This is a genomic window from Rhodococcus sp. 66b, assembly GCF_002076325.1.
Classification (GTDB): Bacteria; Actinomycetota; Actinomycetes; order Mycobacteriales; family Mycobacteriaceae; genus Rhodococcus_F; species Rhodococcus_F erythropolis.
In genome coordinates, this window is record NZ_MUZB01000001.1 from 403701 (window position 1) to 461371 (window position 57671).

The following is a 57671-nucleotide window of genomic DNA, read 5'->3' on the forward strand; positions in this document are numbered from 1 at the left end:
GGCCTGTTCGTTCTCGATCCGTATCTGCAGAACGTTCCGGCCGGTGCCACCGGTGAGCTGTATCTGGCTGGACCACAACTGGCGCGTGGTTACCATGGACGTGGGGGATTGACCTCCGAAAGATTTGTGGCGAATCCGTACAGCGACGGCGGCTCGCGGATGTACCGGACCGGTGACATCGTGCGGTGGAATGCCGACGGCGTTCTCGAGTACCTCGGCCGTGTCGACGAGCAGGTGAAGGTTCGTGGATTCCGCATCGAGCTCGGTGAAATCGAAGCGCAGTTGGCATTGTGCCCCGGAGTCTCGGCAAGTGCCGTGATCGTCCGAACCGACGGTCCGAGTAACCGCGCACAGGTGGTCGCCTATCTGGTCGGAGATGCTGATGACGCTGCGGTTCGAGGGCAGTTGTTGTCCGTGCTACCGGAGTTCATGGTGCCGAGCGCGTTCGTGCGGCTCGAGTCGCTGCCGCTGAGCCCGAGTGGCAAGCTCGACCGAAAAGCCCTACCGGCACCGGATTTCGCGGCACAGGTGGGCGAAACGACGGGAGTAGTTTCCTCGGGCGTTGCCGACCTCCTCGCCAGGCATTTCGCGACAGTTCTCGGCCTGCCACGCGTCGGGGCACGCGACGACTTCTTCACTCTCGGCGGCGACAGTATCCTGGCGATCCGACTGGTCAACCTGGCTCGTCGTGATTCGGTAGTGCTGACCCCGCGTCAGATCTTCGAACTGCGCACTCCCGCTGCGATCGCCGCAGCGGTGGGTGATGTCGCCACGTCGGTTGCCACCGTCACGGCCGACATCGGCGTGGGTGAGCTGGTTCCGCTGCCGGTGGTTCACCGCTTGTCCGAATGGACGGGTGGTACCGATCGCTTCAACCAGGCAGTTCTGATCCACTCCCCGGCAACATCTCTCGATTCGATCACCGGCGCAATGCAGGCCGTGCTCGATCACCACGACGGACTTCGCCAGACCTTGATCCGACATGACCGCGGAATGTGGTCGGCGCGGATCGAGGAACCCGGCAGTATCCGGGCAGCGAACCTTGTCGAACGCGTTGATGCTCGGGGACTGGATGACGCCGAGTTGCGGACGCTCATCACCGTACGTTCCGAGCGGGCGACCAGTCGATTGGATCCGTCTGCAGGACGGATGGTCTCGGTGGTCTGGTTCGATTGTGGCGCTGAGAATCTGGGCCGACTCGCGATAGTCGCGCACCATCTGGTCGTGGACGGGGTTTCGTGGGGAACCCTGCTCGAGGATCTCGCGATGGCCTGGGTGGCCGTCGAGGCCGGAGAGCCCGCAGCATTGGACGCCGTCGGAACTTCGCTGCGTACCTTCTCCCGCACGGTGGCCGAACACGCAAGCAGTGCTCATCGATTTGCCGAACTCGATCACTGGCTGACCGTGACCGCTCCGGGCGCGGAGTTGATCCCCGGTACCGCGAGCTATGCCGTTGTATCCGGAGGCTCGAGGCGCACGGTCACGGTGGACGGAGCAATCTCCGAGGCGGCACTCGGAACGGTTCCGGCCATGCTGGGTGCTGAGGGAACGGATGTTCTGTTGGCTGCGTTGGCGATGTCGGTCGATCGCTGGCGTCGTTCCACCGGTCGCAGTGAGCGCGAACTGCTGGTCGATCTCGAAAGGCACGGCCGCGAGGAGTTGGTACCCGGGACCGATCTGTCGCGAACAGTCGGCTGGTTCACCACGATTGCCCCGATGCGACTGCTCGGCGGAACCGACCCGGTGGACACGCTGCGCGAAGTGAAGGAGAGCCTGCGGGCGGCTCCGGACGGCGGTATCGGCTACGGGATGTTGCGGTACGTGAATGCACGTACGGCATCGAGATTGGCGGGGCGCTCCGAATCTCAGATCCTGTTCAATTATCTCGGACGTACGACGACAGCTGGATCGACAGCATGGTCCCTGGCAGCGGAATCCGAAGCCATGTCCACCGATCCCGACGCAGACATGGGAGGTCCGTATCGGCTGATCGTGAATGTCGTCAGCGTGGATTCGGAACTCCGTGCCGACTTCGCCTGGGCAAGTGAAGATTTGTCCGAGGAGGATGCGCAGTCACTCTCCGACGGCTGGGTTTCGGCGCTCGGCGATCTGGCGGCTGCGGCCGCGGAGCATGACGGGCCTCCCATCCTGACCCCGTCCGATGTGCCGTTGCTCGACCTGAGTCAGGCCGAGATCGACGCGATATCCGATGCGAGCCCGGCGGGTGTCAGTAGCATCCTCCCACTCTCACCGTTGCAGGAAGGCCTGTACTTCCAAGCCGGCTACGCAGGCAGCAGCGACAGCCGCAGTGGTGGGGACATCTACACGGCACAGTTCTCGATGGACTTCGGGCACACCCTCGATGTCGACAGGTTGGCTGCGGCCGCCCGGACACTTCAACGACGAAATCCCACGTTGCGAGCGGGATTCGTGAGCGAAGGACTGAACGAGCCTGCGCAGTTCTTCAGTGCGGGACTCGATGTTCCCGTCGCCGTCCACGATCTCCGTGAACTCGACGACTCGGCTGCTCGTGAGCGCGCCGAGGCCGTCGCCGCCCAAGACAGAGTGACTCCATTCGACCTGACCGCGCCGCCGCTGTGGCGTATGAGCGTGCTGCATCTGCCCGGCGGACATGATCGACTGGTGATCAACCGGCAGTTCCTGTTGTGGGACGGCTGGTCCAACGGCCTTGTCGTCAGCCAGCTTCTGGCGCTGTACGACACCGGCGGGGACGACAGCGCATTCGGCGAACCCGAGGGGTCGTTCGAGGCCTACCTCGCCTGGTTGGCCGACCGCGACGGTGCAGCCGCCGACGCGGGGTGGCGCGGAGCGCTCGCAGGACTCGAGGAGCCGACGCTTGTTGCCGAGCCTGCGCCCGGCGTCGAACCTCAGCTTCCGGATCGCCGCGATGCGGTTCTGTCGGAATCGCTTTCGCGTGCATTGCGTGAGCGCGCTGCCGCGTCCGGCGTCACGTTCAATACGGTACTGAACGCAGCGCTGGCTCTGGTGCTGGCGTCGGCCACCGGTCGACAGGACGTCGTCTTCGGCTCCACGGTTGCCGGAAGGCCACCGGAGGTGCCGGGAATCGACACCGTGGTGGGCATGTTCCTCAACACCGTTCCCGTTCGGCTGCAACTGGATCCGAACGAGAGCGTCGAGGAACTTCTTCGCCGAACGCAGGCGGATCGTCTTTCGCTGATGCCATTTGACTACCTCGGATTGGCCTCGATCCAACGTGTTTCCGAGCATCGTCAACTGTTCGACGTGCTGATGGTCCTGCAGAACTTCGTGGACGAGAAGCAGGTCGACGCACTCAATGCCGCACACGACGTGAGCGGCAGCGACAGTATCGATCACACGCACTATCCGCTGACCGTGGTTGTCACCCCGGGTACCACCGTCAACGTCAAGTTCGAGTTCCATCCGCATCTGGTGACCGCGCGCCGAGCCGAGGACCTGCTCGGTCACTTCGTCGACCTGCTCCAGAGTTGGTCGCAGGATATGACAGGTTCGGTCGTTGCGACGCCGATTCCCGCGGTAGCGCAGCAGACGCAGATCCGAGAGTTGCCGGAGCGCACCATTGCCGACCTGTTCGAAGAGGTGGCGTCGGCGCAACCGAACGACACGGCACTCGTGTTCGGGAAGCGTCGGATGACCTACGCCGATCTCGACGGCGAGATCAATCGGATGGCGCGGTTGCTGATCAACTACGGCGCCGGGCCGGAAAAGATCGTGGCTCTTGGTCTGCCGCGCTCGGTGGACATGGTCGTCGCGCTCTTCGCCGTATTGCGCACGGGCGCTGCCTACCTACCCCTCGAACTCGACCATCCGGCCGAACGGTTGGCCGTGATGATCGACGACGCGGATCCGGTCGTGTTGCTGACGACTGTCGCCGCCGCACCGAAATTCGAAGGCGCGGACGTCCGCACCGCGGACATTCGGACCATCGTGCTCGACGAGCCGGACACTGCGGCAAGGCGACTGACGATCTCGGCGCGGGCACTCTCCGCGGCGGAACTCGGAGCATTCGCCCCGGGAGCACCGCATCGGCTCGACCACCCCGCGTACGTCATCTACACCTCCGGTTCGACCGGCAAGCCCAAGGGCGTGGTCACCGGTTACCGCGGCTTGACGAACATGCAGTTCAACCACCGCGAGGCGATCTTCGAACCGGTGATCGCCGCGACGGGCCGGCGCCTGCGGATCGCGCACACCGTGTCCTTCGCCTTCGACATGTCGTGGGAGGAACTTCTGTGGCTCGTGGAAGGCCACGAGGTCCACATCTGTGACGAGGATCTGCGTCGTGATGCCGAGGCGCTCGTTGCGTACTGCGACGCACAGGAAATCGACGTCGTCAACGTGACACCGACCTACGCGACGCACCTGATCGACAGCGGGCTGCTCGACGACGCTGTGGGACAACACCGTCCGCCGCTGGTCCTGCTCGGCGGTGAAGCCGTTCCGGATTCGGTGTGGAACAGGCTGCGCGAGACCGAGGGAACCGTGGGCTACAACCTCTACGGTCCGACGGAATACACGATCAACACTCTCGGCGGCGGAACGACCGACAGTGACACCCCGACGGTCGGCAAGCCGATCTGGAACACCGCCGCGCACATTCTCGACGGCTGGCTGCGACCGGTCCCCGATGGAGTTGCCGGCGAACTGTACATTGCCGGAGCCGGTTTGGCTCGCGGCTACCTCGGACGCTTTGCGCTCACGTCCGAGCGCTTCGTCGCAGATCCGGCCGGGACCGGAGAACGTATGTACCGCACCGGGGATCTGGTGCGGCGACGCGCTGACGGCAACCTGGACTTCCTGGGCCGCACCGACGACCAGGTGAAGATCAGAGGTCACCGCATCGAGCCGAGCGAAATCGTCTCCGTTCTCGAATCCGACGAGCACGTGCGGCAAGCAGCGGTCGTGGTCGACGTCGGGGCGGGCGGAGTCAAGAGGCTCGTCGGCTACGTGACACCCGTGCAACTCGGCGCCGTGCACGACTATCGCGCGCAGGCGCGAGTTCTCCTACCCGACTACATGGTTCCGGCCGTGGTGATCGAGGTGGAGTCTCTACCGATGACCGTCAACGGCAAGCTCGACGTCAAGGCACTGCCCACGGCCGATTCGGTGCTGGGGGAGCGGAGTGGGGAGTCGATTGCACCGCGGAACCACACGGAAGAGGTTCTCTGTGAGCTCTTCTCCGACGTACTCGATGTGGACGACATCGGTGTCGACGACAACTTCTTCGACCTCGGTGGGCACTCGCTTCTGGCCACCAAACTGATCAGTCGAGCTCGGATCGCCATTCCGAACAGTCTGACCATGCGTGATCTCTTCGAAGCACCGACCGTCGCGGAACTCGCGGAACGCATTGTGGTCGAGCAGGGATCAACGCGACCGATGCTGGTAGCGAAGCCGCGGCCGGACCACCTTCCACTTTCTGCCGCTCAACAGCGTTTGTGGCTGATCGGACAGATGGAAGAGAACTCCGCGGCCTACAACTTCCCGATCGTGCTCCGCTTGGACAGTGCATTGGACGCGGACATCTTCGCCGCGGCGCTGGGCGACGTCGTTGAACGACACGAATCCTTGCGTACGGTATTCCGGTTGGTGGACGGAACACCGGAACAGATAATTCTCGAATCGGCGAAGGTTCCGGTCGAGACAGTTCATTCACGGGAATCCGGTGTCGCCGGCGAAGTTGCAGTGGCAGTGGGCCGTCCGTTCGACCTTTCGAACGAGATTCCGATTCGCGCCCGTCTGATCCGAGTAGACGGTGCCGTAATCGTCGTGATCGTCCTGCATCACATCACAACGGACGAATGGTCCGATCGGCCGTTCCTGCGCGATCTGATGTCTGCCTACTCCTCTCGGATTCAGGGCGAGGAGCCAGCTTTCGAACCGCTACCGGTTCAGTACGCGGACTACACCCTGTGGCAACGGGAATTGCTCGGCAGCGCCGACGATCCGTCGAGTGTCCTGAGCACGCAGTTGGACTTCTGGGCGAAGAGTTTGGACGGAGCCCCCGAAGAACTGCTGCTTCCCACCGACCGGAGCCGACCGGCCAGACCGAGTTTCTCCGGTGGCGCAGTGGTAACACGGTTGGGTGTGGACACAACTGCCGCACTGCGAGATCTGGCGCGCGAGAGCCAGAGTTCGATGTTCATGGTCCTGCACGCGGCGTCGGCGGCGTTGCTGACTGCGCTCGGAGCGGGTGAGGACCTTCCCCTCGGCGCTCCCGTAGCCGGACGTAGCGAACAGGGGCTCGACGACTTGGTCGGCTTCTTCGTCAATACGATTGTGCTGCGCACGGATACGTCGGGTAACCCGACGTTCCGGGAGTTGGTGGATCGCGTTCGCGAGGGAGACCTCGAGGCCTTCGCCAACGCCGATGTTCCCTTCGAAACTGTGGTGGAACTTCTCAATCCGTCGCGCACCTTGGCACGCAACCCGCTGTTCCAGGTCATGGTCGGCTATCACAGCCGCGAGGAGATGGGCGGGGATCCGTTCGAACTCGAGGAGTACACAGCCAAGTTCGATCTGGTGTTCAACTTCACCGAGTACCTCGGCGACGAAGGCTGCATCGACGTCCGACTCGAATACGGCAGCGACCTCTTCGATCGCGAAACAGCACAGCGAATTTCGAACCGATTGGAATCGGTGATCGCGGCAGTCGTGGAATCTGCCGACATTGAGATCGGCGACATCGACATCTTCTTGCCAGGCGAACTCGAGCAAGTTGTCACCTCGTTCAACGACACCGCCGTCGACGTGCCGGAGGAAACGTTCTACGACGCCTTCGTGCGTGGGGTCGCTGCTACACCCGAGGCGATCGCGGTGCGCGACGAGGCGGGGCAGGCCACGTACCGCGAGCTCTCCGAGCAATGTGATCGGATAGCCGGCGTGCTGTATCGGCGCGGGGTCTCGGTCGAAGACGTGGTGGGACTTGCCGTCCCGCGTTCGGTGGAGATGGTCGCGTCGGTCCTCGCCGTGCTCAAGCTGGGAGCAGCGTATCTACCCCTGGATCTGAGCCACCCGAGCGAGCGCATCGCCTACATGCTCACCGATTCTCGCACCTCGGTACTACTGTCCACCTCGGAGGAAGGCTCGCGGATCGAGGATGTGGTCGGCGTCGAGCGAATCCTCTTGGACGAGCCGCTGATCCGAGCGGAACTGGACGAGGCAGTGATCGTCGAAACTCCCAGGCCACCAGTTGGCGTCAACCACGCGGCCTATGTCATCTACACTTCGGGATCGACCGGCAAGCCGAAGGGCGCCGTCCTTTCCCATGACGGTATTCCGAGTCTTGTTGCGACAGCTGAGGTTCGGATGCGACTGGTACCGGGTTCGGTGGTGATGCAGTTCGCTTCGGTCGGCTTCGACGTTGCGGTATTCGAATTGGCGATGGCTCTGTGCACGAGCAGCACCCTGGTGATCGTGCCGCAGAGCGCACGAGTGGCCGGCCCGGCGTTGACCGATTTCATGACGAGCAATCGCGTGACTCATGCAATCATCCCTCCCTCGTTGCTGGCCGCCCTGCCGGCGGGATGTGAAGTACCGCAGGGTTGCACGGTGTTGGTCGGAACCGAGACGGTTCCGCCCGAGCTGATCGGGCGATGGGCGGAGCGGCTGAATTTGCTTGCCGCGTACGGACTCACCGAAGCCACGGTGAACAACACACTGTGGCAGGCGGAACCCGGTTGGAACGGTGCTGTGCCCATCGGAGTCCCAGACCCCAACGAACAGGCGTACGTGCTCGACGATCAACTGCGTCCGGTTCCGCCGGGAGTATCCGGCGAGCTGTACATCGCGGGACGCGGCCTGGCGAGAGGCTACCTGGGCCGATTCGATCTGACGGCACAGAGATTCATCGCCGATCCCTTCACCGCGGGCGATCGCATGTATCGCACCGGCGATCGAGCGCGGTGGCGCTCGGACGGAAACATCGACTTCCTCGGCCGCGTGGACGATCAGGTCAAGATTCGCGGTTTCCGAATCGAATTGGGTGAAATCATCGGAGCTCTCAGTGCCCATCCTTCGGTGAAGCAGGCAACGGTCGTCGCGGATCGGCAGGGCGAAATCACGCGCCTGGTCGGTTACGTGTCACCCGAACCCGGTGCTGTGGTGGACACGACGGCAGTGCGAAATCTCGCTGCAATGTCGTTGCCCGATTACATGGTCCCGACCATGGTTGTCGCTCTCGATGGTCCGCTCCCGTTGACGCCCAACGGAAAGCTCGACCGCAAGGCGTTGCCCGCTCCGGACTGGTCGGAGTTGGCGGGTGATGTTGCTCCTCGCACTGCCGTGGAGTCCACGGTTGCAGCTGCCTTCGCGGAGATATTGCAACTCCCGAGCGTCGGAGTCCACGACAGTTTCTTCGAACTAGGTGGACATTCGATGGCTTCGATGAAACTGGTCGGTCGCATTCGTGAAGCGTTCGGCGTGGACGTCAGTATTCGAGACGTGTTCGACGCACCGAGCGTTGCGGAGTTGGCGGCAGTCGTTGCGCGTTCGGAGGGTGGACGCCCGGTCCTGGCGCCGGCGGCGAGGCGTCCGGAGACCATGGGTCTGTCTGCGCCGCAACGTCGTCAGTGGGAGTTGTTCCGCACAGCCGGCGAGCACCCGCAAGCAAGCCACGCGCTGGCGCTGACCCTGAATTCGAAGATCGATCCGGAGATTCTCGGGCACGCTTTGGACGACGTGACGTCGCGCCACGAACCCCTGCGGACCACCTTCGTCGAGGTCGACGGCATCGTCGTGGCAAGAGAATCGGTGCGGCCGACTGTCGATGTGGTCGATGTCGGCGCCGGCGATGTGGGTCGAGTGGTGTTCGAACTCGCTCAACTTCCGATGGATCTGCGTGAGCAATCGCCGTTGCGGGTTCATCTGGTTCTCGGTGAAGACGGCTCTCGGACACTGCTTCTCGTCATGCACTACATCGCCGTCGACGAGTGGTCCGTAGTGCCGCTGCTGGGAGATCTGGTCTCTGCTTATGCAGCCAGGTCGCAGGGAGATCAACCGATCTGGGACGAGCTTGCGTTGACGTACGCCGACTACACCGTGTGGTCGGACGAGCTGTTGGGAGACCCCCTGGACGTCGACAGCCGTGCCTCGAAGCAGCTTGCGTACTGGCAGGATGCGCTCGACGGAATACCGACCAGTGTGAATCTTCCGTTGCCGGAAGATGACTCGGAACTTCGGGGTGACGTGGTCTCTGTCGACATCGACGCGGATCTGCACGCCAGAATCGACGCGCTGGCTGCGCGCACCGGGACGAGTATGTTCATGGTCCTTCAGGCTGCGCTGGCTGCCGTTCTCACGAAGGCTGGGGCGGGTACCGATCTTCCGATCGGTTCATTGGTTGCGGGCAGGTCGGATCCCCGTCTCGAACCGATGATCGGATCCTTCTTCAATGTTGTTCTCCTGCGCACGGATACGTCCGGTAGTCCGACGTTTGCAGAATTGCTCGGTCGGGTGAGGGAAGGCAACCTGGAAGCGCTGAGCAATCAGGACGTCTCGTATGTGTATGTCGAGCAGGCTCTGGGTAATCCGGCGTCCATGAGACCTCAGGTGATGGTGATCCATCACCAACAGGCGGATTTGGACGGGCTCGGCGACTTCGGTTCTCTCGTACCGATTCCGGTGGGAGTGCCCGATGCGGATTTGACGTTGAGTTTTTACGAGCCGGTGGGCGAAGGGCCTGTTTTTGCAACTCTCGGGTTCCGTGCCGACCGCGTCGATGCGGGTGCGGTCCGTGAATGGGCAGGTCAGCTGGTCGACGTGATCGAGGCTGCGGCCATCGCCGAAGGGGATGACGTGAGTGAAGGGGCGAAACTATGACATACGTCGCATCGCTCCGCGGGGTCGACCGCTATACGGGGGCTCGCAGTATTGATACCCTCACCTCATTAAGGGTAGCCTTTGCTACTTACTTCGGGACATCGATTGGCGACCTTATCAGGTCGTCCCGTCGGGGATGGACTACCTGTAATGAGTGAATCACCGAGAGACTCCAGCGCCGAACCCGCCATTGCCGACATCGTCGGCGTCGGGTTCGGTCCGGCCAACCTCGCGTTGGCCATCGCTGTCGAAGAACACAATGCAAATTGTGCAGCCGTTGATCGGGTGAATGCGCGGTTCTTCGAAAAGCAGTCTCAGTTCGCGTGGCATCCCGGGATGCTGCTCGACGGTGCCACGATGCAGATCGCGTTTCCGAAGGACCTGGTGACGTTCCGTAACCCACAGAGCGGATACAGCTTCTTCTCGTATCTGTTCGAGCAGGGGCGGCTGGTCGACTTCGTCAACCACCAGACCTTCTTTCCCACGCGCCACGAGTTCAACGACTACCTGTGCTGGGCAGCTCGACGAGTCGACGCGGATGTGCAGTTCGGTACAACTGTCGACGGGGTCGAGGGCATCAAGAACTCCGACGGCGTTGTCGATCGCTTTGCGGTCCGCACAGCCGACGGTGAAACGGTGATCGCCCGCAACATCGTCGTCGGCGCCGGATTGAAAGAGCGGATCCCGGAATGGGCAACGCCGTCGTCCCGGTGCTTCCACAACCACCAGTTCCTCTTCCACCTCGAAGCAATGCCTGAGCCCGTGCACAACCGGTTCGTTGTTCTCGGCGCCGGTCAGAGTGCCGCGGAGATCGTCGACTACCTGCACGCGAACTACCCGAACGCCGAAGTCCACAGTGTTTTTGCCCGCTACGGCTACAGCCCGGCAGACGACAGCCCGTACGCAAATCGCATCTTCGATCCCGAAGCCGTCGATCAACTGCACGGCGCCGACGCCGCGGAACGACGTCGACTTCTCGATCTGCACCGCAGTACCAATTACTCGGTCGTCGACATCGAACTGATCAACAAGCTCTATGCCACCGAATATCAGGAGATGGTTCGCGGGCCGCGGCGACTGTTCATGCGTCGGGCCTCGGAGATCACGAGTGCCGTGGAGACCGAATCCGGCATCGAGCTGGCCGTCCGCAGCAACCTCGACGGCTTGACCGACACGCTGTCGTGCGACGCACTCATTCTGGCCACGGGTTTCACCCCGGCACCGCTGGACAATTTGTTGGGTGAACTCGTGCCGGATTCGTCCGTTCCGCGTAACGTCAGTCGGGATTATCGACTGGCTGTAACGGAGGACGTGACAGGCGGTATCTATCTGCAGGGTGGGACAGAACAGACTCACGGATTGACGTCGTCGCTGCTGTCGAACGTGGCAGTGCGGGCGGGGGAGATTCTGGCGTCGGTGCTGAGCCACCAGAACCGAACTGGTGCGCTTGCTAGTCTGGGCGCACAAGACACGTACGTAACGAGTGAGGCGAGATGAGCACTAACCCTTTCGATGACGAAGACGGCCGCTTCTACGTGCTGGTGAACGACGAGGACCAGCACTCGCTGTGGCCCACGTTTTCCGAGGTCCCCGCCGGCTGGCGCGTGGTGTTCGGTGAAGACAGCCGCAAGGCGTGCCTCGAATACGTCGAGGCGAACTGGACCGACATGCGTCCGAAGAGCCTGCGCGAGGCAATGGAAGCCGATCAGGCTGCCGGCGGAAAGCACGCAGTCGAGAGCTGATTCTCTCACTGCTCGGAAACCCCCGAGTGAACCGAAAGAGCTGGGCACCGTCAGGTGCCCAGCTCTTTCTGCTTGAAACTCTCTTACTTCTCGGTGACGGGAACCCGGCGCTTGCGCTTGCGGACCATCGGTCGGCGTAGCGAGTCCACGCGCATCAGGATTCGTGGACGACGCAGTGTTCGTGCTCCCCATTCGCCGAGCGTCACGCCAGCAGCCAGGGCGCAGCCGATACCGAATGCCGACAGCAAAGCAGTCAGACCGATCAGTACCTGGTCGTTGAGCAGCGCGTACAGGCCTCGGTACAGCGACAGACCGGGGAGCAGGGGAGTGATGCCTGCGACCGCGACGACCAGCGGAGGCGTCAGGGCGCGGCGAGCCATCAGACCACCGGCAAGACCGACGACGGTCGCCGCGATCGCTGCGGCGATCACGGGGCCGACGTCGAGTGTTTGCACGAAGATCGACACACCGCTGCCGGCCGCGCCGCCCAGGAATGCCGCGGTGAGTGCACGCCGCTCGGCGTAGCAGGCAAGAGCGTAGAAGACCGACGCACACGCGCCGGAGAGCATGAGGATCGGCAACTGCGTGATGGTCGATACTTCCACGTTGATCGGTGGAAGCGTCGAACCCAGCATCCCGGTCATTCGCAGTGAGATCGCGACACCCGCGATGATGCCGCCCGTCATCATCACCACTTCGAAGAATCGCGCTACAGCCGTGATCGGAGCGCCCATGATCGCGTCCTGGACCGAGCCCACCAGCGACAGCCCCGACAGCAAGACGACCACTCCGGCCGCGATCACTAGCGACGGCCGGATACTGATCCCCAGCTGATCCTGAAAGGTATAGAGCGTCGCGGCGGGCGCAGCCGCGATGAGACCACCGACAACCTGCTGGAAGAAGAACGGCAACCCGAACCGGTTCAGTACGCGGTTGACCCGATCGATAACCATCGTCGTCAGAAACGCGACTGTGGCAACAAGGAACCCGCCGCCGAGCAGGACGGAGACCGAAGCCGCCATCGCTGCCCAGGCCATGGTTGCGGTCCATCGGTTGTACGGGTGCGGCGCCGTCGTGATGGCTGTGAGTGCGTCGTGCGCTTGGTCCGGTGTGATCGCCTCACGGCGGATACGACGCGTCAGACGGTCGACAGCCGCCAGTCGCGTGAAGTCCATCGAGCGGTAGTGGACGATGCGCATCGTGCTCGCCGGCGGTCGCGTCGGGCCACGATAGGCAGAGAGCACAATCGAGTTGTAAGTGACGTCGACGTCACACTGAGCAAGACCGTAGGTGGCGGCGATGAACTGCACCTGCTCCGCCGTGTCCATGGCCGCGGTCCCGGAGGCGAGGAGGACTTCGCCGACCCGAACCGCCAGGTCCAGAACTTCTGCGACGACGGCGTCGTCGGTGAGGTCGATCGGTTGTAGCGGCGCGGGAGCCGACGTGACCGTGTCGACGGTGGCTTGGCGGTTTCCCGTCAGGCGTGTGAGTGCTTCGGTGAATTTCGCCATCAGGGGGCGGAGTGGGAGTTGCGCATGGGGCCCACGCTATCTAACGTGACCCGGGCGCGGCCACCGTGACGGCTTGGATATGATGGCTCCGCAAAGTCAGTCGCGGCAACGCGTCGGTCTTCGCCTCCTTAGCTCAGTGGTAGAGCACTCGCCTTGTAAGCGAAAGGTCGTCGGTTCAATCCCGACAGGAGGCTCCGAAAGTAGAGGCACTCACCTAGATTCTGGTGGGTGCCTCTGTGTTTGCCGACGCACTGTGTTTGCCGAAGCGCTGTGGTTGCCGAGATGCAGTGTTTGCCGGGTTCAGTTGGTCTCAGGCTTGTTCGTGGCCTGGCGCGGATCGATCGCGCCGTCGATGTACTGCTGGGCGATCACTCGCAGTTTGACGTTGCTGCGCTGTGAGTCCTGGATGAGGATGCGGAAGGCGCGGTCGGCATCGACGCGGTGGGTGCCCATGATGATGCCCTTGGCTTGTTCGATGACGCCTCTCGATTCGAGTGCACGCTCGAGGTCCATCGCGTGCTTTCTGGCGATGTCGAGGCGTTGCGAGCTGTGCAGTGCGTAGGACGAGGTGACGGCGAACAGTTGGAGCAATGCCACGTCGGCGCCGGTGAAACCTCGGAGGTCGTGGCTGTAGAGGTTGAGGGTTCCCAGCGGGCGATCTCTACCGGGCAATGGCATCGACAGAAAGCTGACGGCGCCGACTGCTTTTGCCGCGCTTGCGAATTGAGGCCACCGGCTGTGGGCTTCGCTGGCATGCGCACGTACAACCGTGCCCGTGCGTGACGACGTCACACTCGGTCCGTAGTCCAGTCGGAATTGGATCGAGTCGACGGTGCGAACGAGTTGATGGGTGGCGGCTACGGTTCGGAATGTCGAATCCGAACCGCCGATGGTAATTCCGGCCATGTCGGCGTCGGCGATGAGATCGACGGCGTGTTTGCAGACCTGTTCGAGAAATTGCTCGGCCTGGGCATGTGGATCGAGGTGCGCGTACAGCGATTGCAGGGCGTCCGAGGCGGCGTCCAGGCTGTCCTGCGACGCAGAATTTCGGCCCCCGGTAGGGCCGCGGTGTTCTCTGGCAATGCGCGGCGCCGTCATTGTCTCAACCACCCTTCCCCATCACGTCGCAGGCATGTCCGATTCGTCTTATTGTTGCACCGGACTAACTGTTGTGCACTCTGTTTGGGTGGACAAGTGTCTGGTGGGGCAGACGGTTATGCGGGTGGGATACGTATGCCTAATCGTGATGTTTGGTTCAGTCATTTGCGGGTAGTGCGCCGAGTATGGAATTGCGTTGTCCTGCAACAGTTAACGCGGAAACTGCGACCGCGGTACAAGTTTTCTCCGCAATGGCGCGCAGGTCGCGAACTTGGCCTATTGTCAGCGCCAGCGCACAATCTTGTACGCGTAACCCGCAGACAGTGAAGGGGATACGACGATGAACGGACTGATCGCGGCTCTGAACAGTGGAATGACCGTTGGCTTGGCCAACACGATTCTGACTTTCGGCGGAATCATCATCAATCTCAACATCGTGATCAACAACTGACCGCGTAATCGGCGAGTAACCGTTTGTTATGCCGATTCGATCGGAAGGTCCGGCCCTGGGCGCTCGCCCTTGCTCTTGAGCCAGCGATTGGGAAGCTTGCCGGCCAGTTCTCCGAGTGGACCGACTGCAGCACTGAGGATTCCGACTGTTTCCTGCAGTACCTCGATGCTGGCGCTCATTCTCTCGAGGTTGGGGGCGAGCGAAGTCAAGGTATCGGACAGTGCAACGATCTGGTCAAGCGGGCCGCCTTCGGCGATGAGCCGTTCGAAGGCGCCGTTCTCCGCCAAGAGTGTTTCGAGGATGCCGTTCTCGGCCAGTGCGCGATCGATGACACCGTCCTTGGCAGTCAGGCGTTCGACAGCACCGTCCTGTGCGGTCAGGCGTTCCAGCGGACCGTCCTCCGCCATCATTCGGTCGAGGAGACCGTCCGGGGCGAGCAACCGTTCCAAGGCGCCGTTCTCGGCGAGCACCCGATCCAGCGGTCCGCCGGGGGCAAGAAGTCTTTCGAGTGGCCCGCCGGGAGCGAGTAGTCGTTCGAGAGTGCCGTCGGGTGCGGTCAGTTTGTCGACCGGGCCGCCGGGTGAGAGAAGTCGATCGAGCGGCCCACCGGGGGCCAAGGCCTGCCCGATGGGCCGATCGTCTGCAGTAAGCGATGACAACTGCTGGATCATCTGCATGGGTCCGCGGGGGCTGGCCAGGCCTGCAGCACCCGCCGTCACGGCACCGGTATTACCGACGGCGATACGAACTGTCGTGACCGTCAGTTCGGCGATACCCAAACTGATCTCTGCGGCTGCAATGCCCGCGCGTAGGGGAAGCGTGAGCATCTCCAGCAGTTTCATGCGTTAACTGTAACCGGTAACACACAAACACTCACCAGGATCGCCGGTCAGTGAAGGACCTTCAGACCGACCACACAACCGACGATGCCGAGGATCAGCAGAATCTTGACGACCGACGTGGACTCCGCACCGGTGATCATCGCGTATCCGACGGTCAGGGCGGCGCCGATGCCGACCCAGACCGCGTACGCAGTTCCGATGGGAAGGGTGCGCATTGCATACGCGAGGCCGGCCATACTGACGATCAGGCCGAGGATGAAGACAACGGTGGGTGACATCTTGCTGAATCCGTCGGACTTACCCAGCGCGGTAGCCCAGACAGCTTCGAAAAGTCCGGAAATGACGAGCACGATCCATGCCATGGTGAACAACTCCCAAGGCACCGTCTTTTCGCTGGCCGGGTACGGTGCGCTCGTCCGGATGTCGTCGTTGACCACCCAACCATAGCAACAGAATTCTGCGTTCCGACCCGATCAGCTGGCGATTTAGGTCACCACAGCCGTTCGAACTCTCTTCAGATGGATGGTCGTCATGGCCACCACGATCGTCGCCGTCGCAGCGAGAACAGTCAGAGGAATCGGCGTGGTCACGGCGGCCTGTCCGTGTTCCTCGAACGGAGCGGTCGACCACCCGAATTCCTGCGAGACAGGGTCCAGGAAGGTCGCTGAAACCGAGAACAAGGTAAGAGTGAAGGGAAGTACGGACCCGCTCGCGACTGCTCCGACGGCAACAGGCATGCATGACGCGACGGCCAGTCCCAGCGCAAGCGGGAGGACGAAGACGTAGGCAACCGTGGTCAGGGCGGCATCCAGCAATCCCGAGAGTGCGGTCACGGCAAGGAGTCCCAGCCCGAGTTGGGGCATCGGTCTTTTCCAGCCGACGGCGACGCCCAGCGCCAGCGCAGCACCCACCGCGGGCACCGCCCAAGTCCAGTCGGATGAAAAGGAAATCGAGCTGATCGAAACCGCGCCGATTGCGAGTCCGGCGAGTATGAAGCGGGCGTCGTGTTGCGGCAAACGCCAAACCAGTGCGACGGTAACGGCAACCGCGATCACCACCGCCGTCACCCAGGACCCAGGCGATGTCGACGTCGAGCCCAACCACGCATACAGGGCCGTGAATGCCAGGGGCAGAACAACTCCCAAAGTCACCAGGCGTGTGTCGACGTCGTCCGTCTCTTGACCTGATCGTGCGACCAAGGCGACTCCGGCTACCAGAAGAGTTGCAGCGAGCAGTATCCAGACGGGAACCGTGGACGGCACGGGGTAGGTATCGCCCGGAAGTGTGAGCGACCACCTGGCGACGCGATCGCGCCACAAGTCTGCGCCGCCGAAGTACAGGGTCGTCGCGGTCACCCCGAGTGCGAGAGCAATTTGTGCTGCGCGGTGACTCTTCGTCGGATATGCCGCCGCCGCGAGGAAAGTGCCGGCTCCCATTGCGTTCAGGGTCACCGATATCGAGGCGGAGACAGGGACGAATGCTGGTAACGCGATGACTAGGGCGCCAACGGCAGCGAAGACACTCGCGAGTCCGCCACGTCCCCAGCGATGTAGTAGCGCAACACCGACCGCTGCAACCACAGCGGCAGTTGCTCCCGCCCACTGCGGCGTGATCACCACCGAGGTGAGGCCGTCGTTGGAGAACGAGAAGTCGTCAACTCGAGACTCGGCCACTGCGTACGCGGCCACCACGCCGCCGACCAGCGCGGACGCCACCGAACCGTAGAGCTGAGCGATTTGAACTGGGCTACGTTGCTGCATAATTCGTCGAATTTTTGCACAACTCGCCGATACGACTGATCGTCACATCGCCGTGCGGATCCATCCACACTGGTTCCCCGTCTCGAAGTCGAGGAATAAGCAGATGGCGCCCTCGGCTCGGCCACTGAACGAAGTCGTACCCGGCCAATTTGGTCTGAACGATATCGGCGACCCACACCGCAGCGTCCGCGAATGCAGTATCCATCGACAGTGCGTTGAAGTGGCTGAATCCGCCGATGTCACGTGCGCCTTGCCAGCCGATCGTGACGTTGTAGTCGCTGTTGATCGAAAATTCCCAGATCAGACGATCGACAACAACTTCAGCTCCGAATCGCAGGCAACGCAGATCTTGGGCAACAGCTGCGAGGGCTTGTGCCCAAGACTCCGGTGGCGCGAAGCCGGGATCCTCGCCGGGATCGGAGTTGTTGGTGAACAGAGGAATACGCCAGGTCAAGCATTCCATGTTCCACAGTCATTCCATGTTCCACAGTGGAGGTAGTGACATGCCGCATCCTTCCGGTTCGTGGGCCTGTACCCCAGCTTTTCACCTGCACTCAGCCGTTCACAGGAAGCTCCCAGGGAACATACAGCGAGAATCCAGTGGCAGGGGAGAAGATGGTTCTCGTGACCGACAAGACCCCCGAAGCCCGCATCCTCGTCGTCGACGACGAACCCACCATCGTGGAGTTGCTCTCCGTGAGCCTCCGATTCCAGGGTTTCGAGGTGGCGACTGCTTCGAGCGGAGCCCAAGGCCTGGACGTCGCGCGGACATTCCGTCCCGACGCGATTGTTCTCGACGTCATGATGCCCGGGATGGACGGCTTCGGTCTGCTTCGACGCCTCCGTGCCGACGGTGTGGACGCACCGGTCCTGTTTCTGACGGCGAAGGATTCGCTCGACGACAAGATCAGCGGCCTGACCCTCGGCGCGGACGACTACGTGACCAAGCCGTTCAGCCTCGAAGAGGTCGTGACGAGGTTGCGGGTCATCCTGCGCCGCGCCGGCCGCGGTGTCGCACCGGAGCAGTCGCCGCGGGTGAAGTTCGCCGACATCGAACTCGACGACGACACCCGCGAGGTCTGGAAGAAGGGCGAGTTGGTTGCACTCTCGCCCACCGAGTTCACACTGCTCCGATACTTCATGGTCAACAACGGGACGGTTCTCAGTAAGCCTCGAATTCTCGACCACGTCTGGAACTACGACTTCGGCGGGGAGGTCGGAGTTGTCGAGTCCTACGTGTCCTACCTGCGGCGCAAGGTGGATACGGGGGAGACACCGCTGATTCACACATTGCGTGGGGTCGGCTACGTGATGCGTGAACCGCGGCAATGATCGCCGCCGCGGAAAACGATCAGCTTCCGAAGCGGGGTCGTTTCCGTCTCCATTCACTGCCGCTGCGCTTCACCCTGGTTGCGGCCTTGCTGGTGTTGGCGGCGCTGGGTCTGTTGGCGTCTGGCGTCGCGGTCACTTCTGCTCTCGAGAATTCACTGACCCAGCGAACCGACAAAACGCTGTACGAGGCGGTCGACGGCTGGGCAAAGCCGCACACCAGAGATTTGCAGCCACCCAGCGATGTCGGTCCGCAAACTCGTCCGCCCAGTCCCTTCTTCGTTCGGACGGTGACCCCGGACGGGAAGGTGATCACTCTCAACGACAAGTCGACGACAACCGAACCCGACCTGTCGAAAGATTCCACCGACGGCCCGATCACCGTCGGATCGAGCGACGGTTCGGACGTGAACTGGCGCGTGCTCACGACGGTTCGCGACGGCACGACCACGACTATCGGTGTGCGACTGACGGATATCGAACAGACCGTCGACGACCTGGTCGGCCTGCAACTCGGCATCGGCCTGGTTGTCCTGCTGATCTTGGGCGGCGGAGCGTATTTCGTGGTTCGTCGGAGCCTTCGTCCGCTGGTCGAGGTTGAGGAAACTGCCGCTGCCATTGCCGCCGGCGACCTTCATCGACGAGTCCCGGAGCGTGACGACCGCACCGAGGTCGGCCGACTGTCGGTGGCGCTCAACGGAATGCTCGCGCAGATTCAACACGCATTTGCCGCGACCGAAGCTTCGGAGGAATCAGCACGGCGATCCGAGGAGAAGATGCGTAGGTTTGTCGGCGACGCGAGCCACGAGTTGCGCACACCCTTGACGACTATTCGTGGGTTCGCCGAGCTGTATCGCCAAGGCGCCATGACTGATACGGAAACGCTGATGAACCGGATCGAGGGTGAGGCGTCGAGGATGGGACTTCTGGTCGAGGATCTGCTCATGCTGGCAAGACTCGACGAACAGCGTCCACTCGAGAACAAGCCGGTGGATCTGCTTGCAGTTGCGGCGGATTCGGTACAGGCGGCACGAGCGATCGCACCGGATCGAACTGTCGAACTTCAGATGACCGGCGGCCCAGGCCTGCCCGAAGTGCAGGGTGACGAGGCCAGGCTGCGTCAGGTAGTTGCCAATCTGGTGGGCAACGCGATCAAACACACTCCGCCGGATGCGCAGGTCACCGTTCGTGTCGGTACGACCGAGAACTCCGCGGTGGTCGAGGTTTCGGATACCGGTCAGGGTTTGAGTGACGAGGATGCCGCGCGGATCTTCGAGCGTTTCTACCGCGCCGACACCTCTCGCACCCGTGAGACCGGGGGCGCCGGTCTCGGCCTGTCCATCGTTTCGGCTTTGGTTGCAGCGCACGACGGAACCGTCAGCGTCGAGACCTCCCTCGGGCAGGGGACGACGTTCCGCGTCGAATTGCCGCGTGACCCGAAGGACGACTGACGCCGGATTACCGCAACCGGCCCCTCAGAAGTAGGTGTGCACCGTGCCGACGACGCGGTAATCCGAATCGACCTCGGGAATCAGTGACCACTTGTCGAACGTGGTGCAGGGATGCGAGATTCCGCAACCGAGCAGATCGCCGACCTTCACGTCGAAGTCAGCCGGAACGTCGACGTACGCGTGCTGGTCGTTGAGTGCGGTGATCGTCAGCTCTCGCGCTGGTCGGTTGGATCCGTCGCGTCGGCGCCACAGGACTATGGGAAAGCCTGCGTCGGAACCGACATCGCGGCGGCCGAAGCCCAGGATCACCCGTCCGGGTTCAGGTATTGAGAGCACTACGCCCCAGACCTCTGCGGCTCCCTGCAGAGTTCGTGGTCCGTCTGCCCATGGCGAAGTCTCGGCATAGAGACCGTGATCGTGAGTGATGTAGCAACCGCTGCGCAGCACGACGCGTACTCCGTTGTCGAGTGCCCACCGGCCGGCCAGCTCGCGTACAACCAGATCGTGAAACGCACTGCCGCCGAAAGTGACCAGTGGCCGGGGAGCCTTCGCGGAGTTGTTCTCGAACAGGTTCTCGGCAACACAGATTTCCGTGAAAACCCGCGCGGATTTGAGATACGAATCGACGGAGATACGGCGGGCTGCTACCGAGGCTCCGGGCATCATGCCCTCGAACCCCTCGACTCCGGTGAGAATCAACGAAGGTGCCTGCGATGCTGCGCGTGCGACGTCGAGTGCTTGCTCGACAGTGCGAGCGCCCGCGCGTCCGCTGTCGTAGCCGAGTTCGACGAGAACCCGGATACGGCTGGCCGGTGAGACTTTCGCGATCAACTGTTCCATCAGGCGGACGCTCTCGACCGAGTCCACGAGGGTGGTGACGAAGAAATCGGGGTCGGTGGCCTGGGCGTCGCAGATCCACCGAATGCCGGCGGGATCGAGCACCTGACTGGCGATGATGATGGTGTCCACACCGAACTCACGCAGAATGCGTGCCTGCGCAACGGTTGCCGCCGTCATCGCCCAAGCCCCGGCGTCGAGTTGCCGACGAACGAGTTCGGGGCTCATCGTGGTCTTCGCGTGTGGCGCCAGATCCACATCGTGATCGGAGCAGAACTGCGCCATGAGGTCGACATTGTGCGCGATCGCTGCACGATCGAGTGTCATCACGGGTAGCAGGAGGTTGCCGTCGAGCGCAGAGATCCCCAGTGGCTCCAGGTCGGAGCCGTCGCGGCCTTCGAGGTCGGTGCCGAATGCCTTGTGCTGCCAACCGATCGGGGGGTTCGCGAAATCCGTCATGGCATCGATTGTGCCGTTGATTGCGGACGATGTGTTCATGTGTGGTGACTTTCTGTCAGAACTATGCAGGTCAGAACGAGATCCGGCTATGAGCGGCGTACCGGGCGACCGGGCAACGCGTCCTGGACCACGGCACCGCCTTCGACGACGGGTACGCCGCCGACCAGCACGCGGCTGATTCCGGTGGAGGGACGGGTGCCGTCGATGTAGGTGGCGTTGTCGGTGATTCGCTCGGGGTCGAAAACGAGGATGTCCGCGTCGCTACCGGGGCTGATCCGACCTTTCGTCGCCATCGAGGGAACCGACTCCTCCAGAATCTGCGCGGGGATCAACGAGCAGCGCGCGATGATCTCCGACAGCGACAGCAGTTGACGCTCGCGGTACAGCGTACGAATCGCACGTGCATAGGTGCCGGCGCCGCGGGGATGGCCGAGTGCCTTCTCCGGCAATGGCCACTGCAACGCATCGGCAGCGGTACGGCCTGGCCAGGTCAGCGGCATCGCGTCGCTCGCGATGGCGGCGCGGTCGAAGGTCATCGCGCGTTCGAGGAACTCGCGCTGCACGGTGTCGTTCTCGTCGAGGAACTCCACCAACACCAGTCCGCCGGGGTCGGTTGCCCGAAGATGTTCCAGCTGCTTGCGGTCCGCGATACGTTCACCGGTGGGCACGAAAGTCAGCGATCGTGGTGTCAGATTCATCAGATGCAGCTTGCCTGGATCGAGAAACGCAGCTCCGACGGCCGTCGAGCCTGACCCGTACGGATACGCCTCTGTCGTGACGCGAGATCCGGCTGCCTGGACCTGAGCCACCATGGACAGTGCATGGTCGACGTGCATTCCCGAGGTGCTGTTGACGTGGCAGTAGTGCATGTGCGCGCCGGTTTCGGCTGCTGCACGGGCGATTTCGACGGCGCCGTCCACCGGGCTCGACGGATCGGCCGAGATGAGTGGGCGCGCATGGGTGTAAGTGGGAACTCCGGCTCGGGCCGCGAGATCCGCCACCTGCAGGTACTCGGCCGGATCGGATTTCGGGGCGTATCCGACCACCACGCCGATGCCGAGAGCGCCTGCAGCGAGATCGTTTTCGAGGAGTTCGAGAATGTGGGCGCGCTGGGAGGCAGTGGGTTCGCCCTGCCAGCTCGGGGAACCGACATGGTGCAAGAGAGTCCTGATGTCGCCATCGGGATCGGCGCCCGAGAGTTCGATCATGCGTGCGTGCGCCCACGACGTCGCGTAGCCGTAGTTGATCGGGCGCCCCTCGGCACCGGCACGCGCATATGCCTTCGCAACAGGAATGACGCCTGCCTCCAGTTCGAGGGCCGTCGTCACTCCGTCCAACGCTTGAAGTCGCTGCTCGGCGATTTCCTGTCCGTGGCTGTGCAGGTCGATGAATCCGGGGCAGATCACCTGACCGGTCACGTCGATCGTCTGCCGAGCCTCGATCGCGTCGTGACCCCACGCCGAGACCTTGCCGTCGGTGATCGCGATGCCCCGAACCTCGTCGGTCCCCGATGCGGGATCGACGACGCGGCCGCCGGTGAACACGATGTCGTGGACCTGCATCAGCGCTGCACTCCTGTCGTTGGTCGAACCGCCTGGCCCGGCGAATGTCCCGATGGTTTCACGGCTCGGGTATCGGATTCTGGTGTGAACGTCCCAAATGGAGGCCGACTCACCGTTCGACCGGACAAGAAACGAATGCAGTCGAGTGTGAAGGTGAAAGCGAAGTTATCAATTCAGCCGATTGAGATCGATGGAGGACAGGAATGCACGTCTATATTTCGGTGGACATGGAGGGTATCGCGGGTATCGCGACGCTCGATCAGACGATCCGCGGCGGTGGCGGCTACCACCGTGCGCAGATGCTCATGACTGCCGAGACCAATGCTGCGATCGCCGGTGCGTTCGACGCCGGTGCGACGAGCGTCCTGGTCAACGACAGCCACGGAACGATGGACAACCTGCTTCACGCCGATCTGGATCCACGGGCGCGCCTGATCTTCGGATCACCCAAGATGCAGTGCATGGCCGAAGGAATGACGTCGGATCACGACGTCGCCCTGTTTGTCGGCTATCACGCACCAGCTGGTGGACCCGGCGTCCTGGCGCACACGTTCTCGAGTTTGTTCGCCGACGTCCGCCTCGACGGCAAGTCCGTCTCCGAGACCGACGTCAACACCCTCTACGCTGCCACCCAGGGCGTTCCCGTCGGTCTCGTGACGGGTGACGACATCATCTGTGGCTTGGTGGACGCGGCCTCGCCGACAACCGAGACCGTCGAGGTCAAGAAGGCACACGGATGGTCGGCAACCAATTCGCTGCCGCCGTCGCTGGCGTGCGAGCAGATCCGAGCAGGCGCCGAGCGCGCAGTGCGCAAGGCCGACACGCTGAAGCCGGTCGAGCTGCGTGACGAGTGGACCCTCGAGATCGTTCACCCCACCACTACGGGAGCTGAACTCGCCGAGGCTGTTCCCGGCTCACGACGGATTTCGGATCGTACGATTTCGCACACACTCGGCAGCGTCGACGACATTCTCGGCCGGATCACTGTCAATGCTCGGCTTGCAGCCGCAGGCGTCTCGACGATCGTGGCAGTCGCCAATCGCACGTGATGAAGTAGCGACTCTATCGCGAAATGCCGCCGACGCCGTGTGCGTCGGCGGCATTTGTCATCTCCTGGGGCAGAACATGTTCCGACCGACCAAACGTTGCTTCAGGTATTGGTGAAACGGACCAATGCGGTAGACGTGTTCACTGTCACACTTCATCAGTCTTTTCAATGTTCTAGTCCATGCGGCACAAGACAATTCGGGAGGCTTGATGAAGGCGGAACGCGTCACAGTGGAAGAACCATTGCGGGGGACCGGCGGTTCGGTTCGAAACATGGTGGATAACAAGTCGATTCGTCGCACAACCACCGTTACGGTGGGGCTGCTCAGTACTATCTGGTTGATCGACATGGTGGATCGCGTCATGATCGGGCTTGCGCTTCCGATGATCGGCGACGAATTCTCGCTCAGCAGTACGCAGTTGGGTGGTGTGGTTTCGGTCTTCGCGATCTTCTACATGCTCGGGCAGGTCCCCGGCGGAATGTTGGCCGACCGCTTCGGACCCAGGCCACTGTTGATCGTTGCTTTGATCCTGTGGTCGGTGTTCACCGCGTTGACAGGGTTCGCGTGGGGTCTCATCTCGCTGATGGTCATGCGTGCGATGTTCGGTATCAGCCAGGGGCTCTTTCCGGCGGCATCGTTCAAGGCTTTGGCTGAGCGGACGCGTCCGAAAACCAGAGCGACCGCGATGGGTTTCATGCTCGGCGCCAACAACCTCGGCCCCGGCGTCGCACCGCTGATCATCGCGCCGGTCCTCATGGCCGTGGGGTGGCGGGACGCGTTCTGGCTGGTGGCCATCGTCGGCGCTGTGATCGGCACGGTGGTGTGGTTGGTGCTGCCGGCACCGTTGGACACGGAAATCTCGGAAGATCCGGAGGCTGCGCTGCAACCTCTGGCGAGCGAGCACTCTCGCGCCGCGGTGTTCAAGTCCGCGTCGGTGTGGAAGTTCGCAATTCTGTTCTGCCTGGCCAACATGTCCGCGTACGGTCTGATGACCTGGGTGCCGAGTTATCTGCTCAACGACAAGGGACTCTCGCTGATCGACACGGGAATCTTTGCCGCGATCCCTTTCATCGTCACGGCGCTGGCCACGATCGTGGGCGGGCGGTTGGTGGACAAGTACTTCCACGACCGGGCTCGGATTCTTCTGGTTCCGTGTATGGCCACGTCGGCAGTCCTGTTGTTCCTGATGACCACCGCTGACACCGTCGCGATGTTCACGTTCTACGAGACGTTGGCTCTAGGCATCAGCGGTCTGTGTTCGATGTCGATCTTCGCGATGCCGTTGCGGGCACTTCCTTCCGAATTCCTCGGTTCCGGAATGGGTTTGATCAACGGTTGTGGTCAGTTCGCCGGTTTCATCACCCCGCTCGTGATGGGATGGATGGTGGACCAGTTCTCGTACATGGCTGCATTCGGAGTCCTGGTCGGAGCGACGAGCGCTGCCGCATTGGTGGCCATGATCGTTCCGCAGACCCCGGCGAAATTCTGAGAAGGAGACTGAAGATGTCGGCAACGGACGGCACACGAAAGATCGAAGACGACGTCGTCACCGATTTTTCCGAGAAGATGAGTTACGGGGCCTACCTCGGACTCGATACCCTCCTGGATTCGCAGCATCCGGTGAGTGAGCCGGAACACCACGACGAACTCTTGTTCATCATTCAGCACCAGACCAGCGAGTTGTGGCTCAAGCTGTTTCTCCACGAGATACGGGCGGCCAGAGCAGCGATCGCTGCCGACGACATTCGGGTCGCATTCAAGCGGATCGCACGCGTCAAACACATCCAGGCCACTCTGACCGAACAGTGGTCCGTGTTGGCGACACTGACGCCGGCGGAGTATGCGGAGTTCAGGGGCGTTCTCGGCAACTCGTCGGGGTTCCAGTCGTACCAGTACCGCGCCGTGGAATTCGTGCTCGGGAACAAGAACGCCGGCATGCTGAAGGTGTTCGAATCGGATCCGTCCGCCCATCGATTGTTGGAGACCCTGCTCGGAGAGCCGACGCTGTACGACGAGTTCTGGCGGTACCTGTCCAGGCAGGGTTACGACGTTCCGGCGTCGGCTCTCGAACGAGACGTCAGCGCGCCCTACGTGCGAAACGACGAGCTGATTCCGCTGGTCAAGGCAATCTACGAGAACGTCGAACAGCACTGGACGGCGTACGAGGCATTCGAGGAGTTGGTCGACCTCGAGGAGAGCTTTCAGCTGTGGCGGTTCCGGCATCTTCGGACCGTGCTGCGGGTGATCGGCATGAAGAAGGGGACCGGCGGTTCGAGTGGTGGTGCCGGGTTCCTGCAACGTGCGCTGGAGTTGAGCTTCTTCCCCGAGCTGTTTGCCGCCCGAACAGAGATCGGTACCTGAGACACCTGCTTGATGACACCCAGTTGCTTGTCACACCCAGCTGTTCGTGACACACGACGAATCCGAGCCCGAAGGACAGGAGTCTTGGACAAGATCCGACAGGGTCGCTTCGACCAAGCTTGACTGCGAAGTTGCAAGTCGGTGACAGGAGAGCGTCGGAGTGGACAAGAAATCAATGGTGGCGGACCTGGCGGCGCTGGTAACCGCCGAGTCGCCCAGTTCCGACCTCAGCGCAGTCGATGCATGTGCGGACGTGGTGGCCGACATCGGCGAACGCCATCTCGGAAGCGCCCCTGAACGTATGCGTATCGACGGACGCCAGCACTTGCGTTGGTCGTTCGGCGCGGAGCCGAAGGTGATGCTCCTGGGCCATTTCGACACCGTCTGGCCGCTCGGAACGCTCGCGGAGTTGCCCTGGTCGGTCACCGACAACATCGCCACCGGACCCGGAGTCTTCGACATGAAGGCCGGCATCGTCCAGCTCTTCCATGCGCTCGCATCGCTTCCGTCGCTCGACGGGGTGGTCGTGCTCCTCAATTCCGACGAGGAAATCGGCTCCCCGACCTCACGCGCACTGATCGAGGAGCAAGCCCGTCAGGTCGACGCTGTGCTGGTCCTCGAGGCCGCCGCCGACGGCGCGGTGAAGACCGCGCGCAAGGGTATGTCGCTGTACTGCGTCGACATCGAGGGACGCGCTGCACACGCCGGACTGGAACCGGAGCGAGGTGTGAACGCTGTAGTTGAGCTCGCACATCAGATTCAGGCCGTGGTGGAGCTCGCGGACCCGGCGGCGGGAACGTCGGTGGTGCCGTCCGTGATCAGTGGCGGAACCACGACCAATACCGTTGCAGCGCAAGCACAACTGTGGTGTGACGTTCGCATGTGGTCCGCGAAGGAACAGGAACGCATCGACCGTTCGATCCGTGCGCTGACACCGGCGCTGGCCGAAAGCCGAATCTCGGTGTCCGGAGGACCCAACCGCGGACCACTGGAATCAGTGTCTTCGGAGAAGCTGTACTTTCTCGCTCACCAGGTCAGCAGTGAGAGCGGGTTGGGAATGCTTCGCGACTGCGCAGTCGGCGGTGCGTCGGACGGAAATTTCACTGCCGCAGTCGGAACTCCCACGTTGGACGGCCTCGGTGCCGTCGGAGGTGGTGCCCACGCAGCGACAGAACACGTAGAGATAGATCAGATGATCCCGCGCGCCACCTTGTTGGCCGGTCTGGTGACTCGAATCCTGGAGGGAGGACTGTGACGATGACGTCGCCGAACAATGTCCAACGCAAGACCGTTCAACCATTCGGAGGTGTATCGCCTTCACGGATGCGGCAAGCAATCAGCCAGGCCGAGCAAGCCGCTCTGCTTGCATGTGTGACTATCGAAACCGTCACCGGGCATGCCGAGTTGGAACAGGTATTCGGTCTGTTCGAGAAGGTATGGCAACCGGAGAGCGGCAACCCTCCCGTCCATCGGGACATGATGAAAGCGCTCGCGCACTCCGGTAACTACGTCGCCGGCGCTTTTCGCGGCGGAGATCTGATCGGCGGCTCGGTTGCATTCTTCGAGGAACCGCAACATCGTTCGTTGCATTCACACATCACGGGGATCCTGCCGAACGTGCAGAACGGGCACATCGGCCTCGCGTTGAAACTGTTCCAGCGAGCGTGGGCACTGGAACGGGGAATTCTCCACGTGCGGTGGACTTTCGACCCGCTCGTCGCACGTAATGCCTACTTCAACGTCTCGAAACTCGGTGCGTTCCCGATCCAGTATCTGCCGCGTTTCTACGCGCCGATGAACGACAGTCTCAACGGCGGCGCAGACAGCGACCGATTGCTGATCGACTGGGAAATCGGTAGCAGCAAGGTTTCCGACGTCGTCGCTGGTTCGGGAGAGGCCCCGACTCCCGAGTCGTTGGGAGCGAGCGAACTGTTGTCGATCTCCGAAGCCGGCCTGCCCGTGTTGAAGTCGACCAAGAATCGATTCGTCACGGTGGCTACACCGAATGACGTGTACACACTGCGTAAGTCGGACCCGGCGGCAGCGAACGACTGGCGCCTGGCAGTCCGTGAGACTCTCGGGGGTGTGCTCGCCGAGAACGGAGTGGTTCTCGCAGTCACCAGGACCGGAAAATATGTGCTGGACCGTGCGCCGGGAACACAGGCAGGCAGGACAACAGCGGAGGTTACATCGTGAAGATCGACGGAGTTGAATTACGCCGGGCAGCAATGCCGTTGAAGGCGCCGTTCCGAACCTCGTTCGGCACGGAGACCACCAAGGACGTGTTGTTCGTCAAGGTGGTCACCTCGGAGTCGGCGGGCTGGGGCGAGTGCGTTGCGATGTCCGAGCCTCGCTACTGCTCCGAATACACGGACGGCGCCGCCGAAGTCCTTCGTAAGTTCCTGATTCCGTCTCTGGGCGAACTCACCGATCCCGACGTGCATGCCCTGAGCGCGGCGATGGAACAGTTCGCCGGACACCCCATGGCCAAAGCGGCACTGGAAACCGCATTTCTCGACGCCGAGTTACGGGCCGCCGGGACGAGCATGTCTTCGTACCTGGGTGCAGTAGTCGATCGCGTACCCGCGGGTGTTTCGGTGGGTATCAAGAATTCGATCGACGAACTGCTCGAAGAGGTAGCCGGGTTCCTCGACGCCGGATACCTGCGCATCAAACTGAAGATCGAACCGGGCTGGGACATCGAGCCGGTTCGCGCAGTCCGCGAGAGGTTCGGCGACGACGTACTCCTCCAGGTCGACGCGAACACGGCGTACACCCTGGCTGACGCGCGCCATCTCCAGCGGCTCGACGACTTCGACCTCCTGCTGATCGAGCAGCCGCTTCCCGAAGAGGAACTGCGTGGCCACGCCAGGCTGGCCGAGATGATGCGGACGCCGGTCTGCCTCGACGAGTCGATCACCTCCGCGAAGGTCACCGCCGACGCTCTGGCAATCGGTGCGTGCAGCGTGGTGAACATCAAACCGGGACGTGTGGGCGGTTATCTGGAATCGCGTCGTATCCACGACGTCTGCAAGGCCAACGGAATTGCCGTGTGGTGCGGCGGAATGCTCGAGACCGGAATCGGCAGGGCTGCCAACGTCGCCCTTGCCGCGCTCCCCGGATTTGTCCTACCCGGCGATACGTCGGCTTCCGACCGGTACTTCGCCGAAGACATCACCGAGCCGTTCGTACTCGACAACGGTTACGTGAAGGTTCCGGAAGGGCCGGGCATCGGCGTCGAACCGATCCCTGACCTGCTCGAAGCAATCACCACATCGGTCGAATGGATCGGCATGGATCGGCTTTGACGAATCACTATGACACACTTCGTTCACAGGACGAAGGAGTGATAGACGTGGGCACCGTACGACCTCGCATCAGTTTGGTGCGGCTTCTCGAAGACGTGGGAACTACGGTGCTGAACCCGGTTGTCGGCGACCCGGAGGCGGTCCAGGAGATCGCCTCGGTGGTCATTCACGACCCCGACGACGACTCACCCTCGACACCGGACTCCATGGTGCTGCTCGTCGGCATCACCGGAGGCGAACGTATCGCGGAGTCCGTGGCCGGCCTGGCCGAGCGCGGAGTACGCGTGGTGGTCGCGCGAGTGACCACCGAGGTCAGCGATGCCGACCGTGAATCCATCATCTCCTCCGGCGTTGTCGTATTGACCTTGGCGCGTGGAGTTTCGTGGGTTCAGCTCACAAGCCTGCTTCATTCGGTGCTCTCGGCACGGAACGAAGTCGGGCACATCCACTCGCGCGGAGGTGGACCGGCCGGCGATCTGTTCGCTTTCGCCAACGCCGTCAGCGCACTTCTGGATGCGCCGATCACGATCGAGGACCGAAGCTCACGGGTCATCGCCTTCTCCGGACGTCAGGAAGAAGGTGACGGTCCACGTATCGCGACCGTTCTGGAGCGCCAAGTTCCTGACCAGTACATTCGAGTGCTCGAAGAAGCGGGAGTCTTCGACCGGCTCTATCGCAGCGATGATCCGGTGTGGGTTTCGGCCGAGACCCTCGGTACAAAAATGGGTCGTATCGCCGTGTCCATCCGAGCCGGCGACGAGTTCCTCGGCTCCATGTGGGTGGCAACCGGTGAGCCGATGTCCGAGGACCGGATGCGTGCACTGCGCGATTCGGCCGGGTTGATTGCACTGCAGATGTTGCGGTTGCGCGGCGGCGCCGACGCCGAGCGTCGACTGCGCGCAGACCTGATCGCAACCCTTCTCGACGGTGGATCCGGCGCGGTCGACGCGATGAATCGCCTCGGCCTCGGGACCGGTCCCGCACTCGTGATGGCATTGGGCCGCAGGTCTTTCGAAGGATCGTCGAAGCCGGACGACGCAGCCCATGTGGTGCGGCTGACCGACGCTCTGGCCATGCACCTGGGCGCTGTCCATTCGCAGTCGGCTGCGGCTCTGGTCAACGGAACCGGCTACGCGGTGCTGTCGGTGCGAGGGCATTCCCCGGCAGAAGCCGAGCTACAGGCGTTCCGTGTGGCCTCGGACTTCCTGGACCGAACCGGAGCGTCCGGCGACACGATCATCGGGATCGGCCGGGTCGTGACCAGACCGGCGCAGCTGAGCCGATCGAAGCGCGACGCCGAACATGCCCTCGAAGTGTTGTTGGCGGGACGAGCGTCGGGCAGCGTCGCCACCTTCAGCAGCGTCCACGTCGATGCCATCCTGTTGGAGATCGCGTCGGAAGCTGCAGCCGAAGGGTTCTCGGACCTCGGACCCATCGAGGCGATCGCCAGCCACGACGCAGCTCATGCGACCTCGTTCGTCGACACCCTCGATGCGTGGCTCAACGCCTTCGGTGACGTCGGTGACGCCGCGGCGTCATTGCACGTACACCCCAACACCTTTCGGTATCGTCTCAGCAAGTTGAAGGGTATGGCCGCGTTGGACCTGGACGATCCCAACGTCCGCTTCCGGTTGATGGTGCATCTTCGTCTGCGCGGTCCACGCTAGCTCGAAAGCCGAAAAATGCGGGTCGCACTGATTTCTCAGCGTGACCCGCATTCTTTGTCAGTGGGTTCAGATCAGCTGTTGTTGCGAAGTGCTTCGACAGCGATGCGGCCGACGGTTCCGATGGAGGCGTCGATCTTCGGGGCGCGGTGGGTGAGTTCGTGTGACTTGGTGAAGACACCGACGGCGTAACGCTTGCCGTCCGGGTACGCCACGACGCCGGCTTCGTTTCGTACCAATCCCAGCGTTCCGGTCTTGGCGGCGACAGTGACCTCGTCGGGGAAACCGGACGAAAGGCGGTGCGGCCAGACCTGCTTGCTCATGATGGTTCGGACTTCTTCACAGGCTGATGCGGGGCCGGCTTCGTCCCTCCAGATTGCAGCCAGCAACATTGTGATCTCACGAGGAGTGCTGGAGTTGGAGCGGGCCGGATCCATGACGGAAATTGTCCGAAGAATTTCGATGGGCGGCATTTCCAGCAAGGTGCCCTTGTCGACACCGAGGTCGTCGTAGACCGATTTGAACAGACCACGGCAGTCACGGACCAAGTTGGTCTTCTCCAAACTGAGCCCGCGCAGCGTTGCGACGATGTTGTCGAGTCCGAGGCGTTCGTACAAGAAATCCGTGGCGGCGTTGTCGCTGAAGCTCATCATGAGCAGAGCGAGATCTCGCCAGCTTGCGGTGACGTCGTCGGCGCAGCCGCCGATACCGATGCCGCCGGAGCGGAACTCGGCGGTCACCGTGGCGTGCTCGGTCGGATCAAGGGTGCCGGCCGCTACTTCACGGGCGTACTGCAGTACAACAGGAATCTTGAAAACGGAGGCGAGGATGACACCTTCGTCAGCGCCGTAGCCGAACTCTTCGCCGGAATCGATGTCGCGTGCGTGGACGAACGCATCGGTCTTCGCTTCGGCGAGAACAGCAGCGATCTCCTGCTGTGCGCTCTCAACGTACGTGGCGGTTTCGGTCATTCGAGAAGCCCTTTCGTCGGTATCCGTATATCTGGGTTATTCGTGGATCTGACGATAGTGAGTCGACGACGGGGGGTCTTGTACGAATCGACGAAGGTTGGCGCACGGTTCGGTGCTGATACGCCGAATCAACCGATTGTCAGGGTGTTCCGATTGTCAGGGTGTTGCGGGGGTCAGGGTGTTGCGGGGGTCAAGGTGTTCCGGGGGTCAGGACGCATAAGTTTCGAGGCGACGTCCGACCAGTTCGGCGACGTCGGTCCGACGCTTGTCCGAGACCACGCCTGCCAACAGGATGGTGAACAATTCGTCGATACGGTCGTTCAAATCGCTTCGTCTGGTGAGTACGTTCGAAACCAGTTGAACGCCGGTGAATGCCGAGATCGCCACGCGACCCACCGATTCCGGCTCCACGTCGTCGCGGATGTCGCCTTCGAGCTTCGCGGCCTCGGCCAGTTTTCGAAGCTCGCGGATCCACACGACGTACGGGCCTTGCGAACCGTCGGCAGAGGCCAATTCGAGGGTAAGTCGGACTCCCGCACGAACAATCGGGTCCGCGACGAGTTGGCGACCCATCTCGTGGCACACCATGACGAGCTGCTCCAGTGCCGGTGCGCCCGTGGCTGCAACTGCGGTGAAGGCAGTGATCGACATCTGGTGCTGTTCTTCGATGACCGCCTGAGCCAATTCGTCTTTGGACGAGAAGTGGAAATAGACCGCGCCCTTGGTCATCTGCGCCGCGGACACGATGTCATTCATGCTCGTGCTGCCGTACCCCGTGACTTCGAACCGATCAGCAGCGCCTTGAAGAATCTGTCGGCGACTGATCTTGGCACGTTCCTGCATTGCTCCCTTGTCCTCCGACTGTTAACACGTGAACCAGTTTTAGGGCCCTAGGTCCCGGACCAGCGCCCCACGGTAGCAGCGAATCTCGTGCTCGCGCGACAGCGCGAAACGGACTGTTCGGTGTGCAATCGCAGGTCACGGTCGGTAGGAGCGACAAATGCGACCGCCGCAACCTCCGTTGGGGGCTGCGGCGGGGAGTCCAGTTATCGGCCAGCGAAATTCGGTCGAAGGTACGCGATCAACGAGTCGAGACAGTTGCCTCGAAGCCGAGGTCGCGTAGCGCCGACTTGAGTTTGGTCTGCGCCTCGTCGAGAGATTCGGGTGACGGCGAAGTATCGGCACCACTGATGTCGAAGTTCCCCATGTCGTATGCGGGGAAGACGTGAACGTGAAGATGCGGAACTTCCAGACCTGCGATGAGGAGACCCGCCCGAGGCGCGTCGAACGCCTTCCGCACAGCCTGACCCAGGGTGCGGGCAACCGCGGTGACCTTGGCAAAGAGTTCAGGATCCACGTCCTGCCACTGATCGACCTCGGCTCGCGGTACCACGAGTACGTGGCCCTGCGTTACCGGCGCGATGGTCAGGAACGCGACAACGTCGTCGTCCTCCCACACGAAACGTCCTGGTAGATCTCCGTTGATGATGGCGCTGAAGACTGAAGGCATACCCCGAGATTAGCCCGCGTCCGGTTGCCAGGAAACTCCCAGGCTGGACGCAGGTTCGTCGGAGCCGGCCCGACAAATCTAGGACGCATGACGACAGAAGCCATGCAGACCGCGGGCAGCACGGACGCAGGGGAGCTTTCCGCGACGACTGTAGTGCTGGACGTGGTCGTCCCGGTATACAACGAAGAGGCCGGCCTGGAGACGTGCGTGCGGCGCCTGCGCCGGCATTTACGCACACAGGTGCCATTCTCTGCACGAATTACCATCGCGGACAACGCCAGTGTCGACGGCACGTTGGCACTCGCGCGTTCCCTCGCCGAAGAATTCGACGATGTCCGGGTCGTCCACCTGGATGCGAAGGGCCGTGGTCGAGCACTGCGGCAGGTGTGGAGCGACTCCGATGCCGACGTGGTCGCGTACATGGACGTCGACCTCTCCACCGATCTCAATGCCCTGATGCCGTTGATTGCTCCGCTGCTCTCCGGCCACTCGGACATCGCCATCGGTTCCCGGTTGGCACGTTCGTCGCGCGTGGTACGCGGCCCCAAACGCGAGTTCATCTCACGTAGCTACAACCTCATCCTCCGAAGCGCACTGCATGCTCGCTTCTCCGACGCTCAGTGCGGATTCAAAGCCATGCGAGTCGATGTTGCGCGGCAACTACTTCCGCTGGTGGAGGACACCGGGTGGTTCTTCGATACCGAATTGCTCGTGCTGGCCGAGCGAGCGGGCATGCGGATTCACGAGGTCCCCGTCGACTGGGTGGACGATCCGGACAGTCGGGTGGACATCATTGCCACCGCAGTTGCCGACCTCAAAGGTGTGGTCCGCGTCGGGCGAGCACTGTCGACCGGTTCCCTTCCCTTGGCTGAGCTCAGGGCGAGTTTCGGACGTGAACCACTGGTTCCCGGAGTCCCTCGCGGAATGGTCGGGCAGCTCTCGCGCTTTGCCGTGGTGGGAGTCATTTCGACACTCGCGTACGCACTGCTCTACCTCGCACTGCACTCGGTGACGGGGGCGCAGTGGGCCAACGCCGTCGCATTGCTGGTGACGGCAGTGTTCAACACCGCCGCCAATCGAGCCTTCACCTTCGGGATCCGCGGGTCGGAAGGATCCGCCCGTCACCAGATGCAGGGCCTGCTCGTGTTCGGGTTCGGTCTACTGCTCACCAGCGGATCGTTGTTCGTTCTCGACGTCATGGCGCCCGACGCGTCCAAGCACGTGGAGCTTGCCGTGCTCGTCATTGCCAATCTTGTTGCCACAGTGAGCCGATTCGTCGCGCTGCGCTGGGTGTTTCGCACCGCACAATCCGTAGGAGCCAATCGATGACCGCCACTGCAGAGACACTCGCCGCGCCGCTGCCGGCGCCGGAACCGCAGCGTCAGGTGCGCTGGGAACCTTGGGGGCTCGGAGTGTTGTTGGTGGGCACCGGAGTCGCCTACATCTGGGGCCTGGGCGCGTCCGGATGGGCCAACTCGTTCTATGCTGCTGCAGTACAGGCAGGTTCGGTGTCGTGGAAGGCCTTCTTCTTCGGTTCCTCGGATGCTGCCAACTCGATCACCGTCGACAAGCCGCCGATGTCCCTATGGTTGATGTCGCTGTCGGTTCGTATCTTCGGACTCAATTCCTGGGCGATGTTGGTGCCGCAGGCACTCCTCGGGGTCGGATCGGTTGCGCTGTTGTGGGGAACGGTTCGACGGTATTTCGGTGCGGCCGCCGGCCTCCTCGCCGGCTTGGTACTTGCGCTCACACCCGTAGCGGCGCTGATGTTCCGGTTCAACAACCCAGATGCCCTGCTGGTGCTCCTGATGATCGCAGCAGTGTGGGCGATGATGCGCGCCGTGCAGGACGGTCGCACCCGCTGGCTGGTGTTGGTCGGTATCTTCTGCGGATTCGGTTTCCTGACAAAGCAATTGCAGGTCATGTTGGTAGTTCCACCGCTGGCGCTCACCTATCTGATCGCCGGACCGCCGAAACTGGGTAAGCGCGTACTCCAACTGTTCGCGGCACTGGGCGGACTGATCGTCTCCGCCGGATGGTGGTTGGCAATCGTCGAACTGTGGCCGGCCGACTCGCGTCCGTGGATCGGTGGTTCGCAGAACAATTCGATTCTCGAACTGACGCTCGGCTACAACGGGCTCGGACGCTTGAGCGGCAACGAGACCGGAAGCGTCGGCGGCGGCGGAATGCGCGGTGCTGGTGATGCTGCGGCCGGTGCTGCTGCGGGAGGCTTCCCCGGAATGGGCGAGGCCGCAGGCGGTATGGCAGCGGGAGGCATGGCACCAGGTGGTGGGGCCGGTGGCGGTATGTGGGGGAGTACCGGCATTGCCCGACTGTTCGAATCTGCCCAGGGCGGACAGATTGCCTGGTTGATTCCTGCCGCGCTGATACTTCTGGTGGCCGGAATCGTGCTGCGAGGCAGGGCTCCCCGCGCTGACACACAGCGCGCTTCATTCATCGTCTGGGGACTGTGGCTGTTGGTGACCGGACTGACCTTCAGTTTCATGGCGGGAATCTTCCACGCTTACTACACCGTTGCGCTGGCGCCGGCGATCGCCGCACTGATCGGTTCAGGATCCGTATTCGCTTGGCGTCATCGTGACGTCCTCTGGGTTCGCCTCGTTCTGGCAGTGTCGTTGGCGGCAACCGTCGCGATGGCGTGGGTACTGCTCGGACGCTCGCCTTCGTTCGTACCGTGGCTTCGCTGGGCGATTCTGGTCGTCGGCATCGTCACTGCCGTGGCAGTGCTGATGCCGGCAGCGACGCGAGGTCGATTGGCTGTGGCAGTGATCCTCGCGGCGATCTTCACCGGTCTGGCGGGTCCGACTGCGTACGCGATCGACACGATCAACACTCCGCATACCGGTTCCATAGTTTCGGCCGGACCGAGCGTCGAAGGTGGAATGGGCGGGCCGGGCGGTGGCCGCGGAGGATTCGGAGGATTCGGCGGCACGGCTGACGGCGGGAACCGTCGGACTGACGGGGCTGGCACCGGAACGCCGGGAACGCCCCCTGCAGGAATGGGTCAGATGCCCGGTGGTGCAACAGCTCCGGGTACCACCACATCGACCACCGACGGAATGCGGGGCGCAATGGGCGGCGGCGCAGCCGGTGGTTTGCTTCAGGGCAGCACACCGGGAGCCGCGGTCGTGTCCACACTCGAAGAGAACTCCGACCAGTTCACGTGGGTAGCCGCGGCAATCGGGTCCAACAGCGCATCGGGTTATCAGCTTGCGACGCAGTCACCGGTCATGGCTATCGGAGGGTTCAACGGGAGTGATCCGTCCCCGACGCTCGCGCAGTTCCAGCAGTACGTGTCAGAGGGCAAGATTCACTTCTTCATCGCCGGCGGCGGGATGGGTGGCGGTATGAACGCCGAAGGTACCGCTACCGCCATCTCGACGTGGGTGACCGAAAACTTCACCGCCACAACGGTGGACGGGGTGACTCTCTACGACTTGACGGTTGGGGGCTGACCAACATGAACGCACGCCAGGTCCGCATCGGAGGTGCTCCCCCCGATGCGGACCTGGCGTGAAGTTATGTGCCTGAGGTTCGTCCTCAGGTTTTGAAGGTGGTGTTCGCCGGCCGCGGATGCTGCCCGGGGTCGATCGAGGGCGGCGGGATGAACCACGGTTTGTTGTCGACGCCGATGCGGATTTCCCATTTCCCGACGAATCCGGATTTCCGGTGCATCAACCGATGATGCGAACGGCACAACAGGACAAGGTTGTTCATCACGGTCGGCCCGCCGTTGGCCCAGTGCCGGATGTGGTGTGCATCGGTCCACGCGGGCACACATGTGCAGCCCGGGAAGGCGCAGCCCTTGTCTCTCGCGATCAACGCCACTCGCTGCTCCGCGGTGACCAACCGTTTCCCGGGTTTCGCATCGAGCGGTGCGCCGTGATCATCGAGCAGTACGGTGGACAGGAAGCAGTCGCAGCCGAGAAGCCTGGTCTGGGATACCGACAGCGGCCCGAGCCAGGGCATGTGCCCGACATCGAGATCCGATACAGCCATTCCGTCATCAGTCTTGGAGGGTGTTGCGGCGCAGTCCCGATGCTCAGCGAGATCGCGGGCGTTGATGTGCACGTTCACGTGCGGACGCTGACCACCATCGACACCGGTTTTGGCGCAGTCCAGATACCGGCGGATCAGTTCGGTGAACCCATCCGCAGTCCGCTTCGCTGCCGACCGGGCATCGGGGGTTCCATCGGGTGCAGGGGTGGGCATCGTCAGATTCGACAACGCCGACAACAACATTTCACCGGTGAGGGCATCGAAATCACCGCGCACCACCACCCGACCATTCAACGTCGACGCGATCCGGAGCTCGTTCCGATCCACATCTTCGGCAGGCGGAATCTCATCGGACTCGAAAATGCGCTCCAAGGTCGCGATAACACTCCGCACCTTCGTGGTCGTCGCCTCCACCCCGGACGCGGCAGCCAACAACAAATCGATACAGCGAGGGAGCGCTTCCTCCGGCATGCCCTTTGGTGGTGATTCGCAGAACGCCACGATCAACACGGCATGATCGAACGAGCAGTCCCCGACATCGAATCGGGTCGCCACTGCCGGAAACGGGCGTAGCGCTGCACCGAGGGCGGCGATCTTCTTCCCGTCTCGGATTTGCAGCATCGTGTTTGCCGCCAACCAGCAACCCACTCCGCGGCTGGCGATCACCTGATCATCCGGGCGCATCGAGAGTTCGTCGACCACGGCCACCCGAACGGCTTCGAGGCGCAAAATCTCCGCACTCGCCTCGATAGCAGCGGTACGCAGCTCCGCAGCAGACAACTGCCACAGGCGTCCGCGCAACCCCACCGCAGAACCCGAAACCACGTCCGACAGATAGACACTCATTGAATCCCCCGATCCCCTACACACAAGAATACTCGAACACGTGTTCGAGTCAAGGGTCAATTTTGTTGGGCTGGGGTGTGTTGCCCGAGGTGGCAGATGAGACTGGTATGGCCGTGCGTTCTCGGGTCGATGAGAGAATGAAGCGTGCCTGATCGACCTGAGATTGTCTGTATTTGCGGCTCTGTGCGATTCGCTGAAGAGATGCGGGAGGCGAACCGCGACCTGACGTTCGCAGGCGTGATCGTCGTCGCGCCGGGTGAAGTAGACGAGGCGATCTCTGTCGAGCAGAAAACGCTGCTCGACGCGCTTCACCTGCGCAAGATCGACCTGGCTGATCGGGTGCTGGTCGTCAACCCACGCGGATACATTGGCGAGTCCACGCGCCGAGAGATCGCGTACGCGCGCGCCACCGGCAAACCGGTGTCGTTCACGGCGCCGTTTGATCAGTAAGCGCCTCGTTGGTGCAGGCGGCAAGGAAGATCCCAGGCAGAGTTGCGAGTGTTGCAGGAGAGTCGGTGGAGCGCGCTCCCGTCCGGAACCGCCACGCAGTCGGTTCGAACACCGTGCGCCGATCTGCGGGCGGTTGACCGGTCGCCTTCACCTTCGGGAGCAACGGACCGATCACCTCCCACGCCTCATCCGAAATCGCATCACGCAAAACGCATAAACACTCGCCGTGAACTACCGGATCAGGATTGGCAACACGCTCTAAGCGCGAATGCCGTCGAGGTCGTGGACCACGTCGCAGCAGGCGCCGAGCAATTCGCGATCATGGCTGATGAGTAATACGCCGACGCCGGTTTCGGTGGCGCGACTCTCGATCAACCGAATGAGCGCGGCCGTCGTGGCGGCGTCGAGCATCGCCGTCGCCTCGTCACAGATGAGGTATTTCGGTTGTTGCGCCAGCGATCTCGCTAGACAGGCGCGCTGCAGTTGGCCGTCGCTCACCTGGTGGGGTCTACGGGACAAGAGATCGGGAGTGAGGCCCACTTCTGCTGCCAGTGTGACCACATCGATTGTCCTACCGGCAATATCGCCGGGTTGACCGATGATCGAGGCGAGCGTCTGCCGAGGGTCGGTTGATGCGCGAGGTGACTGAAACAGCATGGACACCGTCCCGCGCAGTGCCGCGGGTACCGAGAATTTGGTACCCACGACGGGTGATCCGTCGATTCGCACCTCACCTGACCACGGTGCATCCAACGAGGCGAGAATCCTTGCAAGTGTTGATTTTCCGGTGCCAGAAGGCCCGGTCAGGCCGATCAGCCTTCCCGGCGGAATTTCGAGCGAGACGTTCTCGAGCACTGGCCGGTTGCGATGGTAACCGCTGGTGATTCCCAGAGCTTGCAGACTCATGTCAGCCCACCTTCCGAAGCGTTCGGTACGTGCGGTCACCCAGTGTGACCAGTTCGGTCGGGCCACCGGATTGTTTCGACTCCGGGCGTCGTAGGTGATAGACGCAGTCGTCGGGGAGATCGGTGAGTTGCGGTGGTGATCCGGGCATAGGAGTCAAGCCTCGGGATGGCAAGGCGCCGAGCAGGTCTCGGGTGTAGTCGTGAAGCGGATCGTGGAACACCAGAGCCGCCGGACCGGTTTCCATGATGCGTGATGCGTACATGACGGCAAGTCGATCCGCGACATCGCTGCGGGTGAGTGATGCAAGGTCATGGGTGATGAGCAGGACAGCCGCCCCGGAGTCAGCGCACTCTCGAAGTAATCCCATGACGTGGTCGGTGAGTTCGCGGTCGAGGTTGGCGGTGGGTTCGTCTGCGACGATCACCGATGGATTCCCGCACAGCGCACCGGCAATGGCAACGCGTTGCGCCATGCCGCCTGACAGTTCGTGCGGGTAACAGTCCAGGGCCGACGGTTCGAGTCCGACGCGAATTGCCAAGGCGTCGCAAGTGTGGTCGCTGCCGAGTGCGTCGATCGTCTCCTGTAGCTGCGATCGCGCAGTCCGGACGGGGGTGAGATGTGTTGCGGCGGATTGTGGAACGAGAGCCACGTGCCGCCCACGGAACGCGGTGCCGGAGAAGGCGTCGATCTCGAGGTCCGCTGTACCGACGGTGACCGTTCCGGTTCGAGAAGCATTCGGCGGCAACATGTTCATGACCGAGGTGGCGATGATCGACTTGCCGCACCCGGATTCCCCGACAAGTGCGGTCACCGTGCCGGCTGGAACGTCGAGGTCGATGTCGCTCGCAGCGTGGACTACGGATCCTCCGGGCAAAGGGATCCTGACGGTGAGGGATTTGATGCGTAGGCCGCGTTTCACAGTCGTAGCTCCGAAGGTCGAGGGGGCGTGAGCATCGACCGCAGGGCCGAACCGGCAACTGCAACAGCGACGGTGGCGATCACGAGGACTGCGGCGGGGAATGCAAGCGTCCACCAACCGCCGAGGAGTAGAGAACTGCGTGCCTCTTCAAGGAGCGTCCCGAGACTGGGTTTGTGCGGGGGAAGACCGAAACCCAGGAAGGACAATGTTGATTCGTGCCAGACGGCATGGGGCAGCAGGAGAACGACTGCGATCAAGGCCTGTGGCGCGGTCGCCGGCACGAGGTGGCGCATGATTACGTGACGTCGACTTGCTCCCGCGAGAATGGCGGCGTCGATGTAGGGACGCTCGCGCAGACTCAAGATCTCTGAGCGGATGATCCGGGCCACTTGGGTCCAGTGGGTCAGTGCGATCGAAAGCACGATGGCGGCAATGCTTCCACGGAACATCGCGACGATGACGATGCCGAGCAACAGGTGGGGGAGTGCGTTGACGGCATCGGTGCCGCGCATGACGAACCTGTCCACCCAGCCGCCGACCAGTCCGGCCGTAGTGCCGACGGCGACGCCGATCACCGTGGCGAGCAGCGCGCAGGCGAGTGCGATCAGAAGTGAGGTTCTGATGCCTGCAGCTATGCGCACGAATAGATCTCGGCCCGCCGAGTCGGTTCCGAACGGGTGATCGAACGACGGAGCCAGGCGAGCCGCCGAGAAGTCTGTGACTCGGTCGTCGACGTCGGCCAACCATGGGACCAACGCCGCGTACAGCGCAACGAGGATCAGCACGCCGAGGGCGATCTTGAAGCGTCGTTCAGCCATCGGTACCTACTCTCGGGTCGAGCACTGCAACGAGGACGTCGGCAAGCAGTGAGCCGAGCATGACCGTCAACGTCGTACCGACGGTGAGGAACGCGAGCAGTGCCATGTCTAGGTCTCGCGCAGACGACACGATGGCGCCGGCGATCCCCGGCCAACTGAACACCTCTTCCACCAGCACTGCCCCGACTATCAGCTCGGGCAACCGCACGCCGACGATGTTGACGAAAGGTGCCAGTGATGTGGGCAGTATGTGGCGCTTCGTGATGGTCGGCGTCGGGATACCGCGTGCTACCGCGCCGGCGACAAATCCCTCACTTTTCGAACCCACGACGGACTCTCGGACGGCAAGTAGGAGCCACGGCATTTGCGAAATGGCGAGCACCGTCACCGGTAGGACCAAGTGCCGGATCACCTGTCCCGGTGTGGGATCGGCGCCCCCGTCGGTCAGTCCGGCGACCGGGAGCCAGCCGAGAGTCAACGCGAAGAGCGCGATGGCACCCAGCGACAAGACAAACGGCGGAAGTCCTTGGACCACGACGCTCAGCCCGGACACGGTCTTGTCCAGGAATCCTCCACTGCGGATTCCGGCGAGAACACCGAGTGTCAGCGAGGCGAGAATCGCGATGAGGAGTGAGATCCCGACCAGCAGCAAGGTCCATGGCAGACGTTCGAAGATGACTTGGGAAACAGGCTGATTGAACGATCTGGAGATCCCGAGATCGCCGGTGAACACACCCTGGAGCCAATTCCAGTACGTGCTGTACCAGGGGTTGTCGAAACCCATCTGATCGGCGATCAACGCTTTGTCTGCGTCGCTTGTCGTCATGTATCGCGTGCCGAGGTAGCCGACCAGTGGATCGAACGGTGAGATCGCGGCGGCGGCAAAGAGTCCCGCGGACACCACGGCGATGACCGGCACGATGAACAACACCCGCCGACCGACCATCGTGAAGATGGCCTTTCGGCGGGAGTTGTCACGGTGACCCCGTGTCGGCCCCGCGTCTGGCCGAACGTCGACCGCTGTCATTGCCCTCGGGCCCACGTCTGCAGTGACCACCATGGACCCCAGGTCACACCGTGTGAGTGTGGTTCGAGTACCGGTCCGGACATCTGCCAGTCGGAATCCTTCGACACGTACGTATGGTCGAGGAACACGAGGATGACAAACCCGGGATCTTCGACGTACGCCTGCTGTACGTCGCGATACGCGGCATCACGCGTTGCCTGATCCAGGCTGCGGCGTCCTACTTCCAAGCCTGCGTCGACTGCTGGATTGGAGTAGTCACTGGCGTTGTCGTAGATGCTGCCGACCCCGGGCGCGATGTACTTCGAGTTCAGCGCGTCGTACGCCTGTGTGTCGGGGTCGAAAGGTTCGTCGCCGCCACCGAGAAGCGTCGAATCCTGGTTGATTCGAGGGTCTATGCGGTCCCAGGAGAGTGCTTCGAGGTCCACCTCGATGCCGACAGCGAGAGCGTCGGAGGCAAATGCCTGAGCGAGATCGCGTCGAACGGTGTCGACGGAGTTGTACATGATCGTGAACTGCGCCCGCTGACCGTCTTTCGAACGGATTCCGTCGGCACCTTCGATCCAGCCCGCTTCGGTGAGTATTCGCTCGGCCTGGGTCGGGTCGTAGGCGAAGGTTGCGTTCGGGTTGTACGAATCGCCGTAGACCTCGGGGATCGGAGTGGCGGCGACGCGGCCGTGTCCGCCCAGGACGTTGTCGATCATCGACTGGCGATTGGCGGCGAGGTTGAGCGCCATCCGCACGGCTTTGTCGCCTGCCACGGGATTGTTCGTCGGGAGTGAGAGCCCGCGCCAGTCTGCTGACTGATGAGCCGTCACGGACATGTTGTCCTTGCCTGAGAACGTATTGGCAAGCAGTGGAGGGAGATTGGTTCCGTCGATCTCGCCGGACACCATACGTTGGGCGCGGGTGTTGTCGTCAGGAACGTAGAGGAGAGTCAGCTTCTTGATCTCCGGCGCACCGTCCCAGTAGTTCTCGTTCGCCTCGAAGACGGCTCGATCCGGTGAGAGGTCGACGAGTGTGTACGGACCCGTACCAACCGGTGCGGTGTTCAACGGCGATTCGGCGGCAAGCCCGGGTGTCACGAGGGATTCCGATGGAACCATGCCGATCAGCATCTTCGTCAGCAGCGGGGCATACGAGTAGGCGAGGCGGAACTCGACTGTGCTGTCGTCGACGGCCACGACGTCGCTGATCATGTCGTACGACGACCGCGCTTCGGAGGCGGAAGCGGGATCGAGGATCGCCTTGTACGTGGCAACCACGTCGGCGGCGTCGAAGGTCGATCCGTCGGAGAAGGTGACCCCGTCGCGGAGTTTGACCGTCCAGACTGTCGCGTCGGTGTTGGCCGTGGGCATCTCCGCGGCCAGAGACGGCTCGAATCCCGGCATACCGGTGCCTCCGGTGAGCCGGACGAGACCGTCGTACATCTTGGCCTCACCGGCAGCTCCGAACCCTGCGACCGGGTTGTAGCCGCCCAGTTCGTAGCCGTCGGCCAAGACCAGGCCGTCGTTGTTGCCCGAGGAGTCGGTGCCAGTCGGGCTACTGCACGACGTGATCAGAAGTGCGCCGATTGCGGCGGTTGCGGTGAGCGTCAGAACGCCTGGTTTATGGAGTTTCACGGGTGTCCTTTCCTTGGTGGACAGGTGTCCGAAAACATCTGTTCACCTATTCAGGTATTCATATGATCGCATCTCGAAACGGATATTTCGCACAAAGGTCGAACGCTGGGACCTTGGCCCCGTCAGTGGCACTCCGAGAGCGCTGTTATCGCAGGCCGTAGTCTGTTCCCCGTGCGCGTACTAGTAATCGGCTCCGGAGCCCGTGAACATGCCCTCCTTCTCTCTCTTGCTCGCGATCCAGGTGTCACGGCCCTGATCTGCGCGCCTGGCAATGCCGGGATCGCAAAAATCGCCGAGCAGCACCCCGTCGACGTCGCTTCTGGTGACGCGGTTACCGCGCTGGCCCAGAAGGTCGAAGCCGACCTCGTCGTCATCGGACCCGAGGTTCCGCTGGTTCTCGGTGTTGCAGACGCGGTGCGCGCAGCAGGTATCGCCTGCTTCGGGCCTTCGGCCGACGCCGCCCGCATCGAGGGATCGAAGGCTTTCGCCAAGGACGTGATGGCTGTCGCCGGCGTCAAGACCGCTCACAGCGAGATCGTCGACAATCCGGCCAAGCTCGACGAAGCACTCGACCGCTTCGGTCCCAACTGGGTGGTCAAGGACGACGGACTGGCCGCGGGCAAGGGCGTAGTCGTCACGACGGATCGTCTCGCCGCGCGCGATCATGCCGCTGAACTGCTCGAGACCGGGCACCCGGTTCTCCTCGAATCCTTCCTCGACGGTCCGGAAGTTTCGCTCTTCTGCCTCGTCGACGGTGAAACCGTGATCCCGCTGCTCCCGGCTCAGGACCACAAGCGCGTCGGCGACGGAGACTCCGGACCCAACACCGGCGGCATGGGCGCGTACACACCCTTGCCGTGGCTGCCCGACGAGATGGTCACGCAGATCGTCGACGACGTCGTCAAGCCCGTCGCTGCCGAGTTGGTCGCACGCGGTAGCAGTTTCTCCGGCCTTCTCTATGCCGGTCTCGCGATCGGTGTCGACGGCCCGGCCGTCGTCGAATTCAACTGCCGATTCGGTGACCCCGAAACTCAGGCCGTGCTTGCTCTCCTCGAAACGCCGCTGGGCGGTCTACTCAATGCGGCATCGACCGGAACACTCGATTCGGTCGGTCCGTTGCAGTGGCGCGACGGTTCCGCTGTCACGGTCGTGATTGCTGCCGAGAACTACCCGGCGACCCCCCGCACCGGCGACGTGATCACCGGAGCCGACGCCGACGGAGTCCTGCATGCCGGTACCAAAAAGCGTGAAGACGGAGCCGTCGTCTCGGCCGGCGGGCGTGTGCTGAGTGTTGTCGGAGTGGGCAAGGATCTGACCGAAGCGCGTGACGACGCCTACGCAAAGATCGCCGACGTCAAGCTTCCCGGCGGTCATTTCCGCACGGACATCGGACTCGGCGCCGTCGAAGGGCGCATCTCTCTTCCCTGACTCGTTCTTTCGGAGGGCCGGTGAACTTTCTGTTCATCGGCCCTTTTCATGGAAAATCAACGGTTCCTCGAAGTTACCCACGAGTATGGACTTCTCGTTCGGTTTCTCCCGGTATATCTCAGCGCGGGGGTCACGGAAAGAGAAGGGCACACTTGAGCATTCGCGCTGGATTCAACGAACGGCACGCACGTACCAATTCCACGCTCTCGCGTAGAAACTTCTTGGCAGCAACAGGATTAGCTGTGGGCGCCGCTGCGCTCTCGTCCTCGTGGACTACGGCCGCCGCTGCGCCCAGGCGAGCATTGAGCGACGGAGACCGTGTCCCTGCGCTCGTGATCGGCAGCGGGTACGGCGGAGCCGTTGCGGCACTTCGGCTGACGCAGGCCGGCATCGACACACACATGGTCGAGATGGGGAAGTCGTGGACCACGCCGGGGTCCGACGGCAAGGTCTTCTGCCCGATGCTCTCACCGGACGGACGTTCCTTCTGGCTCAGAGACCGTACAGTTCAACCGGTTTCACACTTCTCCGGCGGCTCGGTGGACAAGAACATCAGCCGCTACGTCGGCGTTCTCGACGCCGAGGACTTCGGCGGGATCAAGGTCTACCAAGGCCGAGGGGTCGGCGGCGGGTCGCTGGTCAACGGCGGCATGGCCGTCACACCCAAGCGCAACTACTTCGAAGAGATCCTGCCCGGGGTCGATTCCAACGAGATGTACTCGACGTACTTCCCGCGGGCCAACGCTGCGCTCGGAGTCAACAACATCGACCCGGCCTGGTTCGAGTCGACCGAGTACTACAAGTTTGCACGAACCGGGCGAAAGACCGCTGAGAGATCCGGTTACACAACAACATTCGTGCCGAATGTTTACGACTTCAACTACATGAAGCAGGAAGCTGCTGGTCAGGTCACCAAGTCTGCCCTGGTGAGTGAGGTCATCTACGGCAACAACGCGGGAAAGAAGTCTCTGGACAAGACGTACCTCGCTGCGGCATCCGCCACCGGCAAGCTCACGATCTCGGCGCTGCACGTCGTGACCTCGGTTGCGCCGGCCGCGACCGGTGGTGGATATCAAGTGGTGATGAACCAGATCAACGAGCAGGGCAACACCGTCGGCACCAAGACGGTGACCGCGGACAAGGTCTTCTTCGCGGCCGGCAGTATCGGCACCAGTAAGCTCCTGGTCGCGATGAAAGCACAAGGGCAGCTGGCGAATTTGCCGGGTGCGGTTGGGCAGGAATGGGGGCACAACGGCAACGTGATGGTGGGTCGCGCCAATCACATGTGGGACGCCACCGGCGCGAAGCAGTCGGCGATCCCCGTGATGGGTATCGACAACTGGGCTGACACATCCGCTCCTGTGTTCGCGGAAATCGCGCCCTTTCCAGCCGGTACCGAACTGTGGGTCAGCCTGTACTTGGCGATTGCCAAGAATCCGCAACGTGCTCAGTTCCAATTCAACTCGGCAACAGGCAAAGTCGGTTTGAATTGGCAGCGCTCGCAGAACCAGCCGTCGATCGACATGGCGAAGAAACTCTTCGACAAGATCAACAAAAAGGAAGGCACGATCTACCGGACCGACCTCTTCGGTCCGGTGCAGACGTGGGGCGACCAGTTGACGTACCATCCCCTCGGCGGTTGTGTGCTTGGCAAGGCGACCGACGGCTACGGTCGTCTGCCGGAGTACCCGGGACTGTATGTCATGGACGGATCCCTCGTTCCGGGCAATGTCGGAGTCAATCCGTTTGTCACCATCACCGCTCTGGCCGAACGGAACATCGAGAACATCATTGCGAACGACATGAACTAGAGCGGCGACTCGGGGTCAGGTGCGGTGGGATCAACTTCCTGCCGCACCTGCTCTGCGTGGCAGCGGTTACAGTCACCTGGACAGACGACGGTCGATCCAGGGATGTAGACGTGAGGCGGACAAAATCCGAGGTCGACGGTGATTGGCTCCGGTGGGGCGTGCCGTCGAGCGACGAGCTGGTGGTATCCGAACACGAATTAGACGACGAGCCCGAAGATTTGGTTCTGTGGGGTGGTGCGTCGAGTGCTGATCAACCGGTGACATGGGAAACCCACGCGCACCGATCGAACGAGATTCTGTTCCCTCGTTCCGGCATTGTGGTTGTTCGCTCGGGCGCCCAGATGTGGACATTGTTGCCGGGACGAGGGCTGTGGATACCGGCACTGCATCGACACTCGGTGCGCGTTGCCGCGGGTGCGCAGTTCCTGACGGTGTATTGCGCTGTAGGGCAGGGGCCTTCGCTCGGTGATCACCCGGTTGCGGTACACGGCACGCCGCTACTCTACGAGTTGTTTCTGCATCTGAGTGCTCGCGAGATGTCGGACGACGCGAGGCGCCGCGCCGAGCGAGTGTTCCTCGACCTCGTCGTTCCCGGCGACGAGCGCGGAGCGATGAAGATCCCCGATTCGGGCCCGGTCGGGCGGATTGCACGCGACCTGTTGTCTCATCCGGAGGACCCACGCAGTTTCGGAGACTGGGCGAACGAGATCGGCGTCAGCACCAGCACTTTGGCTCGTCGGTTCAAGGTGGACACCGGCGTGAGTTTCGGCCAGTGGCGAGTGCTGCTTCGGATGAACGTGGCGATGTCCCTACTCGGCCAAGGTGTTGCGGTCGCCGACGTGGCCGAGCAGATCGGATACTCGACGCCCAGTAGTTTCGTCGCCGCTTTCAAACAGTCCACCGGTGTCACGCCGATGGCATTTCGAAAGAACGCGGATCGTTGATCCGATTTCGACATTCTTTGACAAAACTCCGCGATTGCGTCATCCCCTGATCCGCTCTACCGTTAGCCATGTAGGCGAGGCTTACTTTACTTTCCGGGTTCGGGGTTCGCCCGAAACCCGCTCGACAGCATGGGGCAGAAGTGATCGATTTTGTTGCGCCGCGTTCGAAACGCGGTAGCAGGGCCATCTTCATGGCTGTGGCAGTGGCACTTTCGACGGTGCTGGCAGCATGTGGCACCTCGACGACCGACGCGAAGTCCGACGGTGATGCGTGGACGTATGTCGATGCGCGTGGTCAGCAGATTTCACTCGACAAGATCCCTGAACGCATTGTGGCGACGGCGGACACCGCGCCGGTGCTACTCGAATACGGGGTCGTTCCAGTCGGTATCATCGGCTTTTCCAGGCTCGACGAATCCACGTTGAATGCATTCGACTTCAGTGGAATTGCCCATGTCAGCGAGACCGACACAGATATCAGTGCCGAGAAACTCCTGGCAGTGGACCCGGATCTGGTCATCGACATCTGGAGTTCGTACAACGGCGGAAACTTCGGCAGCATCTGGGGCGACGATATCGCTCGCGTCGAAGAGGTTGCTCCCATTGCAGGTGTCGAGATCACCGACGGGGCGCAAGCGGCGTTGGACAACTTCAGTTCGTTGGTCCAGGGTATCGGCGGCACCGACACCTCGCCGGTCTACGCGGCAAAACGGGAAGAGTTGAGTGCGCTCGGTGACCGGGTGCGTGAATTGGCCACATCGCGAACGAATATCTCTGTTGCATACGTGATTCCGTTGGAGTCGAGCCTTGACTACGCGGTGCCGGGATGGACTCCGCTCGGAAGTATTCTCGAGACGATGGGCGTCGAATTCGCGAAGCTGGACAGCGAGGACGGTTTCTGGGCATCAGCGAGTTGGGAAGAGCCGGGCGTCTTTCCGGCCGATCTCCTCCTGATTCCGCCGACGTGGTCTGACGCACCGGAGCTCAATTCGCCGACGTTCACCAGGCTTCCGGCTGTGGTTTCGGGCCAGGTTGCCTCGGTAGAACTGCGTACGGGGTACAGCCTGACGGGCATCACGGAGCAGATGAGGCGTTTTGCCGACGTCTACGAGAAGAGTGGGAAAGTCACCTGAGTGGCATCATCGCGGTGCGTGAACTCGCAGTGATCGATTGACTCGGTCGAGGATGCCGATGGCAGTGGTCAATGTGTCGAGGTCGCCTTCGTCGAGGGCTGTCAGTTCTTGGGCCAGGACGCCGATGCGTAGTTCGGACCGACGGTCCCGGCGCGCGCTTCGCTCGTCCTTCACGAAAAGCGTGCTCACCCGGCCGTCTGTGGGATCGGGTCGCCGCTCGATCAGGTCCTTGTCGGAGAGGATGCGCACCAGCGTGCTGACGGTGTTCGGGCGTCTGGAGAGGCGATCGGCCACGGCCCCGATGCGAGTGCCGGGATGGTGCGCGACATCGTGAAGTACCTCGGATTGTGCCTCTGGCAAAGTCGCGTCGGTACCCGACGTATCCATGTATTCACGCAGCGCTCGACGCAATTCGAACGCCGCAGCGATGAGTGATCTCGATGCTTCTTCCGCAGTGGGCACGCGATCAGAGTAGCGATCGACCTCGTGTGATCCACGCCCCAAAACTGTATCTGACACAGATATAGTTTACAGTTCCTAAAAGGGTAGGGTCACCTAACCATGACGGTAGATGAAGCTGTCGTGCTTCACGACGTACGGGACACGATCATGAATTTTGGACAGAAGTCACGCAGTGTAATGCTGATCGGCGCACTGACATTGGTGGCAGCTCTCAGTGCCTGCTCGAGCGACGCCTCGCCCACAGGCACTGACATCAGTGCGTCGACTCCGGCGGACTCTGCGTTTGTCGCTCCGCGAGAAGTCCCGGCTGGAATGGGGAGCGGAAAGTCGGACGGCGAATTCCCTCGTACCGTTTCACACTTCAAAGGGGACACCACGATCGAATCGCAGCCCGAAAAGGTTGTCGTCATTTCGACCGGGCAAGCAGATGCGCTTTTGTCGCTCGGCGTCGTTCCTGCGGCTTCGACTCGTGGTGACGGTGCGGACCTGGTGCCGCCGTACCTGTTGGCCGCATACCCCGAATTCCGCACCCAGTTAGGTGATGTCGTCGACGCAGGTGGGCGCTTCACACCGAACTTCGAAGCGATCGTCAAGCTCGATCCTGACCTGATTTTGATGAATGTTGCAGGGAAGGATGCTGATTCGCTGTACGACCAGCTTTCGGCAATTGCGCCCACCGTGGCAACGCAGGGGACCGGTGTCTACTGGAAACAGGACTTCCTGCTGGTTGCCGACGGGGTAGGTAAGACGCAGCAGGCGAAAGCACTACTGGATACCTTCAACGCGGATGCCGCAGCCCTCGGTGCTTCCCTTTCGTCGCCGCCGACAGTGTCGTTCACCCGCCAGAACGGAAATCGCTTGCGCATCTTCGGTATTCCTTCGTTCACCGGCAGTATCGCCCAGGATGCCGGCCTGACGCGTCCGGAGTCGCAGCAATTCGACGACACCTCCCGAGACATCAGTGAGGAAGAGTTGAACGTGGCGGACGCTGATTGGATCTTCTACGGAGTACAAGGCGGGGACCCGGCGACGTTGACCAACGCGCCGTTGTGGGCGCAGTTACGTGGGGTGATTGCCAACCATGCCGTTGCTGTCGACGACGACGTCTTCTACCTCAATACCGGGCCGACTGCGGCTCGTGAAGTGCTGAAGGTTCTGCAGAGCACACTGCAGCAGTAGTTGATTCGGACTGGTTGTGCGTGCTGACGAACTGGAAGACTGCTCCACCCGCAGTGACGGCAAGCGTCGCGAGGACAGCTCCGGCAACGACGTCGGTGAGCCAGTGAGCTCCCAAGTAGAGGCGAGTGAGCGCGACGACAACGGTGACCGTCACGGCGAGCAGCATCAGAAGACGTTTGACAGTCGGTGTTCGGTCGACGCTCACAACGAGAACTGCAATGCCGAACAGCGCTGCTGTGCCGGTGACGTGACCAGACGGGAACGAGTGGCCGGTCTCGAGAAGAACCTGGATGTTGGTCGGCGGACGTTCGCGACCGACGAGCGCTTTGATTACCGTGCTGGCGACTGCCGCACCGCCAACGGTTCCGATCACGATCAAACCCGGAACAACCGAACGCGCTCGCCACGAGATGAGCACTCCGCAAGTGATCCCGAGCAGCGCGGTGGCGACAGGACTACCGAGATCTGTGACGGCGACCGCGATCTGGTTGAGGGCGCCGCTCCGGTGATCGACCATCCAGTCGGTCACCGGCCCGTCGAAGCTCGTCAACCACCCGTTTCGATATACCTGGATCGAGAGCGTCACCAGGGCGAGGGCGAGCCCGGACGCGCGGAGCGCTGTTGACCGAACGCTGGAGGCCCGGTAGATCGAACCGAATGCGAACAGCGCGGCTGCCACCACGATTGCGGCAACCGCAATTTCTGCGGTGGTGCTCTCGGTCAAGACTTCGGTGACCACGTTTCGCACGGTCGACACAGTTGCTGGCATGAATGCAGTGTGACGATCAGAAGCTGAAGAAACGCTGAACGTAACTCGGTCATGGGCCCACCGTCTGCTCTACTGGGTGCATCCGAACAACTGCGTGTCGACGAAACGGGGCCGGTGGTGCGAGTACTGGTTGTCGAAGACGAAGTACGCCTGGCCGAGACGATCCGGCGGGGATTGGTAGCCGAGGGATTCGTGACCGCCGTGGAACTCAACGGGGACGACGGATTCGCGATTGCCTGCAGCGACGAATTCGACGTAATCGTTCTCGACATCATGTTGCCGGGCAAACACGGATACGACATCGTGCGGGACCTACGCGCCCGGGGGGTGTGGACGCCGATCCTCATGCTCTCGGCGAAGGACGGCGAATACGACCTCGCTGATGCTTTCGATCTCGGTGCAGACGACTACCTGGTCAAGCCCTTCTCGTTTGTAGTATTCCTCGCGCGGCTTCGCGCACTGGTGCGGCGCGGCGCTCCCCAGCGTCCATCGATACTTACCGTGGGAGACCTGTCCCTCGACCCCGCCAAACATCAGGTGATCAGAGCGGGAATCGAATTGACGCTGACGCCACGTGAGTACAGCGTTCTCGAGTTCCTGATGCGCAACAACGGAGTTGTGGTCACGAAGACCGAGATCGTTCGCTCGGTCTGGGACACCAACTACGAAGGTGACGAGAACATCGTCGAGGTCTACATCGGTTACCTACGTAAGAAGGTCGACCTCCCGTTCGGAACCCACAGCATCGAAACCATTCGAGGCATCGGGTACCGCTTTGTCGGCACTGCCTGATCTTCAGTCGGTCGGTAGCGGAATTGTCACCTCGAATCGACTTCCACCGCCTACCCTCTCGCTGACGGAAATGGTTCCGTGATGCGCCGCAACGATTTCCGACGCGATGGCGAGTCCGAGTCCGGAGCCACCTCCCTGCCTCGACCGCGGCTGGTCTAGGCGGACGAAGCGTCCGAAGATTCGTTCGCGTTCTGCTGCAGGGATTCCGGGCCCGTCGTCCTCGATCACGATATGGGCTTCGTGGCCGGCTTCGGAACACTCGAGATGCACGAGGGTCTCGGAGTGCCGCACTGCGTTGTCGACCAGGTTTCGCACCATGCGCGCCAACGCCCTCGGGTCTCCGGACACGCGAACCGGAGCAACGGTGGCGGTGACCGCGATCTCGGAGATACCGTCGATCCGCTTCTGCTCGGCGAACAGAATGTCGTCGAGGTCGACGTCGACGACGGTACCGATGGATTCGAGTTCGCTTTCATCCGAGCGCGCGAGAATCAACAGATCCTCGATCAACTGCCGCATCCGTCGCGCCTCGGGAAGTAGCGCGTCTTCGATCAGTGCGTCGTCGAGGAGATCCGGGCGTCGGTGTGCCAGTTCGAGAGCCGTCGTGATCGTGGACAGTGGACTACGTAACTCGTGGGAGGCATCGCTGACGAATCGTTGTTGAGCAAGTGCGCCTTCGTCGAGGCGCGCCAGCATGTCGTTCATTGTTGTTGCCAGTCGGGCTATCTCGTCGTTCCCGGACGGGACGGGGACTCGTTCACCTTGACGCCCACTCGATATCGAGGCAACCCGAGCGCGGATGCGTTCCACGGGAGCGAGAGCCGAACCCACCAGGCGGTAAGTGGCAAACGCGGCCAGTCCAAGAACCAGGGGCCCGGCGATGGCGAGCAGAACGGCAACGGTGGTCACCACGGTTTCAACCGGTTCACGGTCGGCGCCGACGAAAACGGTGACCGGTCCGGCCGGCGTCTGAGCGCCGTGTCCGATCAGCCAGTAGTCCTCGTCGTCGGACTTCTTGACCCTTCCATAGGTGTCCGATTCGTCAGGGCCGAGAATGCGTTCGGACAGTAGGTCGCTGTCAGTTCCAGGCGATTGGGCGACTATTCGGTGATCGGCGTCGACGATCTGCACGATTCCGATCTGGCTGTCGGTGGACAGAAGCGAAGGGTCGAGATCGGCTGGGCTCTTCCCGGTGAGTTGCTGGACCAATTGAGTGGCACGGGCCTCGGAGCTGTTCAGTGCGGACAGATGCAGGGAGTTCGCCAGTACGAAAACCAGGGCAAGCCCGGCGATCACCAGGCAGAAGGCGATGACGAGGGTCGATGCCACGGTCGTCCGGCCGCGCACGCTCCACCGGGACGGGTGCAGAATCGACTCGCCGATGACGTTCATGGCGTCCAGTCTGTACCTTCGCGGCTGTGCATATATACAAAGGCTGTGCATATACAAAGACGGGTGACGCGGCCTCGTAATCGGACCGCGTCACCCGTCTAGAGGATCAAGCCACTCGCTTGGCGGTTCGGCCGCCGAATTCGAGCATCACGGCGCGTCCGGTGTCGTCGGTGACGAAGCGCCCCAACGTGCGCGTGGTGTCGGCGCGAGCAGCGAAGTCGAGATCGTTGACGAAGGCGATCGGGATCGCCGGTGGCCAGACGATGTCCTCGTATTCGCCGAGGTCCTGCGCGCTGCCCATGCGGACGCCGATTCCCTCGTCACCGGGGGCGACGGTCATGGTCAGGTTGCCGGCCTGGTACTTGCCCAGGACGGCGTCGACGGCAGAGGGTTCGGGCTCGACCACGTCGAGAGATGCCGGCGCGGGCAACTCTGCGAGGTTGGCCATGCACCAGTCGACGATCTTCTTGCCGATTCCGCCGCCGAGTGCGTTGGTCAGCACGGTGACGGCGAAGTTCTTCTCAGGCACGGTCAAGAACTCGGAGACCTGGAGGTTGCTGACGTTTCCGCCGTGCCGCACTACCTGGGTGGTTCCGTATCGAGTCAGCAGCCAGCCGATGCCGACTTCCTCGAACATCATCGCGGCGGGACGCTGCGGCTTCTGCATCAGCAACCGGGTGGACTCGTCGAGCGGCTGTCCCTCGCCCGGGTGTTCGCCCGACAGTGCGTAGCGTGCCCAGACGAGCTGATCGCGCACCGAGGACCACATTCCACCGCAGGGCGTCATACCGCGGTCCAGTCCGGTCTCGTTGGACACGAACGGCTCACCCTCGCGGATGTAGTGGCCGAGTGCAAACCGGTGGGTCATCACGTCCCAGGGCAGGAACGCCGAGTTCTTCATCTCGAGTGGGTCCAGAACGCGCTGCTTGACCAGCTCTTCGAAGGTCAGTCCACTGATCTTGGCTACGACGTATCCGGCGAGGACGAATCCGGAGTTGCTGTAGGAGAAGACCTCTCCGACGGGAAATTCCTGTCGTAGTTCCTTCAGCCGTGAAATCGATCGACCCAGGGCGTCTTCACCCCAGCCTGCCGAGAGGCTGGCGTCGCCGGTGAACCCGCCGGTGTGCGTCAGAAGATGACGCATCGTGACTGTGCGGGTGGCTTCGTCGTCGGCGAGGATCAGTTCGGGGACGTACTCGACCAGTGGGGTGTCGAGATCGAGTAGGCCGTCCTCGACGAGTGCCATCGCGGCTGTTGCAGCAAAAACCTTTGTGGTGGAACCGATCATGAACATCGTCTTGTCGGTGACCGGGAGCTGGGTTTCGACGCTCTCGATGCCGCTGGTGACGACGATGTCCTTGTCGCCGTGCACGATACCGACCGAGACGCCGGGGATGTTTGCCTCGACCCTCCACTGGTCGACGAGTTCCTGAAGCTGTTCTTGCATCTTTGATTCCTCGAGTTCGCTGGCGTTCTGTGTTTCGGCGTTCGGTGTTTCCGTCATCGTATGTGTATCGGTCGTCGTCACGCGTTAACCCGTGGTAGGAAGCGGAATCCGACGTACACGCCGTCGCGGTGCGGCCGTACCGTCGTCCAACCGGCAGCCCCGGGTTGACGGGTGGTCCAGGTCCCCGGGATCTGCGACGGTACGAGAGTGGCTACCGCTGCAGGCTTCTTCGGAGCTGTTTCGTCTTCCTCGGGATTCGGGATGACGTCGCCGATGACGGTGATCACAGCCTCGTCAGCGGACTCTCCACGACGGAACTCGATTGCTATTCCGCCCGAGCTGTACTTACCCAGAACCGAATCCGGAATCGACTCCACACTCGCGGGGTTCGGGGCGAGGGCTTGCGGAGGTTCGAGTCCGACCAATGCGGCCGCGGCTTCGGTGAAGAGATCACGATAGAGGCCGTCTGCTTTGCCGCCGCTGGTCAGCAGCGCGATCGCGACATTGTGGCGGGGGAAGATGCGCAGATATGCGTGCTGCCCGATGGTGCTGCCGTCGTGGCCGAAAATTTCTTCGCCCGACCAGGTTTCGTGGAACCAACCCAGACCCCAGCCCGACTTGTCCGGGAACAGTTCGCTGATGTCGATTTCGGGTGTACGCATCGCGGCCGCTGATTTCTCCGACACGATCCGCACGCCGTCGACGCTCTGACCTTCGAGAAGGCCGAGTTCCGCGAACGTGAGCAGATCTCCGATGCTGGCAGTGATGCAGCCGGCCGGCCCCATCGAGCGCGTGATCGGCCAGACGGGCATCACGACGGAGTTCCCTGTATGACCCGCTGCCACAGAGTATCTCGGAGTATCTCCGGTCAACGTGAGTGTGTGCGCGAGGCCGAGCGGATCGATGATCCGCTCCTTGAGGATGTCGTCCCAGATGCCGCCGCGAAGAACCTCGACGATACGAGCTGCAAGGACGTACGCGGAGTTCGAGTACGCGAAGCCGTCCTCGAGTGGATGAACCTGACGGAAGTCACGCAGGCCCTCGACGTAGCGTTCGACGACGTCGTCTCCGCGACCCTTGTCGATGAAGAGGTCACCGTCGATTCCGTTGCGATGGTTCAGAAGTGCGCGAACCGTGATGCGGGCGGCTGTTTCCTCGTCCTGCAGTGCGAAGTCGGGCAGGATCGACCGGACGGTCGCGTCCAGGTCGAGCAAGCCTTCGTCGACCAGCTGCATGACCAGCATCGCGGTCCATACCTTGGTGATGGATCCGATCTGGAACAGGGAGTCGGTGGATACCTCGACCCCGGTGTCTGCATTGATCACGCCGGAAGCCACCGTCGTACGGGTGATTTCCTTGCCGCTGGAATCGAGTGTGAGAATACCGAATTGAGCACCGGTGACGCCGTAACGCTCACACAGTACGTCCAGTGAGCGCTTCCACGCGTCGGCGCCGGCAGATGCATTGGCCAGGCCGGTCTTGGGCAGCTTCGCGGAGGTGTATCGCTTCACCCACTCGATGAGCCGTGTGCTGTAGTCGATTCGGTGCGAGATCGAGCCGTTGACGAGGAACCCGTGGCTTGCACCGGGATACGCCACCAGTCGGGTGGGTACATGCTGCTGGCGCAGTGCGGCGAACCAGGCCTCGGCCTGACCCAGCGGGCACCGCTCGTCCGACTTTCCGTGCAGGGTCAGCGTCGGAGTCACCACGTTCTTCACGGCGGCGAGCGGTGAGGCTGCCAGCAGCCCCGCGGAGTTCTCGGGAACAGTGGTGCCGGTGGCGAGCGACGCGAGGTGCGGACCGAAATCGCAGACTCCGGCCATGGCGTTGAAATCGCAGATCAGCCCACCGGCCACCGCCGCGGCAAAGCGATCGGTCTGCGAGGTGAGGTGGCAGGTGCTGTATCCGCCGTAGCTGTACCCGGTGATCGCCAGTCGGTCCCCGTCGACAAGTCCCTCGGCGAC

General features: G+C 62.3%; 44 protein-coding genes, 1 tRNA gene and 1 riboswitch (2 of these 46 cut by a window edge). Of the genes, 22 read left to right on the forward strand and 23 right to left on the reverse strand.

Annotated elements, in window-relative coordinates; genetic code table 11:
* The 3 genes from B0E55_RS01850 to B0E55_RS01860 form a co-directional block, all read left to right on the forward strand.
* On the forward strand, nt 1–9840 hold the 3' portion of the coding sequence (locus B0E55_RS01850) for a non-ribosomal peptide synthetase (protein ID WP_080908964.1). It extends 6855 nt beyond the left edge of the window; 9840 of the gene's 16695 nt are visible here — the last part of the coding sequence; its start codon lies off the left edge, out of view; it ends in the stop codon at nt 9838–9840.
* Between the two features lie 150 nt (nt 9841–9990).
* Nucleotides 9991–11337, forward strand: coding sequence for a lysine N(6)-hydroxylase/L-ornithine N(5)-oxygenase family protein (locus tag B0E55_RS01855; protein WP_080908965.1), 1347 nt, complete (start codon nt 9991–9993; stop codon nt 11335–11337).
* Entirely contained in the window at nt 11334–11582 is a 249-nt protein-coding gene (locus B0E55_RS01860; RefSeq protein WP_003945538.1) for an MbtH family protein, read from the forward strand. Before B0E55_RS01855 ends, B0E55_RS01860 begins: the two co-directional genes overlap by 4 nt.
* Before the next feature lie 83 nt (nt 11583–11665).
* Here the strand turns inward: B0E55_RS01860 and B0E55_RS01865 are convergent, their stop codons facing one another.
* Complete coding sequence (locus tag B0E55_RS01865) at nt 11666–13093, reverse strand: threonine/serine ThrE exporter family protein (RefSeq protein ID WP_019747016.1); 1428 nt, start codon at nt 13091–13093, stop codon at nt 11666–11668.
* A gap of 122 nt (nt 13094–13215) precedes the next feature.
* Here B0E55_RS01865 and B0E55_RS01870 point away from each other — a divergent pair.
* A tRNA-Thr gene (locus B0E55_RS01870) sits at nt 13216–13287 on the forward strand.
* Nucleotides 13288–13393: 106 nt separating this feature from the next.
* Here the strand turns inward: B0E55_RS01870 and B0E55_RS01875 are convergent.
* The 5 genes from B0E55_RS01875 to B0E55_RS01895 all read right to left on the reverse strand — a co-directional run bounded on the left by B0E55_RS01875 (nt 13394) and on the right by B0E55_RS01895 (nt 17707).
* Nucleotides 13394–14191: a GAF and ANTAR domain-containing protein gene (locus B0E55_RS01875; RefSeq protein WP_020968516.1), complete on the reverse strand. Its 798-nt coding sequence runs from the start codon at nt 14189–14191 to the stop codon at nt 13394–13396.
* A 477-nt stretch (nt 14192–14668) separates the two neighbouring features.
* Nucleotides 14669–15484 carry a hypothetical protein gene (locus B0E55_RS01880; protein ID WP_019747018.1) on the reverse strand — a complete coding sequence of 272 codons (816 nt, stop codon included), beginning with the start codon at nt 15482–15484 and terminating at the stop codon, nt 14669–14671.
* A gap of 47 nt (nt 15485–15531) precedes the next feature.
* Nucleotides 15532–15846: a DMT family transporter gene (locus B0E55_RS01885; protein ID WP_020906330.1), complete on the reverse strand. Its 315-nt coding sequence runs from the start codon at nt 15844–15846 to the stop codon at nt 15532–15534.
* A gap of 14 nt (nt 15847–15860) precedes the next feature.
* Nucleotides 15861–15926, reverse strand: a riboswitch (guanidine-III (ykkC-III) riboswitch).
* A 43-nt stretch (nt 15927–15969) separates the two neighbouring features.
* Nucleotides 15970–17244: a hypothetical protein gene (locus B0E55_RS01890; protein ID WP_080908966.1), complete on the reverse strand. Its 1275-nt coding sequence runs from the start codon at nt 17242–17244 to the stop codon at nt 15970–15972.
* A complete protein-coding gene (locus B0E55_RS01895) occupies nt 17231–17707 on the reverse strand; it encodes a hypothetical protein (RefSeq protein ID WP_080908967.1) in 477 nt (158 codons plus the stop codon). Before B0E55_RS01895 ends, B0E55_RS01890 begins: the two co-directional genes overlap by 14 nt.
* Before the next feature lie 152 nt (nt 17708–17859).
* On the opposite strand from B0E55_RS01895, the gene B0E55_RS01900 reads away from it, so the two are divergent.
* On the forward strand, nt 17860–18576 hold the full coding sequence (locus B0E55_RS01900) for a response regulator transcription factor (protein ID WP_080908968.1): 717 nt from the start codon (nt 17860–17862) through the stop codon (nt 18574–18576).
* Nucleotides 18573–20024 carry a sensor histidine kinase gene (locus B0E55_RS01905; RefSeq protein WP_080908969.1) on the forward strand — a complete coding sequence of 484 codons (1452 nt, stop codon included), beginning with the start codon at nt 18573–18575 and terminating at the stop codon, nt 20022–20024. Before B0E55_RS01900 ends, B0E55_RS01905 begins: the two co-directional genes overlap by 4 nt.
* A 24-nt stretch (nt 20025–20048) precedes the next feature.
* Here the strand turns inward: B0E55_RS01905 and B0E55_RS01910 are convergent, their stop codons facing one another.
* Nucleotides 20049–21359, reverse strand: a complete 1311-nt coding sequence (locus B0E55_RS01910) for an alanine racemase (protein WP_047889257.1) — start codon at nt 21357–21359, stop codon at nt 20049–20051.
* 47 nt (nt 21360–21406) lie between these two features.
* On the reverse strand, nt 21407–22882 hold the full coding sequence (locus B0E55_RS01915) for an amidohydrolase family protein (RefSeq protein WP_080908970.1): 1476 nt from the start codon (nt 22880–22882) through the stop codon (nt 21407–21409).
* A 203-nt stretch (nt 22883–23085) separates the two neighbouring features.
* Here B0E55_RS01915 and B0E55_RS01920 point away from each other — a divergent pair, with 203 nt between their 5' ends.
* From B0E55_RS01920 to B0E55_RS01950, 7 genes are all read left to right on the forward strand, one after another.
* Nucleotides 23086–23931: a M55 family metallopeptidase gene (locus B0E55_RS01920; protein ID WP_080908971.1), complete on the forward strand. Its 846-nt coding sequence runs from the start codon at nt 23086–23088 to the stop codon at nt 23929–23931.
* Between the two features lie 208 nt (nt 23932–24139).
* Nucleotides 24140–25420, forward strand: a complete 1281-nt coding sequence (locus tag B0E55_RS01925) for an MFS transporter (protein WP_046377983.1) — start codon at nt 24140–24142, stop codon at nt 25418–25420.
* Nucleotides 25421–25434: 14 nt separating this feature from the next.
* Nucleotides 25435–26292 (forward strand): tryptophan 2,3-dioxygenase, encoded by an 858-nt coding sequence (locus B0E55_RS01930; protein ID WP_019747028.1) that lies wholly within the window; start codon nt 25435–25437, stop codon nt 26290–26292.
* 160 nt (nt 26293–26452) lie between these two features.
* Entirely contained in the window at nt 26453–27547 is a 1095-nt protein-coding gene (locus B0E55_RS01935; protein ID WP_080908972.1) for a M20 family metallopeptidase, read from the forward strand.
* Between the two features lie 2 nt (nt 27548–27549).
* Nucleotides 27550–28488, forward strand: coding sequence for a GNAT family N-acetyltransferase (locus tag B0E55_RS01940; RefSeq protein ID WP_241895984.1), 939 nt, complete (start codon nt 27550–27552; stop codon nt 28486–28488).
* Entirely contained in the window at nt 28485–29600 is a 1116-nt protein-coding gene (gene menC / locus B0E55_RS01945; protein WP_029254537.1) for an o-succinylbenzoate synthase, read from the forward strand. Before B0E55_RS01940 ends, menC begins: the two co-directional genes overlap by 4 nt.
* Nucleotides 29601–29647: 47 nt before the next feature.
* Nucleotides 29648–31267 (forward strand): PucR family transcriptional regulator, encoded by a 1620-nt coding sequence (locus B0E55_RS01950; protein ID WP_020968527.1) that lies wholly within the window; start codon nt 29648–29650, stop codon nt 31265–31267.
* A gap of 71 nt (nt 31268–31338) precedes the next feature.
* Here the strand turns inward: B0E55_RS01950 and B0E55_RS01955 are convergent, their stop codons facing one another.
* The 3 genes from B0E55_RS01955 to B0E55_RS01965 all read right to left on the reverse strand — a co-directional run bounded on the left by B0E55_RS01955 (nt 31339) and on the right by B0E55_RS01965 (nt 33745).
* Nucleotides 31339–32235, reverse strand: coding sequence for a serine hydrolase (locus tag B0E55_RS01955; protein WP_080908974.1), 897 nt, complete (start codon nt 32233–32235; stop codon nt 31339–31341).
* A 207-nt stretch (nt 32236–32442) separates the two neighbouring features.
* The gene (locus tag B0E55_RS01960; RefSeq protein WP_019747034.1) at nt 32443–33078 is read right to left on the reverse strand and encodes a ScbR family autoregulator-binding transcription factor; all 636 of its coding nucleotides are present in this window, start codon (nt 33076–33078) and stop codon (nt 32443–32445) included.
* Nucleotides 33079–33316: 238 nt separating this feature from the next.
* The gene (locus B0E55_RS01965) at nt 33317–33745 is read right to left on the reverse strand and encodes an HIT family protein (protein ID WP_019747035.1); all 429 of its coding nucleotides are present in this window, start codon (nt 33743–33745) and stop codon (nt 33317–33319) included.
* 87 nt (nt 33746–33832) lie between these two features.
* Between B0E55_RS01965 and B0E55_RS01970 the strand changes: the two genes are divergently transcribed.
* Nucleotides 33833–35074 (forward strand): dolichyl-phosphate beta-glucosyltransferase, encoded by a 1242-nt coding sequence (locus tag B0E55_RS01970; protein ID WP_080908975.1) that lies wholly within the window; start codon nt 33833–33835, stop codon nt 35072–35074.
* A complete protein-coding gene (locus B0E55_RS01975) occupies nt 35071–37221 on the forward strand; it encodes a glycosyltransferase family 39 protein (RefSeq protein WP_020906344.1) in 2151 nt (716 codons plus the stop codon). The genes B0E55_RS01970 and B0E55_RS01975 overlap by 4 nt, the downstream gene beginning before the upstream one ends.
* Before the next feature lie 85 nt (nt 37222–37306).
* Here B0E55_RS01975 and B0E55_RS01980 read toward each other — a convergent pair whose 3' ends face one another.
* Nucleotides 37307–38611: an HNH endonuclease signature motif containing protein gene (locus B0E55_RS01980; protein WP_080908976.1), complete on the reverse strand. Its 1305-nt coding sequence runs from the start codon at nt 38609–38611 to the stop codon at nt 37307–37309.
* 201 nt (nt 38612–38812) lie between these two features.
* Between B0E55_RS01980 and B0E55_RS01985 the strand changes: the two genes are divergently transcribed.
* Nucleotides 38813–39061, forward strand: a complete 249-nt coding sequence (locus tag B0E55_RS01985; RefSeq protein ID WP_225320279.1) for a hypothetical protein — start codon at nt 38813–38815, stop codon at nt 39059–39061.
* Here B0E55_RS01985 and B0E55_RS32580 read toward each other — a convergent pair.
* Genes B0E55_RS32580 through B0E55_RS02015 form a run of 6 tightly spaced genes read right to left on the reverse strand, consistent with a single transcriptional unit; the run spans nt 39039 to nt 44350 of the window.
* Nucleotides 39039–39269 (reverse strand): transposase, encoded by a 231-nt coding sequence (locus B0E55_RS32580; RefSeq protein ID WP_020906347.1) that lies wholly within the window; start codon nt 39267–39269, stop codon nt 39039–39041. The genes B0E55_RS01985 and B0E55_RS32580 overlap by 23 nt on opposite strands.
* Nucleotides 39270–39319: 50 nt before the next feature.
* Nucleotides 39320–39967 carry an ABC transporter ATP-binding protein gene (locus tag B0E55_RS01995; RefSeq protein ID WP_080908978.1) on the reverse strand — a complete coding sequence of 216 codons (648 nt, stop codon included), beginning with the start codon at nt 39965–39967 and terminating at the stop codon, nt 39320–39322.
* Nucleotide 39968: 1 nt separating this feature from the next.
* A complete protein-coding gene (locus tag B0E55_RS02000; RefSeq protein ID WP_080908979.1) occupies nt 39969–40886 on the reverse strand; it encodes an oligopeptide/dipeptide ABC transporter ATP-binding protein in 918 nt (305 codons plus the stop codon).
* Complete coding sequence (locus B0E55_RS02005; RefSeq protein ID WP_020906350.1) at nt 40883–41704, reverse strand: ABC transporter permease; 822 nt, start codon at nt 41702–41704, stop codon at nt 40883–40885. The genes B0E55_RS02000 and B0E55_RS02005 overlap by 4 nt, the downstream gene beginning before the upstream one ends.
* Nucleotides 41697–42731 carry an ABC transporter permease gene (locus B0E55_RS02010; protein WP_080909055.1) on the reverse strand — a complete coding sequence of 345 codons (1035 nt, stop codon included), beginning with the start codon at nt 42729–42731 and terminating at the stop codon, nt 41697–41699. Before B0E55_RS02010 ends, B0E55_RS02005 begins: the two co-directional genes overlap by 8 nt.
* Nucleotides 42728–44350, reverse strand: a complete 1623-nt coding sequence (locus tag B0E55_RS02015; protein WP_080908980.1) for an ABC transporter substrate-binding protein — start codon at nt 44348–44350, stop codon at nt 42728–42730. The genes B0E55_RS02010 and B0E55_RS02015 overlap by 4 nt, the downstream gene beginning before the upstream one ends.
* A gap of 171 nt (nt 44351–44521) precedes the next feature.
* Here B0E55_RS02015 and purD point away from each other — a divergent pair, with 171 nt between their 5' ends.
* From purD to B0E55_RS02035, 4 genes are all read left to right on the forward strand, one after another.
* Nucleotides 44522–45778, forward strand: coding sequence for a phosphoribosylamine--glycine ligase (gene purD / locus B0E55_RS02020; protein ID WP_021333105.1), 1257 nt, complete (start codon nt 44522–44524; stop codon nt 45776–45778).
* A gap of 242 nt (nt 45779–46020) precedes the next feature.
* Nucleotides 46021–47589, forward strand: coding sequence for a GMC oxidoreductase (locus B0E55_RS02025; RefSeq protein ID WP_020968539.1), 1569 nt, complete (start codon nt 46021–46023; stop codon nt 47587–47589).
* Nucleotides 47590–47699: 110 nt separating this feature from the next.
* Nucleotides 47700–48533 (forward strand): helix-turn-helix domain-containing protein, encoded by an 834-nt coding sequence (locus B0E55_RS02030; protein ID WP_029537590.1) that lies wholly within the window; start codon nt 47700–47702, stop codon nt 48531–48533.
* A 191-nt stretch (nt 48534–48724) separates the two neighbouring features.
* A complete protein-coding gene (locus B0E55_RS02035) occupies nt 48725–49666 on the forward strand; it encodes an ABC transporter substrate-binding protein (RefSeq protein WP_080909056.1) in 942 nt (313 codons plus the stop codon).
* A gap of 6 nt (nt 49667–49672) precedes the next feature.
* Here the strand turns inward: B0E55_RS02035 and B0E55_RS02040 are convergent, their stop codons facing one another.
* Nucleotides 49673–50128: a MarR family winged helix-turn-helix transcriptional regulator gene (locus B0E55_RS02040; protein ID WP_019747049.1), complete on the reverse strand. Its 456-nt coding sequence runs from the start codon at nt 50126–50128 to the stop codon at nt 49673–49675.
* A 99-nt stretch (nt 50129–50227) separates the two neighbouring features.
* Here B0E55_RS02040 and B0E55_RS02045 point away from each other — a divergent pair, with 99 nt between their 5' ends.
* Nucleotides 50228–51307, forward strand: coding sequence for an ABC transporter substrate-binding protein (locus B0E55_RS02045; protein ID WP_241895985.1), 1080 nt, complete (start codon nt 50228–50230; stop codon nt 51305–51307).
* On the opposite strand, the gene B0E55_RS02050 is transcribed toward B0E55_RS02045, so the two are convergent.
* Complete coding sequence (locus B0E55_RS02050; RefSeq protein WP_241895986.1) at nt 51243–52076, reverse strand: phosphatase PAP2 family protein; 834 nt, start codon at nt 52074–52076, stop codon at nt 51243–51245. The genes B0E55_RS02045 and B0E55_RS02050 overlap by 65 nt on opposite strands.
* Nucleotides 52077–52193: 117 nt before the next feature.
* Here B0E55_RS02050 and B0E55_RS02055 point away from each other — a divergent pair, with 117 nt between their 5' ends.
* Entirely contained in the window at nt 52194–52868 is a 675-nt protein-coding gene (locus B0E55_RS02055; RefSeq protein ID WP_020906359.1) for a response regulator transcription factor, read from the forward strand.
* Between the two features lie 3 nt (nt 52869–52871).
* Here the strand turns inward: B0E55_RS02055 and B0E55_RS02060 are convergent, their stop codons facing one another.
* The 3 genes from B0E55_RS02060 to B0E55_RS02070 all read right to left on the reverse strand — a co-directional run.
* Nucleotides 52872–54260 carry a sensor histidine kinase gene (locus B0E55_RS02060; RefSeq protein ID WP_080908983.1) on the reverse strand — a complete coding sequence of 463 codons (1389 nt, stop codon included), beginning with the start codon at nt 54258–54260 and terminating at the stop codon, nt 52872–52874.
* A 106-nt stretch (nt 54261–54366) separates the two neighbouring features.
* Nucleotides 54367–55764, reverse strand: a complete 1398-nt coding sequence (locus tag B0E55_RS02065; RefSeq protein ID WP_021342978.1) for a serine hydrolase domain-containing protein — start codon at nt 55762–55764, stop codon at nt 54367–54369.
* Nucleotides 55765–55784: 20 nt separating this feature from the next.
* A protein-coding gene (locus B0E55_RS02070; protein WP_080908984.1) for a serine hydrolase crosses the window boundary here: on the reverse strand, nt 55785–57671 show its 3' portion. Its footprint extends 1482 nt past the window's final position; only the last 1887 of its 3369 coding nucleotides appear in the window; its start codon lies off the right edge, out of view; it ends in the stop codon at nt 55785–55787.

What these genes read in the sequence shown, in the direction of transcription:
- B0E55_RS01855 (WP_080908965.1), top strand. Translation starts at nt 9,991, where the DNA reads ATGAGTGAATCACCGAGAGACTCCAGCGCCGAACCCGCCATTGCCGAC.
- B0E55_RS01860 (WP_003945538.1), top strand. Translation starts at nt 11,334, where the DNA reads ATGAGCACTAACCCTTTCGATGACGAAGACGGCCGCTTCTACGTGCTG.
- B0E55_RS01865 (WP_019747016.1), bottom strand. Translation starts at nt 13,093, where the DNA reads ATGGCGAAATTCACCGAAGCACTCACACGCCTGACGGGAAACCGCCAA.
- B0E55_RS01875 (WP_020968516.1), bottom strand. Translation starts at nt 14,191, where the DNA reads ATGACGGCGCCGCGCATTGCCAGAGAACACCGCGGCCCTACCGGGGGC.
- B0E55_RS01880 (WP_019747018.1), bottom strand. Translation starts at nt 15,484, where the DNA reads ATGAAACTGCTGGAGATGCTCACGCTTCCCCTACGCGCGGGCATTGCA.
- B0E55_RS01885 (WP_020906330.1), bottom strand. Translation starts at nt 15,846, where the DNA reads ATGGCATGGATCGTGCTCGTCATTTCCGGACTTTTCGAAGCTGTCTGG.
- B0E55_RS01890 (WP_080908966.1), bottom strand. Translation starts at nt 17,244, where the DNA reads ATGCAGCAACGTAGCCCAGTTCAAATCGCTCAGCTCTACGGTTCGGTG.
- B0E55_RS01895 (WP_080908967.1), bottom strand. Translation starts at nt 17,707, where the DNA reads ATGGAATGCTTGACCTGGCGTATTCCTCTGTTCACCAACAACTCCGAT.
- B0E55_RS01900 (WP_080908968.1), top strand. Translation starts at nt 17,860, where the DNA reads ATGGTTCTCGTGACCGACAAGACCCCCGAAGCCCGCATCCTCGTCGTC.
- B0E55_RS01905 (WP_080908969.1), top strand. Translation starts at nt 18,573, where the DNA reads ATGATCGCCGCCGCGGAAAACGATCAGCTTCCGAAGCGGGGTCGTTTC.
- B0E55_RS01910 (WP_047889257.1), bottom strand. Translation starts at nt 21,359, where the DNA reads ATGAACACATCGTCCGCAATCAACGGCACAATCGATGCCATGACGGAT.
- B0E55_RS01915 (WP_080908970.1), bottom strand. Translation starts at nt 22,882, where the DNA reads ATGCAGGTCCACGACATCGTGTTCACCGGCGGCCGCGTCGTCGATCCC.
- B0E55_RS01920 (WP_080908971.1), top strand. Translation starts at nt 23,086, where the DNA reads ATGCACGTCTATATTTCGGTGGACATGGAGGGTATCGCGGGTATCGCG.
- B0E55_RS01925 (WP_046377983.1), top strand. Translation starts at nt 24,140, where the DNA reads ATGAAGGCGGAACGCGTCACAGTGGAAGAACCATTGCGGGGGACCGGC.
- B0E55_RS01930 (WP_019747028.1), top strand. Translation starts at nt 25,435, where the DNA reads ATGTCGGCAACGGACGGCACACGAAAGATCGAAGACGACGTCGTCACC.
- B0E55_RS01940 (WP_241895984.1), top strand. Translation starts at nt 27,550, where the DNA reads ATGACGTCGCCGAACAATGTCCAACGCAAGACCGTTCAACCATTCGGA.
- B0E55_RS01955 (WP_080908974.1), bottom strand. Translation starts at nt 32,235, where the DNA reads ATGACCGAAACCGCCACGTACGTTGAGAGCGCACAGCAGGAGATCGCT.
- B0E55_RS01960 (WP_019747034.1), bottom strand. Translation starts at nt 33,078, where the DNA reads ATGCAGGAACGTGCCAAGATCAGTCGCCGACAGATTCTTCAAGGCGCT.
- B0E55_RS01965 (WP_019747035.1), bottom strand. Translation starts at nt 33,745, where the DNA reads ATGCCTTCAGTCTTCAGCGCCATCATCAACGGAGATCTACCAGGACGT.
- B0E55_RS01970 (WP_080908975.1), top strand. Translation starts at nt 33,833, where the DNA reads ATGACGACAGAAGCCATGCAGACCGCGGGCAGCACGGACGCAGGGGAG.
- B0E55_RS01975 (WP_020906344.1), top strand. Translation starts at nt 35,071, where the DNA reads ATGACCGCCACTGCAGAGACACTCGCCGCGCCGCTGCCGGCGCCGGAA.
- B0E55_RS01980 (WP_080908976.1), bottom strand. Translation starts at nt 38,611, where the DNA reads ATGAGTGTCTATCTGTCGGACGTGGTTTCGGGTTCTGCGGTGGGGTTG.
- B0E55_RS01985 (WP_225320279.1), top strand. Translation starts at nt 38,813, where the DNA reads ATGCGGGAGGCGAACCGCGACCTGACGTTCGCAGGCGTGATCGTCGTC.
- B0E55_RS01995 (WP_080908978.1), bottom strand. Translation starts at nt 39,967, where the DNA reads ATGAGTCTGCAAGCTCTGGGAATCACCAGCGGTTACCATCGCAACCGG.
- B0E55_RS02005 (WP_020906350.1), bottom strand. Translation starts at nt 41,704, where the DNA reads ATGGCTGAACGACGCTTCAAGATCGCCCTCGGCGTGCTGATCCTCGTT.
- B0E55_RS02010 (WP_080909055.1), bottom strand. Translation starts at nt 42,731, where the DNA reads ATGACAGCGGTCGACGTTCGGCCAGACGCGGGGCCGACACGGGGTCAC.
- B0E55_RS02035 (WP_080909056.1), top strand. Translation starts at nt 48,725, where the DNA reads ATGGCTGTGGCAGTGGCACTTTCGACGGTGCTGGCAGCATGTGGCACC.
- B0E55_RS02045 (WP_241895985.1), top strand. Translation starts at nt 50,228, where the DNA reads ATGACGGTAGATGAAGCTGTCGTGCTTCACGACGTACGGGACACGATC.
- B0E55_RS02050 (WP_241895986.1), bottom strand. Translation starts at nt 52,076, where the DNA reads ATGCCAGCAACTGTGTCGACCGTGCGAAACGTGGTCACCGAAGTCTTG.
- B0E55_RS02060 (WP_080908983.1), bottom strand. Translation starts at nt 54,260, where the DNA reads ATGAACGTCATCGGCGAGTCGATTCTGCACCCGTCCCGGTGGAGCGTG.
- B0E55_RS02065 (WP_021342978.1), bottom strand. Translation starts at nt 55,764, where the DNA reads ATGACGGAAACACCGAACGCCGAAACACAGAACGCCAGCGAACTCGAG.